This window comes from Bacillus siamensis (assembly GCF_051628075.1).
Lineage (GTDB): Bacteria > Bacillota > Bacilli > Bacillales > Bacillaceae > Bacillus > Bacillus siamensis.
Genome location: NZ_CP155579.1, coordinates 1,018,087 through 1,075,209, shown reverse-complemented (window position 1 = coordinate 1,075,209; position 57,123 = coordinate 1,018,087). Strand labels below are relative to the sequence as shown.

The 57,123-nt window shown below is 48.7% G+C and carries 58 protein-coding genes and 1 riboswitch (1 of these 59 only partly in view); of the genes, 27 read left to right on the top strand and 31 right to left on the bottom strand.

From position 1 onward, the window contains the following. Positions 1-15 precede the first annotated feature (15 nt). Positions 16-582, bottom strand: coding sequence for a hypothetical protein (locus ABDB98_RS05565; protein ID WP_438421600.1), 567 nt, complete (start codon positions 580-582; stop codon positions 16-18). Positions 583-664: 82 nt separating this feature from the next. Then, positions 665-1,399 carry a hypothetical protein gene (locus ABDB98_RS05560; protein WP_438421599.1) on the bottom strand — a complete coding sequence of 245 codons (735 nt, stop codon included), beginning with the start codon at positions 1,397-1,399 and terminating at the stop codon, positions 665-667. Positions 1,400-1,660: 261 nt separating this feature from the next. Here ABDB98_RS05560 and ABDB98_RS05555 point away from each other — a divergent pair, with 261 nt between their 5' ends. Then, on the top strand, positions 1,661-1,846 hold the full coding sequence (locus ABDB98_RS05555; protein WP_016938251.1) for a YjzD family protein: 186 nt from the start codon (positions 1,661-1,663) through the stop codon (positions 1,844-1,846). 36 nt (positions 1,847-1,882) lie between these two features. Here ABDB98_RS05555 and ABDB98_RS05550 read toward each other — a convergent pair whose 3' ends face one another. Continuing rightward, positions 1,883-2,062 (bottom strand): YjzC family protein, encoded by a 180-nt coding sequence (locus tag ABDB98_RS05550; RefSeq protein ID WP_016938252.1) that lies wholly within the window; start codon positions 2,060-2,062, stop codon positions 1,883-1,885. Between the two features lie 170 nt (positions 2,063-2,232). Between ABDB98_RS05550 and ABDB98_RS05545 the strand changes: the two genes are divergently transcribed. Beyond that, a protein-coding gene (locus ABDB98_RS05545; RefSeq protein WP_438420799.1) for an IS3 family transposase occupies positions 2,233-3,383 on the top strand; the annotation gives its coding sequence in 2 pieces (ribosomal slippage) (positions 2,233-2,506 and positions 2,506-3,383; 1,152 coding nt in all). A gap of 44 nt (positions 3,384-3,427) precedes the next feature. On the opposite strand, the gene argF is transcribed toward ABDB98_RS05545, so the two are convergent. The 9 genes from argF to ABDB98_RS05500 all read right to left on the bottom strand — a co-directional run bounded on the left by argF (position 3,428) and on the right by ABDB98_RS05500 (position 14,934). After that, entirely contained in the window at positions 3,428-4,399 is a 972-nt protein-coding gene (argF, locus tag ABDB98_RS05540) for an ornithine carbamoyltransferase (RefSeq protein ID WP_060963100.1), read from the bottom strand. After that, the gene (locus ABDB98_RS05535) at positions 4,387-7,482 is read right to left on the bottom strand and encodes a carbamoyl phosphate synthase large subunit (RefSeq protein ID WP_438421598.1); all 3,096 of its coding nucleotides are present in this window, start codon (positions 7,480-7,482) and stop codon (positions 4,387-4,389) included. Before ABDB98_RS05535 ends, argF begins: the two co-directional genes overlap by 13 nt. Continuing rightward, entirely contained in the window at positions 7,475-8,533 is a 1,059-nt protein-coding gene (locus ABDB98_RS05530; protein ID WP_438421597.1) for a carbamoyl phosphate synthase small subunit, read from the bottom strand. Before ABDB98_RS05530 ends, ABDB98_RS05535 begins: the two co-directional genes overlap by 8 nt. Positions 8,534-8,602: 69 nt before the next feature. Then, positions 8,603-9,760 carry an acetylornithine transaminase gene (locus ABDB98_RS05525; protein WP_438421596.1) on the bottom strand — a complete coding sequence of 386 codons (1,158 nt, stop codon included), beginning with the start codon at positions 9,758-9,760 and terminating at the stop codon, positions 8,603-8,605. Next, positions 9,757-10,533: an acetylglutamate kinase gene (gene argB / locus ABDB98_RS05520; RefSeq protein ID WP_016938257.1), complete on the bottom strand. Its 777-nt coding sequence runs from the start codon at positions 10,531-10,533 to the stop codon at positions 9,757-9,759. Before argB ends, ABDB98_RS05525 begins: the two co-directional genes overlap by 4 nt. Before the next feature lie 14 nt (positions 10,534-10,547). Then, the gene (argJ, locus tag ABDB98_RS05515; RefSeq protein ID WP_438421595.1) at positions 10,548-11,765 is read right to left on the bottom strand and encodes a bifunctional ornithine acetyltransferase/N-acetylglutamate synthase; all 1,218 of its coding nucleotides are present in this window, start codon (positions 11,763-11,765) and stop codon (positions 10,548-10,550) included. Between the two features lie 22 nt (positions 11,766-11,787). Beyond that, positions 11,788-12,825, bottom strand: coding sequence for an N-acetyl-gamma-glutamyl-phosphate reductase (argC, locus tag ABDB98_RS05510; protein ID WP_438421594.1), 1,038 nt, complete (start codon positions 12,823-12,825; stop codon positions 11,788-11,790). Positions 12,826-12,958: 133 nt separating this feature from the next. Further along, positions 12,959-13,501, bottom strand: coding sequence for an MFS transporter (locus ABDB98_RS05505; protein ID WP_016938260.1), 543 nt, complete (start codon positions 13,499-13,501; stop codon positions 12,959-12,961). Continuing rightward, positions 13,498-14,934, bottom strand: a complete 1,437-nt coding sequence (locus tag ABDB98_RS05500) for an FAD-binding oxidoreductase (protein ID WP_438421593.1) — start codon at positions 14,932-14,934, stop codon at positions 13,498-13,500. Before ABDB98_RS05500 ends, ABDB98_RS05505 begins: the two co-directional genes overlap by 4 nt. Before the next feature lie 218 nt (positions 14,935-15,152). On the opposite strand from ABDB98_RS05500, the gene fosM reads away from it, so the two are divergent. Further along, complete coding sequence (gene fosM, locus ABDB98_RS05495; protein WP_438421592.1) at positions 15,153-15,575, top strand: FosM family fosfomycin resistance protein; 423 nt, start codon at positions 15,153-15,155, stop codon at positions 15,573-15,575. A 73-nt stretch (positions 15,576-15,648) separates the two neighbouring features. Here fosM and ABDB98_RS05490 read toward each other — a convergent pair whose 3' ends face one another. Next, a complete protein-coding gene (locus ABDB98_RS05490; protein ID WP_003155088.1) occupies positions 15,649-15,957 on the bottom strand; it encodes a metal-sulfur cluster assembly factor in 309 nt (102 codons plus the stop codon). A 62-nt stretch (positions 15,958-16,019) separates the two neighbouring features. Beyond that, positions 16,020-16,787 (bottom strand): prolyl oligopeptidase family serine peptidase, encoded by a 768-nt coding sequence (locus ABDB98_RS05485; RefSeq protein ID WP_438421591.1) that lies wholly within the window; start codon positions 16,785-16,787, stop codon positions 16,020-16,022. A 120-nt stretch (positions 16,788-16,907) separates the two neighbouring features. On the opposite strand from ABDB98_RS05485, the gene ABDB98_RS05480 reads away from it, so the two are divergent. The 3 genes from ABDB98_RS05480 to ABDB98_RS05470 all read left to right on the top strand — a co-directional run bounded on the left by ABDB98_RS05480 (position 16,908) and on the right by ABDB98_RS05470 (position 18,152). Next, on the top strand, positions 16,908-17,720 hold the full coding sequence (locus tag ABDB98_RS05480) for a Cof-type HAD-IIB family hydrolase (protein ID WP_438421590.1): 813 nt from the start codon (positions 16,908-16,910) through the stop codon (positions 17,718-17,720). Positions 17,721-17,805: 85 nt separating this feature from the next. Continuing rightward, positions 17,806-17,955, top strand: a complete 150-nt coding sequence (locus ABDB98_RS05475; RefSeq protein ID WP_016938265.1) for a hypothetical protein — start codon at positions 17,806-17,808, stop codon at positions 17,953-17,955. Beyond that, positions 17,955-18,152 (top strand): DUF3813 domain-containing protein, encoded by a 198-nt coding sequence (locus tag ABDB98_RS05470; protein ID WP_269775535.1) that lies wholly within the window; start codon positions 17,955-17,957, stop codon positions 18,150-18,152. Before ABDB98_RS05475 ends, ABDB98_RS05470 begins: the two co-directional genes overlap by 1 nt. A gap of 36 nt (positions 18,153-18,188) precedes the next feature. Here the strand turns inward: ABDB98_RS05470 and ABDB98_RS05465 are convergent, their stop codons facing one another. Further along, a complete protein-coding gene (locus ABDB98_RS05465; protein ID WP_438421589.1) occupies positions 18,189-18,650 on the bottom strand; it encodes a BsuPI-related putative proteinase inhibitor in 462 nt (153 codons plus the stop codon). A 14-nt stretch (positions 18,651-18,664) separates the two neighbouring features. Beyond that, entirely contained in the window at positions 18,665-19,507 is an 843-nt protein-coding gene (locus ABDB98_RS05460; RefSeq protein ID WP_003155101.1) for a YitT family protein, read from the bottom strand. Between the two features lie 125 nt (positions 19,508-19,632). Here ABDB98_RS05460 and ABDB98_RS05455 point away from each other — a divergent pair, with 125 nt between their 5' ends. Then, positions 19,633-20,484 (top strand): DegV family protein, encoded by an 852-nt coding sequence (locus ABDB98_RS05455; protein ID WP_438421588.1) that lies wholly within the window; start codon positions 19,633-19,635, stop codon positions 20,482-20,484. A gap of 48 nt (positions 20,485-20,532) precedes the next feature. After that, the gene (locus ABDB98_RS05450) at positions 20,533-20,655 is read left to right on the top strand and encodes a DUF3941 domain-containing protein (RefSeq protein WP_101605560.1); all 123 of its coding nucleotides are present in this window, start codon (positions 20,533-20,535) and stop codon (positions 20,653-20,655) included. Between the two features lie 168 nt (positions 20,656-20,823). Here the strand turns inward: ABDB98_RS05450 and ABDB98_RS05445 are convergent, their stop codons facing one another. Next, positions 20,824-21,720 carry a CvfB family protein gene (locus ABDB98_RS05445; RefSeq protein WP_438421587.1) on the bottom strand — a complete coding sequence of 299 codons (897 nt, stop codon included), beginning with the start codon at positions 21,718-21,720 and terminating at the stop codon, positions 20,824-20,826. 99 nt (positions 21,721-21,819) lie between these two features. Here ABDB98_RS05445 and ABDB98_RS05440 point away from each other — a divergent pair, with 99 nt between their 5' ends. Together ABDB98_RS05440 and ABDB98_RS05435 are read left to right on the top strand one after the other, a co-directional pair. Then, complete coding sequence (locus ABDB98_RS05440; RefSeq protein ID WP_438421586.1) at positions 21,820-22,311, top strand: YajQ family cyclic di-GMP-binding protein; 492 nt, start codon at positions 21,820-21,822, stop codon at positions 22,309-22,311. 100 nt (positions 22,312-22,411) lie between these two features. Continuing rightward, positions 22,412-22,533: riboswitch (SAM riboswitch) on the top strand. Between the two features lie 89 nt (positions 22,534-22,622). Further along, the gene (locus ABDB98_RS05435) at positions 22,623-24,464 is read left to right on the top strand and encodes a bifunctional homocysteine S-methyltransferase/methylenetetrahydrofolate reductase (RefSeq protein WP_438421585.1); all 1,842 of its coding nucleotides are present in this window, start codon (positions 22,623-22,625) and stop codon (positions 24,462-24,464) included. 3 nt (positions 24,465-24,467) lie between these two features. Here the strand turns inward: ABDB98_RS05435 and ABDB98_RS05430 are convergent, their stop codons facing one another. Then, on the bottom strand, positions 24,468-24,656 hold the full coding sequence (locus ABDB98_RS05430) for a hypothetical protein (RefSeq protein ID WP_438421584.1): 189 nt from the start codon (positions 24,654-24,656) through the stop codon (positions 24,468-24,470). A gap of 202 nt (positions 24,657-24,858) precedes the next feature. Between ABDB98_RS05430 and ABDB98_RS05425 the strand changes: the two genes are divergently transcribed. Beyond that, positions 24,859-25,485: a pentapeptide repeat-containing protein gene (locus tag ABDB98_RS05425; protein WP_060963109.1), complete on the top strand. Its 627-nt coding sequence runs from the start codon at positions 24,859-24,861 to the stop codon at positions 25,483-25,485. Positions 25,486-25,492: 7 nt separating this feature from the next. Here ABDB98_RS05425 and ABDB98_RS05420 read toward each other — a convergent pair whose 3' ends face one another. Further along, positions 25,493-26,935: a PLP-dependent aminotransferase family protein gene (locus ABDB98_RS05420; RefSeq protein WP_438421583.1), complete on the bottom strand. Its 1,443-nt coding sequence runs from the start codon at positions 26,933-26,935 to the stop codon at positions 25,493-25,495. Between the two features lie 124 nt (positions 26,936-27,059). Here ABDB98_RS05420 and ABDB98_RS05415 point away from each other — a divergent pair, with 124 nt between their 5' ends. Further along, a complete protein-coding gene (locus ABDB98_RS05415; protein WP_438421582.1) occupies positions 27,060-27,668 on the top strand; it encodes a LysE/ArgO family amino acid transporter in 609 nt (202 codons plus the stop codon). Positions 27,669-27,722: 54 nt separating this feature from the next. Continuing rightward, entirely contained in the window at positions 27,723-28,217 is a 495-nt protein-coding gene (locus ABDB98_RS05410; protein ID WP_438421581.1) for a DinB family protein, read from the top strand. 141 nt (positions 28,218-28,358) lie between these two features. On the opposite strand, the gene ABDB98_RS05405 is transcribed toward ABDB98_RS05410, so the two are convergent. Next, the gene (locus ABDB98_RS05405) at positions 28,359-29,222 is read right to left on the bottom strand and encodes an AraC family transcriptional regulator (RefSeq protein ID WP_060963113.1); all 864 of its coding nucleotides are present in this window, start codon (positions 29,220-29,222) and stop codon (positions 28,359-28,361) included. 122 nt (positions 29,223-29,344) lie between these two features. Here ABDB98_RS05405 and ABDB98_RS05400 point away from each other — a divergent pair, with 122 nt between their 5' ends. Further along, on the top strand, positions 29,345-30,712 hold the full coding sequence (locus tag ABDB98_RS05400) for an MATE family efflux transporter (protein WP_438421580.1): 1,368 nt from the start codon (positions 29,345-29,347) through the stop codon (positions 30,710-30,712). 37 nt (positions 30,713-30,749) lie between these two features. On the opposite strand, the gene ABDB98_RS05395 is transcribed toward ABDB98_RS05400, so the two are convergent. Together ABDB98_RS05395 and asnB are read right to left on the bottom strand one after the other, a co-directional pair. After that, on the bottom strand, positions 30,750-31,493 hold the full coding sequence (locus ABDB98_RS05395) for a squalene/phytoene synthase family protein (RefSeq protein WP_438421579.1): 744 nt from the start codon (positions 31,491-31,493) through the stop codon (positions 30,750-30,752). 84 nt (positions 31,494-31,577) lie between these two features. Continuing rightward, the gene (gene asnB / locus ABDB98_RS05390; RefSeq protein WP_438421578.1) at positions 31,578-33,419 is read right to left on the bottom strand and encodes an asparagine synthase (glutamine-hydrolyzing); all 1,842 of its coding nucleotides are present in this window, start codon (positions 33,417-33,419) and stop codon (positions 31,578-31,580) included. A 174-nt stretch (positions 33,420-33,593) separates the two neighbouring features. Between asnB and ABDB98_RS05385 the strand changes: the two genes are divergently transcribed. Continuing rightward, positions 33,594-34,136 (top strand): DUF2777 family protein, encoded by a 543-nt coding sequence (locus tag ABDB98_RS05385; protein ID WP_438421577.1) that lies wholly within the window; start codon positions 33,594-33,596, stop codon positions 34,134-34,136. A 250-nt stretch (positions 34,137-34,386) separates the two neighbouring features. On the opposite strand, the gene ABDB98_RS05380 is transcribed toward ABDB98_RS05385, so the two are convergent. Both ABDB98_RS05380 and ABDB98_RS05375 read right to left on the bottom strand, forming a co-directional pair. Then, positions 34,387-34,743, bottom strand: a complete 357-nt coding sequence (locus ABDB98_RS05380) for a YisL family protein (protein WP_045925301.1) — start codon at positions 34,741-34,743, stop codon at positions 34,387-34,389. 93 nt (positions 34,744-34,836) lie between these two features. Then, on the bottom strand, positions 34,837-35,742 hold the full coding sequence (locus ABDB98_RS05375) for a fumarylacetoacetate hydrolase family protein (protein ID WP_438421576.1): 906 nt from the start codon (positions 35,740-35,742) through the stop codon (positions 34,837-34,839). Positions 35,743-35,957: 215 nt separating this feature from the next. Between ABDB98_RS05375 and ABDB98_RS05370 the strand changes: the two genes are divergently transcribed. The 7 genes from ABDB98_RS05370 (at position 35,958) to ABDB98_RS05340 (ending at position 38,316) form a co-directional block, all read left to right on the top strand. After that, a complete protein-coding gene (locus ABDB98_RS05370; protein ID WP_438421575.1) occupies positions 35,958-36,176 on the top strand; it encodes an aspartyl-phosphate phosphatase Spo0E family protein in 219 nt (72 codons plus the stop codon). 191 nt (positions 36,177-36,367) lie between these two features. Further along, on the top strand, positions 36,368-36,589 hold the full coding sequence (locus ABDB98_RS05365) for a spore germination protein (RefSeq protein ID WP_060963119.1): 222 nt from the start codon (positions 36,368-36,370) through the stop codon (positions 36,587-36,589). A gap of 12 nt (positions 36,590-36,601) precedes the next feature. Next, positions 36,602-36,838, top strand: coding sequence for a spore germination protein GerPB (locus ABDB98_RS05360; RefSeq protein ID WP_007409164.1), 237 nt, complete (start codon positions 36,602-36,604; stop codon positions 36,836-36,838). 34 nt (positions 36,839-36,872) lie between these two features. After that, positions 36,873-37,490: a spore germination protein GerPC gene (locus ABDB98_RS05355; RefSeq protein ID WP_045925404.1), complete on the top strand. Its 618-nt coding sequence runs from the start codon at positions 36,873-36,875 to the stop codon at positions 37,488-37,490. Continuing rightward, the gene (locus ABDB98_RS05350) at positions 37,487-37,663 is read left to right on the top strand and encodes a hypothetical protein (RefSeq protein WP_045925299.1); all 177 of its coding nucleotides are present in this window, start codon (positions 37,487-37,489) and stop codon (positions 37,661-37,663) included. Before ABDB98_RS05355 ends, ABDB98_RS05350 begins: the two co-directional genes overlap by 4 nt. Beyond that, positions 37,663-38,058: a spore germination protein GerPE gene (locus tag ABDB98_RS05345; protein WP_438421574.1), complete on the top strand. Its 396-nt coding sequence runs from the start codon at positions 37,663-37,665 to the stop codon at positions 38,056-38,058. Before ABDB98_RS05350 ends, ABDB98_RS05345 begins: the two co-directional genes overlap by 1 nt. Before the next feature lie 39 nt (positions 38,059-38,097). Next, entirely contained in the window at positions 38,098-38,316 is a 219-nt protein-coding gene (locus ABDB98_RS05340; protein ID WP_045925297.1) for a spore germination protein, read from the top strand. A 38-nt stretch (positions 38,317-38,354) separates the two neighbouring features. Here the strand turns inward: ABDB98_RS05340 and ABDB98_RS05335 are convergent, their stop codons facing one another. The 5 genes from ABDB98_RS05335 to addB all read right to left on the bottom strand — a co-directional run bounded on the left by ABDB98_RS05335 (position 38,355) and on the right by addB (position 50,487). Then, positions 38,355-38,654 (bottom strand): HNH endonuclease, encoded by a 300-nt coding sequence (locus tag ABDB98_RS05335; protein ID WP_188153886.1) that lies wholly within the window; start codon positions 38,652-38,654, stop codon positions 38,355-38,357. Between the two features lie 16 nt (positions 38,655-38,670). Next, a complete protein-coding gene (sbcC, locus tag ABDB98_RS05330; protein ID WP_438421573.1) occupies positions 38,671-42,063 on the bottom strand; it encodes an exonuclease subunit SbcC in 3,393 nt (1,130 codons plus the stop codon). Continuing rightward, a complete protein-coding gene (sbcD, locus tag ABDB98_RS05325) occupies positions 42,060-43,232 on the bottom strand; it encodes an exonuclease subunit SbcD (protein WP_438421572.1) in 1,173 nt (390 codons plus the stop codon). Before sbcD ends, sbcC begins: the two co-directional genes overlap by 4 nt. 63 nt (positions 43,233-43,295) lie before the next feature. Next, the gene (addA, locus tag ABDB98_RS05320; RefSeq protein ID WP_438422116.1) at positions 43,296-47,000 is read right to left on the bottom strand and encodes a helicase-exonuclease AddAB subunit AddA; all 3,705 of its coding nucleotides are present in this window, start codon (positions 46,998-47,000) and stop codon (positions 43,296-43,298) included. Then, the gene (gene addB, locus ABDB98_RS05315; protein ID WP_438421571.1) at positions 46,987-50,487 is read right to left on the bottom strand and encodes a helicase-exonuclease AddAB subunit AddB; all 3,501 of its coding nucleotides are present in this window, start codon (positions 50,485-50,487) and stop codon (positions 46,987-46,989) included. Before addB ends, addA begins: the two co-directional genes overlap by 14 nt. A gap of 144 nt (positions 50,488-50,631) precedes the next feature. On the opposite strand from addB, the gene ABDB98_RS05310 reads away from it, so the two are divergent. From ABDB98_RS05310 to ABDB98_RS05290, 5 genes are all read left to right on the top strand, one after another. Continuing rightward, positions 50,632-51,342, top strand: coding sequence for a DUF421 domain-containing protein (locus tag ABDB98_RS05310; protein WP_316100706.1), 711 nt, complete (start codon positions 50,632-50,634; stop codon positions 51,340-51,342). Between the two features lie 68 nt (positions 51,343-51,410). Next, complete coding sequence (locus ABDB98_RS05305; protein ID WP_438421570.1) at positions 51,411-51,920, top strand: ferritin-like domain-containing protein; 510 nt, start codon at positions 51,411-51,413, stop codon at positions 51,918-51,920. A gap of 208 nt (positions 51,921-52,128) precedes the next feature. After that, positions 52,129-52,737, top strand: a complete 609-nt coding sequence (locus ABDB98_RS05300; RefSeq protein WP_438421569.1) for a TetR/AcrR family transcriptional regulator — start codon at positions 52,129-52,131, stop codon at positions 52,735-52,737. A gap of 30 nt (positions 52,738-52,767) precedes the next feature. Then, positions 52,768-53,964, top strand: coding sequence for an MFS transporter (locus ABDB98_RS05295; RefSeq protein ID WP_438421568.1), 1,197 nt, complete (start codon positions 52,768-52,770; stop codon positions 53,962-53,964). A 164-nt stretch (positions 53,965-54,128) separates the two neighbouring features. Next, positions 54,129-55,286, top strand: a complete 1,158-nt coding sequence (locus ABDB98_RS05290) for an AbrB family transcriptional regulator (protein WP_438421567.1) — start codon at positions 54,129-54,131, stop codon at positions 55,284-55,286. Between the two features lie 36 nt (positions 55,287-55,322). Here ABDB98_RS05290 and ABDB98_RS05285 read toward each other — a convergent pair whose 3' ends face one another. Then, complete coding sequence (locus ABDB98_RS05285; protein ID WP_438421566.1) at positions 55,323-55,844, bottom strand: MarR family transcriptional regulator; 522 nt, start codon at positions 55,842-55,844, stop codon at positions 55,323-55,325. A gap of 87 nt (positions 55,845-55,931) precedes the next feature. Further along, positions 55,932-57,123: the 3' portion of a monooxygenase gene (locus ABDB98_RS05280; protein ID WP_438421565.1), read on the bottom strand. Its footprint extends 287 nt past the window's final position; only the last 1,192 of its 1,479 coding nucleotides appear in the window; its start codon lies beyond the right edge, outside the window; its stop codon occupies positions 55,932-55,934.

The following is a 57,123-nucleotide window of genomic DNA, read 5'->3' as shown; positions in this document are numbered from 1 at the left end:
CATGGAAGGTATTTCTTAAAAATTGTCGAATGTTGATGAAAATTGTCTTTTCCACTCTTGAATTTTTTCTTCCGCTTCTGTTTTTTGCGTTTTTTCTATTATTTCCAGGGTAATAACCTGATTTTCTTCCTCTGTGCCGTCCGCCTGAAGCTTATTCATCAACCCGCAGGCTGCGTCTTCTAAAAAGACCCTGCTTTCGCCATCTTCTTTCGCTTCCGTCCACGGGCCGTAAAGCGGCGGAAGAATAATCGTTTTAACCGTGTCCCGCTGGCCGTTTTTTTCCCAGTCTCCGTGATCCTCATTGTAAACAATCCAATATAAAGGCTCCGTTCTGTCTTCAGGCAGACATCCGCTCCCGTATTGAACGCAGATTCGATCGTATTCCTTAACACCGATTTCATCTATGATTTGAAAAAGCCCGTTCCTCCCGAGCCACATTAAACGTTCTTCTAAATACAGCTGCCTCGTTTTGTCCTCCGGCTCATCCAAAATGACATCAACATGCACACCTTCATCCATCATCCGTTCGCATAATGAAAGGCCGAGAAATTCATCTGCTCCAATGATCAGCGCTGTCTTCATCACATATGCCGCCTTTCCGGTTTTTCATTCACGCACAAGCCAAACAGCCCTCTGAAAAGAGATGGCTGTTGTATACTATTCACTACAGGTCTTTTTCATGACTGCGGAAAAAGCGGCAGATGGCTCTGTACATCCGCGCCGGATTCTCAAGCATGTGATACGTGATATCAGTCTTGCATCCGGTCTTTTCCCGGGCATCTTTATATGCGTTCGCATGCAGGGTATACGGATACGGCGCTCCGGTCGTTCTTTGCCATATATGTACCGGCACGCTGGTGCGGCAGCCGGTGATGGTCTGATAGGTCAGCGAGCTTGCCTCTTTTTCAGAAACACCGAAGCTTTGAGCCGTTTCTCTCAGAAACTGCTTATAAAAAAACTTATTTTCTTTCTCTGATTCAAAATGGGCTTGAAGGTCAAGACAAGGATCTAACATTGCTGCTGAACGGATATGCTCCGGCGAAGATTGCAGCAGTTGATCGGCGATGAGAGCGCCCATGCCTTCTGCAAGCAAATGTATTTTCGGATTGAGGGTTTCTTGTTTCAGTACATAATGAATCAGCTGTCTGGCGTAAGCGGCGGCTTTTTCCGATCCCCAATGCCTGCCGTATAAATTGCTGTTGAAGATTGTATAACCTCTGTCACGCAGCGTATTTAACAGCTGGTTTCTCCCTTCATGTTCGAGCCAAAAGCTTGAATCCCCGCTGACAAAGTGAGTTCTGTCCCCGAGAATAAAGATACAGAAGCCATTCGGCCGATACGGCAGATGGATGACGTTCAGCTCAGATCCGAGTTGGAAAAATCTTTCCGTTATCCCCATGCCTTTCCGCCTCCTTTTACTCCTAGTTTCTCTATTGGCTATCATATGTAAGAAGAATGAAAACGGATCAGTTAAACCCCTATTTGCTTCTATGTTTTGGCTATTATACCGGTGCGGGGACCGTATTTTCCGTCAGACGGCCGGGCATGCGGTAAAAAGTCAGTTTTAGGGCGGGGCTTTTTGATGCGAAATTGACCTTCCGCCCGCGCCTTATGTATGGTATGATACAACGTAGAATAAAATGAAGGACGAGGTGGAAACGTGCGGTTAGTTATCGGTTTTATTTGGACGTTCCTTTTAACACATATGGCCTGTTATTTGATCGCCTCCATGAACAGCGCGGCGTACAACTTCAAGCAATCATCAGTTATCGCCGTAGTTATCGCGGTGCTTGTGTTTGTTCTTGCGGAAGTCATGCCTGTCAAACAGGATGCAAGCCAGCATTAATTAAAAAAACCTGCTATTCAGCAGGTTTTTTTCTGTTCACGGTTTTCGTTGATATGTCCACAATCTGTTGTGATTTGAAGTCTCAGGAAACATTTCTCCCGCCGTAAGCTTGATTTTTTGCGGATTTTTGACCATACTTCCCGTTTCGCCGATTTCAACGTACACACCGTTATTCGGCGCTTTTTGTCCCGGTCGGAATTGATGCTGCTGTCCCACGTCATTTCCTCCTTTTTCTTTTTCATGTAGTATGCGCTTGTATGCGAGAAAATATTAAAAAACCGCTGAATGAGGCGGGACTGACCCCATAATATGAGACAAACAAAAAACACCTTCAAGTTTGAAAACGGATCGTTGTTATCCGAAATTAGACTTGGAGGTGTTTTTCTATGAGGACAAGAGTGAGTTATCCGGTTGAAGTCAAACAGAAGACTGTAGAAATGAGATTGGCGGGCGTGCCTGTGAAGGAGATCATGCAGGAATTGAATATAAAGAATAAGACGCAGATTCAGACATGGGTCAGGTGGTATAAAGCTGGGGATACACATCGATTCGAACAACCCGTCGGAAAGCAATATTCTTATGGAAAAGGTCCAGAGTATTCTTCCGAATTAGAGAAACTGCAGGCAGAAAATTGTTATCTGAGACAACAGAATGAAGTGTTAAAAAAGTACAACGAATTGGAAAGGAAGCTGATAGCGAAACGCCAGTCGAGCTTGTAGAAGCATTGCGCGGCACAATGACCATAAAGGATATCTGTATTCATTTAGGTATCTCACGAGCATCTTATTATCGTTGGAAGAAGAATCTGATGAAAGATAACCCTAAATACCATTTAGAAAAACAAATCGGCACGTTGTGCCGAGAACACAAGTATCGATATGGCTATCGGAAAATCACAGCCATATTAAAAAAGGAAATGCGTATGAATCATAAAACGGTTCAGCGCATTATGCAGAAGAATCAGTGGCAATGCCGGGTTAAGGTGAAAAAGCGCAAGAAGAATGGGCAGCCATATGCCGTGGCCGAGAATATATTGGATCGAAACTTTCAGTCTGATCGCCCTCTGGAAAAGCTAGTAACGGATATCACATATTTGCCTTATGGGCAGAAACAATTGTATCTTTCCAGTATATTGGATTTATACAATGGAGAAGTGATTGCTTTTACGATTGGCGATAGACAGGACACAGACTTTGTCTTACACACACTTGATCAGCTGCCTGCACTGCCAGAGAACTGCGTGTTACATAGTGACCAAGGTTCTGTTTATACATCTTATGAGTATCAGAAAGCTGTTAAAACAAAAGGCATTACCATGAGCATGTCCCGCAAAGGGACGCCCGCTGATAATGCCTCCATCGAATCGTTTCATTCCTCACTAAAGTCTGAAACGTTCTACCTCGACAGGTTGGAAAGCACTACGACGACCATCGTAGAACAAACTGTCGAAACCTATATACACTATTATAACAACATTCGTATTCAAACGAAACTAAACAACCAGCCGCCGGTCACATACCGACAGCTGGCTGCTTAAAGGTGTTTTGATCCCTGTCTCAAAAACGGGGGTCAGTCCCAGGCTCAGCGGTTTTTTTGTTCATCCTGATTGTAAAGAAGAGCTTTCAAGAGCGCTTTTTGTGCGTGAAGCCGGTTTTCCGCCTGCTGGAATACCGCAGAGTTCGGGCCGTCAATTATCTCGGACGTGACCTCTTCCTCCCGATGCGCGGGCAGACAGTGCAAAAAGGTATAGTCAGGTTTGGCGAGACTGACGAGTGAGGCGTTGACTTGGTACGGGGCAAACACGTTCAGCCGCTGCTGCATCTCTTCCTCCTGTCCCATGCTCGTAAAGACATCGGAGTAAATCACGTCTGCATCCCGCACCGCTTCCTGCGGATTTTCGGTAAGGATGATCTCCGCTCCGGAAACAGCCGCAGCTTCTTTTGCGGCATTTACCGCCTCTTCCTCTACTTCATAGCCTTTCGGCGAAGCAATCGCAATGTCACAGCCCATTTTTGCGCAGCCGATCATAAGTGAATGCGCGACATTATTTCCGTCACCGATATAGGCGACTTTTACTCCTTTCAGCTTTCCTTTTATCTCTTGTATCGTTAACAGATCCGCGAGTGCCTGACACGGGTGGTACCGGTCGGTCAGCCCGTTTATGACGGGAATGTGTGCATGCTCGGCAAGTTCTTCGACTTTTTCATGCTCAAAAGTGCGGATCATAATGGCATCAACGAATCCGGACAGCACCTTCGCCGTATCCGCGACCGTCTCTCCCCGTCCAAGCTGCAGGTCGCTGCTTGAAAGGAATAGTCCTGTTCCTCCGAGCTGAGCCATTCCCGCTTCAAACGATACACGCGTGCGTGTTGAAGATTTTTCAAAAATCATCGCCAATGTTTTTCCTTGAAAAATCGGCTGTATCGGATGCTGTTTTAATAATGAAGCTTCTGTCAAAAGCCCGTTAATGTCAGAAGGGCTGAAATCCTTCAAGGAAAGAAAATCTTTGCCGTACAAATGGGTTAATGTATGTTCCGCTTTTACTGTGTGCATGATGCCACATCCTTTTGATAAAGATCTTTAAGCGATACAGGCTGAGGTTTGCCGGAGCCGCTTGCTAAAAATGCCTTTGCGGTTTCCGGTTCAGTAAAGACCGTCACGCCGTGCGTCATGGCTTCAATCCGCTGTTTACGCGCTTCTTCAGAATGATTGAAATTAATATGGACCGCTTTATCCTTCTGATCCGCCCAGGCCTGAAAAGAGTCTTTGCACACGGTGAATCCCGCAGCTTTAGCCTGCCGTGCCAGTTCCTCATCTCCGCCTTCCAGATAGACGCTTCCTTTTTTCTCCCAGACATGCGCGTAGATTTTTTTCAGGGCGCTTTCTGCGTCAAAGGCGACACACATCCCTTCTCCTGTCGACTTCATTTCCGGTCCCGGCTTTACGTCAACATCCTGAATGGCGTGAGAAGAAAATACCGGGAATTTCACAGCCGTTCCATGCTGATTTTGAACCTCGGGCTTGAGGTCTTTAAGGGAAGAGCCGGCCAGCAGTCTGGCGGCAAGCGGGATCATCGGCACTCCCATCACCTTAGACACGACAGGAACCGTGCGGCTTGCCCGCGGATTCACTTCAAGAACGAGAATATCCCCTTTGTCATCAATGACAAACTGAATGTTCATAATGCCTTTGAAACCCAGTTTTACCGCAATTTTTTCGGCAGCCTTTTTTATATCCCGCTGCATATCAAGTGTGACGGACGGACCCGGCAGAATCGCAAAACTGTCGCCCGAATGAACGCCGGCCCGTTCAATGTGTTCTGTGTAAGTCGGAACGAATACTTCATGTCCGTCGGAAATCAGATCGATCTCCAATTCTTTTCCTGTAATGTACTGGTCGATCAAAATCGGATACGGCATGCCCGCTTCTTTTTCCAGCAGGTCTGACAGCTGCGCTTCTGAATCAACGATGATCATGCCCATCCCCCCGATGACATAAGATGGGCGGATCAGCACGGGATACCCGATGCGGCTTGCTTTTTCCGCGGCTTCTTCTTTCGTATAAGCCGTTTCCCCTTTGGCATGTTTCAGATCAAGCTCATCAAGCAGCCGATAAAACAGATCCCGATCCTCCAGCGCATCCAGGGTTCTAAAGGATGTTCCGAGCAGCTGAACGCCCGCTTTTTCCAGTGATTCAGCGGCATTGATAGCGGTCTGCCCCCCAAACTGGACGATGGCAAAATCAATGTTTTCATGTTCCGCCACGTTTAAAATATGCTCTGCCGTCAGCGGTTCAAAATAGAGCCTGTCGGCAATTTCGTAATCGGTGCTTACCGTTTCCGGATTGTTATTGATCATAATCGTTTCATAGCCCAGCTTTTGCAGGGTCAGGACGCCGTGGACTGCGCTGTAGTCAAATTCCACACCCTGACCGATGCGGATCGGGCCTGATCCTATAATGAGCGCCCGTTTTTTCTCTTTTCGGCTGATATCTCCGTCGCTTTCTCCGAGATAGGTGGAGTAGAAATAATTTGTCTTGGCATCAAATTCAGCGGCGCATGTATCTACGATTTTAAACGACGGGACGATATCTGCTTTCTTTCTGAGAGCGCGGATGTCTTCTTCCGTTTTCCCCGTAAGAGACGCGATCATGACGTCCGTGAAGCCTTTTATCTTCGCCTGCTTTAAAAGCGGGACGGACAAATGATCTCCTTCTTCCATCAGCTTGTTTTCCAATGTGATGATATTTCGGAATACATGAAGGAAAAACGGGTCAATTTTCGTTTTAGAATGAATGTCTTCTATCGTTACACCGCGGCTTAACAGTTCCATGACGACGAAGAATCTCCGGTCATCCGGCGTTACCGCTAAGTCCCACAGCTGATTGACCGTAAAGCCGCCGAGTTCGGGAAGGCGGGTGCCGATCGTTTTCAGCTCAAGAGAGGCCGCCGCTTTTTGAATGGCCGCTTCCATGTTTCTTTCGATCGCCATGACCTCTCCCGTCGCTTTCATCTTCGTTCCGAGCGTGCGGTCGGCATGTTTAAATTTATCAAACGGCCAGCGCGGAAATTTGACGATGACATAATCCAGCGCCGGTTCAAAGCTTGCATAAGTAGAGCCCGTCAGCGGATTTTTCAGTTCATCAAGCGTATAGCCGACGGCAAGTTTCGCCGCCATTTTGGCAATCGGATAGCCGGTCGCTTTTGACGCGAGAGCTGAAGAGCGGCTGACACGCGGGTTCACTTCAATGACATAGTACTGTTTGCTGAACGGGTCCAGCGCAAATTGAATGTTGCAGCCGCCGACCACATCAAGCGCTGAAATAATCGCCAAACTTGCTGAACGCAACATCTGATATTCTTCATCCGTTAACGTCTGGGACGGCGCGACTACGATGGAGTCTCCTGTATGCACGCCGACGGGATCGATGTTTTCCATGTTGCAGACGGTGATGCATGTATGATTTCTGTCACGCATGACCTCATACTCGATTTCTTTAAAACCGGCGATGCTTTTTTCGACGAGGCATTGGCTGATCGGGCTTGCCAACAGCGCCTGTTTAATCAGCGTCTGAAACGCTTCTTTCGTTTTCGCGATTCCGCCTCCCTTTCCGCCTAACGTATACGCCGGTCTCAGAATAACCGGAAATCCGATAGACTCAGCGAAGCGGAGGGCATCTTCTTCGTTGTCGACGATTTCGCTTTCTGGAACAGGCTGGTCGAGCTCCTTCATCAGGGCCCGGAACCGCTCCCGGTCTTCGCCTTTTTGAATGGTCTCCACTGATGTTCCTAAAAGCTTGACGTGATGCTTCTTCAGCACGCCTGCTTCTTCAAGCTTAACGGCTAAATTCAATGCCGTCTGGCCGCCCAAATTGGCAAGGAGACCGTCCGGCTTTTCTTTTTCAATGATGGCTTCGATGCTTTCGGTCGTGAGCGGTTCAAAATAAATTTCATCGGCAAACGCCTCATCCGTCATAATCGTTGCCGGGTTGTTGTTGACGAGAATAACACGGTATCCTTCTTCTTTCAGAGCCATGCATCCCTGCGTTCCTGAATAATCAAATTCAGCCGCCTGGCCGATGATGATCGGGCCTGAGCCGATGACTAATATGCTGGAAATGGTTGTATCTTTAGGCATGAGCGATTTCTCTCCTTGCTGGTATCACTTTCTCTAGAAATTCATCAAATATCCACTCGCTCTCAGCCGGTCCGGGATGAGCTTCAGGGTGGAACTGTACGCTTAATACGGGAAGGCGGTTGTGAATGAGCCCTTCCACTGAGGTGTCATTGACATGATGGAATCTGATCGACAGCTCGTTTTGGTCAATTGATGCTTCATCGACGACGTAGCTGTGGTTTTGGCTTGTCATAAACACCCGTTTCGTTTTCCGGTCAATAACGGGATGGTTGGCTCCCCTGTGCCCGAACGGCAGTTTATACGTATTCCCTCCGAAAGCGAGGGCAATCAGCTGATGTCCGAGACAAATGCCGAGTGCGGGGAAAGCATTCAGTAAAGCCTTAATCCGGGTCATGTACGGAGCAATCGCTTTCGGGTCCCCAGGTCCGTTTGAAAGCACGATTCCGTCAGGCCGAATATCATAAACGGCGTTCATCTGGTGATACGGAACGACTGTTACTTTACAGCCGCGCTTTACAAGCGACGAAGCAATTGATTTTTTATAACCGAAATCAATCAGCGCAATATGCCGGTCTCCGTCCCCCATAGAGGTGATCTCTTCAGCCTGCGCCAGCTCAGCCGGGTTTTCTGTTCCGGATGCCGCAGGAACTTCTCCTGTTGTTGACACGGCAGCGTTCATCGTGCCGCCGGAGCGGATGGTTTTGACGACGGCCCGTGTGTCCACTTCGGTTAAAAGCGGGATATTCCATTTATTTAAATACTCTCTCAAACTTGAGACTGCTTCATGGTGAGAAAAATGTTCACACGCTTCATACACGACAACGGCCTTGACTTGAGGAATCTTACTCTCAAGGTCTTTTTCATTAATTCCGTAGTTTCCGATCAGCGGATACGTAAAAACAATGATCTGCCCCTTATATGACGGGTCCGTAAGTACTTCCTGATAGCCCGTCATTCCGGTGAAAAAAACCGCTTCGCCAACACAGCATGCTTCTTTTTCAAGATCACCGCCAAATGATGTTCCGTCTTCCAATACTAAATAGCCTTTCATCTAAAGCCCACCTCTTGACGAATAATTAATTAAAAACATGAATTTTTATACTCTTATAGCGAAAAAAAATTATCGTTTCACTGCGGTATGCGCTTCTATCGCTGCTTTCAGCATGCTGACGGCCGAGAGCATTTCCTCTTCAGAAACCGTAAGCGGCGGGAGCAGCCTGATGACATTCGGTCCGGCCGGAAGCACGAGAAGTCCGCGTTCCTGCAGGTCTCCGATAATGCCGGAAACGGAACCTTCGCATTCAATGCCGATTAATAGCCCTTTTCCGCGGATATCTTTTACAAAAGGCACTGTCAGCTCACTTTTCAGCCGGTCTTTTAAAAAAGAGCCTTTGCCGGCCGCAGCCTCGAGAAAGTCTGGATGAAACACAATGTCCAAGGTCGCATTCACAGCTGCCATAGCAAGCTTATTGCCGCCGAAAGTCGTACCATGCGTACCCGGCGTGAAGGCTTCGCCAAGCTTCTTTTTGCCGATTACGGCTCCGACGGGAAAACCGTTTCCAAGCCCTTTCGCAACGGTGATGATGTCCGGAGAGATGCCGAAATGCTCATAGCCGAATGCTTTTCCCGTCCGGCCGATTCCGGTTTGAATCTCGTCTATGATAACCAGCGCCTGTCTGTCTTTGCAAAATGTCTGTAAGGCTTCGATGAATTCCGGGTCGGCGGGATGGACTCCCCCTTCTCCCTGCACCGTCTCAAGCATGACGGCGGCGATATCATCCTCTTTTGAAAGCGTGCTGAATGCTGACGGATCATTAAACGGAAGATAGTGAAATCCATGGAGCATCGGTCCGAAACCGGTTTTGATTTTGTCTTGTCCGGTAGCGGCCATTCCCGCATATGTCCGTCCGTGAAAGGATTGCCGGAATGTCACGATTTTTGTTTTTCCCGTTGCTTTACGGGCAAGCTTAATGGCGCCTTCATTCGCTTCAGCCCCGCTGTTGCAGAAGAAAACCAGGTCCCCCGCACTATGTTCGGCAAGCTTTGCCGCGGCTTTTTCCTGCAGGTCATTTTCAAACAGATTGGAAACGTGCCATACGCAAACAAGCTGTTCTTTGACCGCTTCTGTCACCGCATCATGACAATGGCCGAGATTGGAAACGGCGATGCCCTGAATAAAATCCAGATACGTTTTTCCGTTTTCATCCTCTGCGATTGTCCCTTTCGCTTTTTTGATATCGATAGGCCAGCGGCTGTAGGTTTGAAATAAACTGCTCATGACACGCTCTCCTTTTCCTTGACGATTTTTGTTCCTTGGAAGGCTTGATCGGTGAAAAACGCTCCTTTTCCGTTTACGATCATAACTTCCGCGACATCTTCACTCAGTGCCGATAATGCCGACTTCACCTTCGGAATCATCCCTCCCGAAATGACGCCGCCATCGATGAGAGTCTGAATCTCCCGCGGCGTCAACGTCTCCAGCCGGTTCTCTCCGTCCATAATTCCTTCGACATCCGTGACAAATAAAAGTTTATCGGCTTGTAAGGCTGAAGCGACGGCTGATGCCGCTGCGTCTGCGTTGACGTTCAGCGTTTCAAAATCACTTGTCATGGAAAGCGGAGCGATAACGGGAATGATGCCTTCTTTCATTAGTGCTTGAATAATGGACGGATCGGTTTTTTGGATTTCACCGACTTCTCCGTATTTGTCTTGATCAAGATAGGATGCTTGAAGGAGACCGCCGTCCTTTCCTGAGATTCCCGCAGCTTTCAGCCCGTTTTTCGCGAGTTCGGTTACGAAAAATTTATTGACCGTTCCTGACAAGACCATTTCGGCTGTTTCCAGCACCGGTTTGGTCGTTTTCCGCTGCCCATCGACAAATTCCGTTTCAATCTGCAATGTTTTCAGCATTTGTGAAATTTCCGGACCGCCGCCATGCACGACGGCAATGTTCCAGCCCGATTGCATAAGCTCTTTTACATTTTGAAAAAAAGCGGCGGATAACTCGCGGATCACGCTGCCGCCGCACTTAAAAACAATGGTTTTCTTCATGCCGCTCCCCTTTGTTATGTGCGATAGCTCGCATTGATTTTGATATAGTCATAGGTTAAGTCACAGCCCCATGCCCGGCCGCTGCCGGCGCCTTCTTGCAGGCGGACTGCAATCGTAATTTCATCACCTGATAAGTACTCCTTGGCGTCAGTCTCTGAAAACGGCTGAGGTTCGTTGTGTTTAAACAGACACTGACCGCCGAGGAAAACTTCCACTTGTTCGGCCGTTACGCTTGCCGCACTGTGCCCGATTGCGCCGACGATGCGCCCCCAGTTGGCGTCAGTGCCGTAAACGGCGGTTTTCACAAGGCTTGAGCCGACGATTTTTTTGGCGATGATATTCGCTTCAAGATTATTTTTCGCGCCTTCGACTTTGGCTTCAATTAATTTCGTCGCTCCTTCACCGTCTCTGGCAATATCTTTGGCAAGGTCTTCGCATACAAGCTTCAGCCCCTTTTTAAAAGCCGGCCAGTCGGAATGCTGCTCCGTCAGACAATCATTCCCCGCGCAGCCGTTCGCCATCACGAGCACCATGTCATTCGTCGATGTTTCTCCGTCAACGGTGATTTGGTTAAATGAAACATCCGTGATCTCTCTGAGCGCGTTTTTAAGCGCCTGTTCTTCCACGGCCGCATCCGTTGTGACAAAGCCGAGCATTGTCGCCATGTTGGGATGGATCATGCCGGAGCCTTTCGCCGCTCCGCCGATCGTGATGATGTCCCCGCCGATCACCAGTTCATAACACGTCTGTTTCGTCACTGTATCCGTCGTCAAAATGGCTTCTTCAAAAGCTCCGGACACTGCAGGCGCTTGACCGAGCTGCTCAATGCCCGCCTGAATTTTTTCCATGTCTAACAGCTCGCCGATCACCCCGGTTGACGAAACCGCAACAAGCTCCGGCTCAATCCCGAGCTGGCTTGCGAATCCGTCCCGCATTTCATAAGCGTCCTTTAAACCTTGGTCTCCCGTACAGGCATTGGCAATCGCGCTATTGACAATAACCGCCTGAAGCACAGCCTCTTTTTTCAAGCTCTCTTGCGTCACTTTCAAGGGTGCTGCCTGAAAATGGCTCTGCGTATATACTGCTGCACTGACTGCTGGCGTCTCGCTGATAATCGCCCCGAGGTCTTTTTTTGAATAGCGCAGCCCGCAGTGAATACCCTTTGCCTCAAACCCTTTCGGCGAAGATACGCCGCCTTTGATTTTCGTGATTTTCTCACTCAGCTGAATCATATTTTTGAATCCCTCTTTCGTTCTATGGATAGACTGGCGTCATCATAAGTCCCGTTTCTTCCTGCCAGCCATTCATGATATTTAAATTTTGAACCGCCTGCCCGGCGGCGCCTTTCATCAGATTATCTATGACAGAAACGATGGTCACACGGTTTGTTCGTTCATCCACAGTGACACTGATGTCACAAAAGTTGCTGCCGTACACTTCTTTCGTCGCCGGGAATTCACCTTCCGGCCTGATCCTGACAAAATATGAATCTTTGTAAAATTCGGAATAAAACTCTCTTAATTGTGCAGAAGACATTCCCGGAGGGACGTCGGTATACATCGTCGCCATAATGCCCCTTGTCATCGGCGCCAAATGAGCGGAAAACGTGATCGGACCTGTGCCGGGCTGCCATGCCGCCAATTGCTGTTCAATTTCCGGAGTGTGCTGATGCTCATTGACCTTATAAATTTTGAAATTATCATTCAGCTCAGAATAATGAGTGCCCATGGAAGCTTTTCGGCCGGCGCCGGATACGCCTGTCTTCGCATCAACAATCAGAAATGAATCTTGTAAAAGCTTATTTTTCGCCAGCGGGGCGAGCCCGAGAAGCACAGCCGTCGGAAAACACCCCGGATTGGCAATCAGCTTTGCATTCTGAATTTCTTCTTTTTGCAGTTCGGCTAAACCGTAAACCGCGTTTTGAATCGTTTCTTCCGGGGCGGCCTGCCGCTTATACCACTTTTCATACACGGCCGGATTTTGAATCCGCAGATCGCCGGAAAGATCAATGACCGGAATGCCCGCCTCCGCCAGCTTCGGCGACCACTCCCCGGAAACGCCGGGCGGCGCGGCTATGAACATCACATCAATTTCGTTGCGGATCGTTTCTATATGAAGCGGCTGAAGTGATTGCGGCGCTATATTTCTCAAATGCGGATATGAAGCATCATATGCCTTTCCTTCATCGCTCGATGAATATAATATACAATTATCTGTATAAGGGTGATGGTTAAGAATTCTGACAAGTTCGGCGCCTCCATAGCCAGTTGCGCCTATAATACCAATTTTCAACGGGTTCACCTTCTTGGTTTTTGTGAAATTATTTAACATTATAACATGAATAAAAATTAATTCAATTGTATATTTAATATTTTTCATTCATTTTCCATCTGTTTTTGCCGACAAAAAAAACAGGCTGATTCTATCAGCCTGTTTTCTTCAGCATCATCAGCCCGCTTATAAAAAACAGCACAGAGCTTGCGTAAAAAATAATGTGAACCGTAAAGAAGTCAGCGAGAAAGCCGCCCAGAATGATGGCGGCAGCGGAAAATACGGCCGTCCAAAAATGATAGCTGCCGACTTTTTTCCCCCGCTCCCCGCCATCGGTGTAATCGGCGATCACTATTTTTTCGCCGTGTTTTTGCATGGCGCCGAACAGGCCCAAAAGCACTTGCACAACATAAACCTGGTGCACACCGGTGATGTGCGGGAGCGTCAGGAGAAGGACTGCCATGCCCCATGAATTCGCCATAAGGAACCAGCGGGGATCAAGTCTTGCCGACAGCCGGCCCAGCAGCGGATGGATCAAAGCGCCGCTCAGGCCGAACAAGCCGTATGACAAACCGAATTGCGTGTAGCTGGAACCGATGTTTTTAATAAACAAAATATAAAAAGGAAAGATCAGGCTGCCGGCAAAAAAGACACTGCTCTGAGACAGGATCAGCCATTTTAAATGATTGTGTTTCATGATTTGTACCTCTGATAAAAATAATTCATAAACAAGTCATCCGGATCATACTTGCGCTTTTTCTGAAAGAACATGTCACTCTTCGGATACGCCTTGCGCATCTGCTCTTTCGTTTGGTACAGCATATACGGCAGATAATAGCTGCCGCCGTGGCGCAATGCCGTGTCCGTCATTTTTCTGACGATCCGCGCCGCACCCGCCTGACTGTCTTTTGAAAACCCTTCATTGATTAATAGAACGAGCGAAAACATATCATCCTTTGCATATGACAGGTCGGCTTTTTCATTTTTTTGCACGTAGCGGATCGTAATATTTACAAGATTGAGATCTTCGTGTGACAGCGCCGTGCGCAAATCATGAATGTACGGCGCAAATTCGCCGACAGGCACGAAGTATTCCTGAAGCACGTCGGTATTGTCCGTGTTTTCATATTCCAAAAATTTCGATTCTGACCTCATGACATTATTTCTGGAGATTTTCACGCCGTTTTGGCCGAGAAAATAAGACTGCTGGGCCGACCAGAGCCAATTTCTTCCCCAGTCATACCGGCGGGAGAGACCGAGCGCGAATTTCGTAAGCGCCGGATGCTCATCTTCTTTCAGTTCATTGTGCTGCTTTAATTCAGTCTGATTGTCTGAGAGCGTGTAATCAGTCACATACATATCGTGCAAAAAGCCTTTATCCCCTGTTGCGATCCGTGCAAGATGCATGCGCACGGCAGGATTGTGCTGTACATGCCGGGTAAAATATTGACTGTATGTATCAGCGTTCATGCGTTTCGTTTTCATTTCGCATAGCTCATCATCTGTCAGCTCAATATCTGCGTCAAGTATCACACCGAACAGGCCGTACCCGCCGATGACGGCTGAAAACAGGTCATCTTTCGGGGTGACCGTAACGATTTTGCCGTCCGCCTTTAAAAGATGAAACGATTTAACCGTATCAATCAGCGAGCCGTACCGGATATCCCGGCCGTGAGCGTTGGCGCTCAGTGAGCCGCCGATCGTAAAGATGTTTTGCGACTGCATGACCTTTACCGCGAGCCCGTACGGATTGACATACCGCTGAATATCATTCCAAGTCGCCCCAGCCTGCACTCTGATGATTTTTTTCTTTCGGTCGAGACCGAGTATTTTGTTGTACCCCGTCATGTCGAGAACGATACCGTCTTCATAATACGTCTGGCCGCCCATTGAGTGCTGGGCGCCTGCGATCGAGATCTTCAGATGCTTTCTTTTTGCTTCCTTAATCGTTTCGACCAATGTTTCTTTCTCTTTTCCTTTGACCGTCTGCTTAATTTTCACCGGCATGAGACGGCTGACATCCGTCATTGTTTCCGCCTGCTGATGCCGCTCTTTGTGGAAGACAGAAACAGCGAACAGCGCCGAATAAACAAGGATGCTAAGGATAATGAGAAGTATTTTTTTCTTCATATGTTCCCCCCTCGCGTGCAGCCGGTCTATTATATCACGACTTCCGCCCTCTTTTTTCCTTTTTATCCTGATACTGGAAAAACCCGAATGTTGGAACACTCGGAGTTTTTTGGTGATTTGCCCTTTTTTCCGCACCTCGGCCTGCTATGGCCGGCCGAATTTTTTTTAGTCGGTATATCATCTTTATATATAATAAACATATTAAATGAGGTGGGAACATGAACATAAAAGGTATCAATCATCTTCTTTTTTCTGTTTCAAATTTGGAAAAATCCATAGAATTTTATGAAAAAGTATTTCATGCACAGCTCCTGGTTAAAGGGCAAAAAACAGCATATTTTGATCTGAATGGGCTTTGGCTTGCGCTGAACTTAGAGGAAGATATTCCAAGGAATGAAATACATAAATCCTACACATATACGGCTTTTTCAATTGATCCAAGCGATTTTGATGAAATACATCAAAGGCTGGAAAATCTAAATGTAAATATATTAAACGGACGGCCCAGAGATCAGCAGGATCAAAAATCAATTTATTTTACTGATCCCGATGGACATAAATTTGAATTCCACACAGGCACACTCCAAGACAGACTGTCCTATTACAAAAAAGATAAACCCCATATGACGTTTTATATATAAAGGTTTTATGCAGATAAAAGAAAAGCACCTCCAAACTTTAGGGTGTACCTAAAATCCGGGGTGCATTTTCTTATTACTGAATCCCTAATGCGATTTTCGCGTAGCGTGACATTTTGTCTCTCGTCCACGGCGGATTCCAGACGATGTGAACCTCCGTCTCTTTTACATCCGGAATGTCAGCGAGCGCTTTTTTCACCTCGTCGACGATGATCGGAGCGAGCGGGCACCCCATTGATGTCAGTGTCATTGTAACGTGCGTCAGGCCGTCGTCATCCATATCGACATCGTATACGAGGCCGAGGTTGACGATATCGACGCCGAGCTCAGGGTCAACGACCTGCTCCAAGGCGCCCATGATGTTTTCTTTTAATGCTTCTTCCACGTTCCATCACTCCTTTTTCCTCAGTATAACGTAAAAGCGGCTTTTGTTAACACCTTTGTGCTTTATAAATGCTTATCGAACCAGGCGACTGTTTCTAAAACGGCGTATCTCGGGACTTTATGATCAGCCCGTTCGTCTTTCAGAAACTGAAGATGCTCTGGCCGGCTGCTATAATGCGGTTTAATCGACTCATAAAAGCCGCGGGTTGGTGCATAAGGAACGACTTTGTCCTGAACGCCGTGCCAAAACAACAGCGGGCGGCTGCGGAGTTTTTCCGGTTCCAGACTGAGATCAAACGGTTTGAGCCGCGCAAACAGTTCATCGACCTGTTCTTTTGTGACATCAATGTCGATGTCCTGCTTTTGAATGTGGTCAATCTGCTGCTGAAAAAACGCCGTGTAGTTCGGGCTCCCCATCAGACTGACCCCGGCTTTGACCCAATCATACGCAGCCATCGCGCCGAATGTCGTAATCCCGCCCATTGACGTGCCCGCAAGACCGATCCGCCCGTCTTCAATCAGACCGCGCGTTTCAAAATCCTTTTTCAGCACGTCAAGCTCCTCAATTTCATTTAATACAATGTCCCAAAAATGGACGGCGAGCTCTTCCGCTGACAGCTGTTCAGCACGTTCACCGTGGTAAAGAGCTTCCGGCAGCACGGCTCTGAAGCCCTTTTCAGCAAGCAGGTAAGCGAAATGAAGATTATGTTCCTTCGCGCTTGTAAAACCGTGAATAAAGAAAACAAGGGGAGCGGGACGGTCCCGATTTTCTTCTTTTACAATATGTAAAAACGGAATGCCTGATACGGTTTGATGATCAATAAGAATCACGTTGACTCCCTCCTTAGGATAACCATAATCATAAGTGTAACATGTAGACAATAAAGATGGTAAAAAGCTACACTGTACATAAGATAAAAACAGCAAATCATATGACAAAAGGAGTTATTTATGGAGACAAAACCTTATCTCATCGCCTTAGATCTGGATGGAACATTATTAAAAGATGATAAAACCATTTCCCCTGAAACGGCACGGACGATTCAGACGCTGAAAGAAGCGGGCCATCATGTCTGCATCTCAACCGGCCGCCCTTTCCGTTCCAGTTCGCTATATTATGACGAGCTTGGGCTGACAACGCCGATTGTCAATTTTAACGGGGCGTTTGTCCACCATCCGAAAGACGCTTCATGGGGGCGCTACCACACGTCTTTATCTGTCGATGTGGTCAGACAGCTTACCGAACTTACAGAGACCTATCAAATACATAATGTGCTCGCTGAGGTCATCGATGATGTGTATTTTCATTATCATGATGAGCATTTAATCGAGGCGTTTCATATGAATACGGCGAATGTCACATTCGGTGATCTGCGTGAAACGGTCAAAGAGGATGTGACGTCCGTATTGATTCACGCAAAGGAAGAGGACGTCGCGGACATACGCGCGCATTTATCCGATGTGCACGCCGAGGTCATTGACCACAGAAGATGGGCAGCTCCGTGGCATGTGATTGAAATTATTAAACACGGGATGAATAAAGCGGTCGGATTGAAGAAAATCAGCGACTATTACCAAGTGCCGAGAGAACGGATCATCGCGTTCGGCGACGAAGACAACGATCTTGAAATGCTCCGGTTCGCCGGGTGCGGTGTCGCGATGGGAAACGGCACGGATGAAGTCAAACAGGCTGCTGACCGCGTCACGGGCTCAAATGAAGCGGACGGAATCGCCGGGTTTTTAAAATCCTATTTCTCCCTATGAGATTTTCCCGCTCATAACCCGAAGCCTTCCGCCCATACTAAAACAGACGACTCATCTCGTCTAAATATGGAAGGGGGACATTGCAATGGGTAAACGAAACAAATCAAAACGGTTTATTCAGCAAGGCAAGGACTCTGTCAGTCTTCATGACGCAAGATTTCCATATCGGTCTACATTAGAGGAAGCACAGCATGATGCAGCAAAAGACGCAGCCGAAAGACAGGTTGACTTTTAATGAGAAACGAACTGTTCTCTCAAGCCAAGTCATTTGTCCAGCAGGCTGTCATGATTGCTAACGGTTTCGAGGACGGCGACCGGGAAAAAGCTGTCTCACGCGCCAAAAATGCCGTGTCTTCCGCGTACGCCAATTCGACGGATGCAGAACGTCAGCAGCTGCACCAATTTCAGGATCAGCTGGATAAATTGCAATAAAAAAAGGCGCCCCGTCTGGACGAGGGCGCCGCTTTTTTATTTTACTTCAAATGTTTTTACCGTTTTCAGTCTTTTTCCGATCTGATCGGACTTTCCTAAGAACGTCACGGTGACCGTGTATGTCCCCGGTCCGGGCGCGTTTTTCCACACATCTGAAAAGTCATACGTTTCATTCGGCATTAAGGTCATGGTCTGAAACGCCTGGGTAAACATTCTGTCTTTTGAATAGCGGTACAGTTCTTTGTTCTGTTGATCATGTACGGTCAATTCGAATTTCTGCCCTGAGCTGAATGTGAAATCGATCGGACTTTCGCTTTTGTTTTTTAAAGACATTTGAAATTCGATCTGCTGATCCGTCTGCACAGGATTTACGGCTAATTCCGCTTGCTGTTCATTCATCTCTCCGGATACCTCCTCAGCGGGCTCCTTCTGCCCGGATTGACTGCTGCACCCGATCAATAAAATGACCGGTAATAACAGGCCAAACAGCCACTTCATTCTATCCGCTCCTATCAGTCTTTTCTGAAGAAACCAAAGATTCCCGTCGTTTGCACGATGTTTGTGAAGGCTTTCGGGTCGACCTCTTTCACGATTTTCTCAAGATCATACAATTCGTACCGCGTGATGACGATGATCATCATTTCTTTCTGTTCGTTTGTGTAAGCGCCTTTTGCCGGCACCGTCGTAATGCCGCGGACCATTTTTCCGTAAATCGCTTCTTTGATTTCATCGGCTTTTTTCGTAACGATCATAGCGGTCAGTTTCATGTGGCGGGTATGAATGGCGTCAATCACCCTTGTTGTGACATAAAGAGCGACAAGGGTATATAATGCTTTCTCCCATCCTTGCAATAATCCTGCCGTCAAAATGATAATCCCGTTCAAAATGAAGAAATACGTGCCGACCGGTTTATCCTTCCATTTGGCCAGCACCATCGACACGATATCAAGCCCCCCTGTAGACGCGCCGAATTTCAGCGTTAAACCGATGCCGATGGCTGAGATGACTCCTCCGAATACGGTATTCAGGAGAATATCGTGCGACAGTCTCATTTCCGGGAGAATTCCCATAAAGACGGACGTCAGCGCTACACTTAATATGCTGTATACGGTGAATGATCTGCCGACTTTCAGCCACCCTAACACACCGATGGGAATGTTTAAGAGGAACATGAGAACTCCTGTCGAAATATAAAAAGGGGCGTATTGATCAACGACGCTTGACAGCAGCTGGGCGACACCGGTAAAACCGCTGGCATATACATTCGCCGGTATCAGAAATAAATTCAGCCCCGCCGCATATAGAAACGCGCCGATGACGACGATTGCTAATTTTTTTACTTGTTCAAGTACCATGGCTTGCTCCTCCGCTCATTTTCATTATTAGCTTTTCCCTTAAAACAAAGTTTTGAACACTATTTTGCCACATTTATATGATATAGTTGGCATCACTCTCACCAAATGGAAAGAAGGGAATTATGATGACAGTTCACCTTATTGCTGACAGCGCCTCTGATCTGCCGCAATCTTACATTGAAGAAAACCGGATCGGGTTCATTCCGCTGCACGTAACACTCGACGGAAACGAATATGAGGACGCGGTCACCATTCAGGCGGATCATATATTTCAAGCGATGCGGGATGGGAAAGTCCCGAAAACATCCCAGGCATCACCGGATACGATAAAAAAAGTATTTTTACAATACGCGGAACTGGGAGAGCCGGCGATTTACATTGCCTTTTCTTCAGGTCTTTCCGGCACTTATCAGACGGCCGTGATGGTCGCCAATGAAATCAAAGAGGAATTTCCCGAATTTGATTTACGGATTGTAGATTCCAAATGCGCTTCATTGGGCTGCGGCCTCGCGGTGATGCATGCGCAAACACTCTGTGTTAACGGGAATACAATACAAGAAATCGAAACGTCTGTAAAGAGCTTTTGCGCACGGATGAAACATATATTTACGGTCGATGATGTCGCTTATCTCGCGCGGGGCGGCAGGATTTCAAAAACGTCCGCTTTTGTCGGCGGGCTTTTGAACATCAAACCGATCCTGCATGTGGCTGACGGCAGACTCGTGCCGCTCGAAAAATTGCGCGGACAGAAGAAACTGTTTAAACGGATTTTAGAAATGATGAAGGAAGAAGGCGGCGATTGGCCGGATCAAACGGTCGGAATCAGCTATGCCGACAATGAAGAGACGGCGCTTCGCATGAAAGAGATGATTGAAGATGCGTTCGGTCCGAAAGAAATCATTCTTCATTCAATTGGTTCCGCCATCGGCGCCCATTCCGGGCCGGGAACGCTCGCGATTTTTTTCCTGAAGCCATAATTTCCAATGCCGCGGGCATCCTATCGTAAAGAAGGGAGGCTTTGCCATATGAAAGATGATGACAAAAAACCGCTGGATCATAACGCCTTAAATCAAAAAAAGAACCGGCTTGCCGAAAAAAACCGGCAGGCGGGAAAAAACCAGAATTCAAAAAAACCGGACCATCTGTAAATTCAAAACAGCCCTCTTACCTTAGAGAGAGGGCTGTTTTTTCTGTACGGCCATAAGTTCGCCAGTTACATAGTAAACCGGCGGATCTGATAAATAAATACAGGATATAGGAGATTTTGAGGAAATAAAAAACATCGGTTTTTGTTCACCGATGTTTTTGCAGAATATTTATTGTTTTTCATATGTCCAGCCGTTTTCCTGATACACTTTGCCGTTTTTCATCAGGTGCCCGAGCGCCCGCTTAAAGGCGGCTTTGCTTAAATGAAATCTCTCGCGGATATCGTCAGGATCGCTTTTGTCTCCGTAAGGCATCGCACCGTTTCTTGATCTCAGATAGGTCAGAATCTCTTCTGCGTCAACCGAAAGCGCGTCCTGCTTTCTCGGCAGCAGCGACATGTTGACGGACCCGTCTTCTTTCACCTCGATGACACGCCCTGTCACGCGGCTGCCGAGTCTCGGCTCTTCCTTTCTTTCTGAAGGGTGAATAAACGCGCGGATGCCTTCATCTGTAATCAGAAAAGAGCCAGATGCGATCAGTCTGTACACCGTGCCTGTCAAGTCTTTATTCATGACGTCTTCCTCTGCATCCGTAAATAATTCGCTGATGATATCCTCAGGCGCCGGCTTGGCAAACATGCGCCCGCGGCTTGTCACCTTCAGCATGCAATACAGTCTATCGCCTTTTTGCGGCCAGACGGATTTGTACGGAGGCAGGTGCTCCGTTGCGACAAGCGCGTCTTTTGACAGACCGACGTCGACGAATACGCCCATATCTTCCACAGCGTCCGTCACTTCCACCCATCCGTAATCATAAAAGCTGATGAGCGGCTTTTTCATCGTCGCCGCGAGTCTTTCCTGATGGTCGACGTAAATAAATACGTCCACTTCATCTCTGTCTTCGATATCTTCCGTGATTTCACTGTTATGTAAAAGAACCATATCCTCGCCGTCCGTTAAAAAATAACCGAAATCGGTCTGGTGATCTATACTAAGCATGAGCTGCTGCCCTGGTTTCATGTTATCGTCCTTCCTGCTTCGCCCGTCAGAGGCTGATGTTTTTCTCATTTTTTCCAATTCGCACAAATTCATGCTTTGTGCTGTTGGACATTTCTCTTTATTCTACTATAATCAACACATAAGTGAAATGTTATAGGAGGTTTTCTCATGGCAAAAGAAAGTTCTTTTGATATTGTATCCAAAGTTGAATTTCCTGAAGTGCAGAATGCGATTCAGATGACGCTGAAAGAAATCGGCACGCGCTATGACTTTAAAGGATCTAAAAGCGATGTGACTTTAGAAAAGGAAGAACTTGTTCTGATTTCTGATGATGAGTTTAAATTGAATCAGCTCAAGGATGTGCTGAGCGGCAAGCTGATTAAACGGGACGTGCCGACGAAAAACATTGAATACGGCAAAATCGAAAATGCATCGGGAGGCACGGTGCGCCAGCGCGCGAAGCTTGTACAAGGCATTGATAAAGACAACGCCAAAAAAATCAACGCGGTGATTAAAAACTCCGGCTTGAAGGTTAAGTCACAGATTCAGGACGACCAAGTGCGCGTCACCGGAAAAAATAAAGATGATCTGCAGCAGATTATTGCAGCTGTCCGCGGAACAGACCTGCCGATTGACGTTCAATTTATTAATTTTAGATAAATTATGTGATTCCTATTGATTATTGTCTCTATTTTCGGTAAATTTGGAGAAAGGGATTTTCACAGTTAAGTTTTGGAAACCCATGACAATTACATGAACGTTCTTATCAAGAGAAGCCGAGGGACTGGCCCGACGACGCTTCAGCAACCGGTGTAGTGGTTTACCCAAACCATGACCAAGGTGCTAAATCCAGCAAGCTAAAAACAGCTTGGAAGATAAGAAGAGAGACAAATGATTACAAAGTCTTCTTCTTAAGAAGACTTTTTTTATTTCTCTTTTTTCCTTGCTGAATGTGATGAAGGAGGCAAACAATGGGACTATTACAAGACTTAGAAGAACGGATTTTAATCGGAGACGGCGCGATGGGCACTCTCCTCTACTCCTACGGCATTGACAGATGTTTTGAGGAACTGAATGTATCTAAGCCCGATGAGATCAAGCGGATACATAAGGCATACGTGGAAGCAGGTGCAGACATCATCCAGACGAACACGTACGGCGCGAATTTTATTAAGCTCTCCAGATACGGCCTTGAGGATGAAACGAAAAAAATCAATCAGGAAGCGGTCAAAATCGCGCGCGCTTCCTCAGACGGCGCTTATGTATTGGGAACGATGGGCGGCATCCGCACCTTTAACAAAAACGCCTACAGCCTTGAAGAGATTAAACGCAGCTTTCGGGAGCAGCTTTATTTATTGCTGCACGAAGAGCCGGACGGCCTGCTTTTGGAAACATACTATGATTTAGAAGAGGCGCGCGAAGTGCTGAAGATCGCCAGAAAAGAAACGGAACTTCCGATCATGCTGAACGTATCCATGCACGAACAGGGCGTGCTTCAGGACGGAACGCCGCTTCGGGAAGCTCTCAGATCAATTGCCGATCTCGGCGCTGATATAACGGGAATCAATTGCCGGCTCGGCCCGTACCACATGATTGAAGCGCTGACAGAAGTGCCGATTTTCCGTGACGCTTATTTATCGGTCTATCCGAACAGCAGCCTTCCGTCGTTAGAAGAAGGCCGGCTTGTTTATGATACGGACGATGCCTATTTCCGGGAAAGCGCCGTACAATTCCGCACTCAGGGCGCTCGCATTATCGGCGGCTGCTGCGGCACGACGCCCAACCATATCAGAGCCATGGCTGAAGCGGTCCGCGGACTTTCACCGGTCACTGATAAAGAAGTGAAAATCAGGCGGGAAGAAGAAGTCATCTCAGTCCGGGATGAACGGACCGAGCCGGGTTTAAACGAAATCGCCGCGCAAAAACGGTCAATTATCGTAGAGCTTGACCCGCCGAAAAAATTGAATTTTGACAAATTTCTGCAAGCGGCGGCAGAATTAAAGGAAACCGGCATAGAAGCACTGACGCTCGCCGACAATTCATTGGCGACACCGAGAATCAGCAATGCCGCCTGCGGTTCATTGCTGAAAGAACGCCTTGATATCCGTTCTCTCGTCCATATTACATGCAGAGACCGCAACATCATCGGCCTTCAGTCACATTTAATGGGGCTGGATACGCTCGGGCTTACCGACATTTTAGCCATCACCGGCGATCCTTCAAAAATCGGCGACTTTCCGGGGGCTACCTCCGTCTATGATTTAACGTCCTTTGACTTGATCAGACTGATTAAACAATTCAACGAGGGCATTTCTTTATCGGGGAAACCGCTCGGCAAGAAAACAAACTTTTCCGTAGCCGGGGCGTTTAACCCGAATGTCCGTCATTTGGATAAGGCCGTAAAACGGCTGGAGAAAAAAATCGAGTGCGGCGCTGACTACTTCGTGTCTCAGCCTGTTTACTCAGAGCAGCAGCTCATTGACATTCATCATGAAACAAAACATCTCAATACACCGGTGTATATCGGAATCATGCCGTTAACGAGCAGCCGCAATGCAGAGTTCATTCATCATGAAATCCCGGGCATTAAGCTGTCTGACAGCATCCGCGAAAAAATGGCGCTCGCCGGCGAAGACAAGCGGAAGCAGAAAGCCGAGGGCCTTGCCATCGCCAAGTCGCTTCTTGACACGGCGTGCGAACTGTTTAACGGAATTTATTTAATCACCCCGTTTCTCCGTTCTGATTTGACGTCAGAGCTTGCTGCTTATATTAAGCAAAAGGATGAAAAGCGGGCCGATGTATATTTGCATTGATAATCAAGAAGCCGCCTGATGTGACAGGCGGCTTTTTATCACAGCAGAAGACACGTACGCGATCTGACACGACGTGCTGCGCGGCATGGCGGCGCTTGAGGAATACCGGACGCAAAAAGCGGGAAGCACGTTAATCTGGCCGGAATGGGGGCGGCCCCTTTGAATACCCGGCATCGGCCCCCATGTGATCATGTATAAAGAACTCTCCTGAAACAGAAAAAGCGCTCATAGAAGCATCCTCTGAGCGCTTTTGCATCAACTGCCGTATTGACGCCTCCCCGCTTTTTTATTACCCTTTGTTCATAAAGCAACATGCAATTCGGCAAGGACGCCAGGTATGAAACGATATCTGTCAACTGCTGATCAGCTATTTTTTATGAAAAGGGAGTATGAGATGAATACGATCCAAAAACCGAAAATCCCGAAAGAGCTGCCGGTGCTTTCTTTCGCTGAAGCGCTTCAAGACGATCAGATCAAAGAAGCCGTCATTGAAAACGGCATCATAAGCGGCAAACTGCACGGCCTGCGCGCCGAAAAAGTCATTTTCAGAAATACCGTTTTTACAGATGTCTCTTTCAGACATATGGAATGTACGGATGTTTTGTTTGAAAAATGTGATGTTTCAAACGCAGATTTCAGCGGAAGCATCATCCATAGAACAGTCTTTCAGCATTCAAAACTTCTCGGCTTGAATCTGGCCGATGCTGCCATGCGCAACGTGCGGTTTGAAGACTGCCTCGCAAATTACAGCTCCTTCAGCTATTCCAATATGAAGCATGTCCGGTTCGACACGTGCGCTCTTACAGAAAGCGAGTGGAATGATGCCGCGCTTGAACACACAGATCTTGAGGCATGTGATCTGAACGGTGCAAACTTCATCGGCACGTCCCTTTTTAACATGGATATCAGCACGTGCACATTTGATCACCTGCACATCTCACTTGATAAGCTGAAAGGATGCCGAATCTCTCCGGCGCATGCCGTTACATTCGCAGAAGCGCTCGGAGCCATTGTGACGTGACCTTTTATCAAACGAAACGGCGGGCGATGTCCGCTATCGTTTGAATGCCTTTTTCCAAGTCCGGTAAGGATGCGTACGAATAGGAAAGACGCAGGCTTTTCCGGTCTTCGGGAAGATAAAGAGCGCCAGGGTTGATCAGCACGCCGGCCTCCAAGGCACGGGTGAAAAACGTTTGAACGGCGAACGCTTGATGAAAGGTGACCCAAATATAAAACCCTCCCTCCGGCACACGCCACTCCGCAATATCTCCCGCGTATCTTTCAAGAAAACGCAGTGCCGCATCTCTTCTTATTTTGAGTTCCTTTCTGAGACGCAAGAGACGCTTTTCATAGCGGCCGCTTGACAGCCATTGATATGCAGCCCATTGAGATAAAGCGCTGGAACCGTAATCCGTCTGCATTTTAATATCAGCGAGCCTGTCTGCAACCCGCTCAGGGGCGACGACCCATCCGATGCGCAGACCCGGGCTTACGGTTTTTGACAGTGTGCCGATATACAGCACATTCCCCTCACCATCCATCGATTTTAACGGAGGCGGCGGTTCTTTATCGATCCATAAATCACCGTATGCGTCATCTTCAATGACAGGCAGGCGGTGATTTCTTGCAAGTGCGATGAGTTCCTTTCTCCGCTTAAGTGACATCACCGTTCCCGCCGGATTATGGAATGACGGAATGGTATACAGCAGTCCCGCTTCGTATTGCCGACGGTAAGCGGGAAGAAGGTCCGTTTTGATTCCGTTCTCATCCATCGGCACTCCCTTAAGCGTGACACCCGCTGATTGAAACACGCGCAGGGAGTGGAGATACGACGGATTTTCAGTCAGCATGACAGAGTTTGGTTTTAGCAGCCCGATTGAAATGAGCTGAAGCGCCTGCAGCGCGCCCGAGACGATGACGATGGAGGCCAGGGACGCGTGAATCCCCTTTGTTTTTAAATGTTCCGCAACGCTTTGCCGAAGCTGAAGGCTGCCCTTCGGTTCTTCATAGCCGAGCGCAAAAATGTTAGTTCCCGCTTCACGGAACAGTTCCGCCGTCTCCTGCTCAGGCAGCAGCTCTTGACTCAGCTCACCCGTCCCCAGCCTGATCAGATCCGGACGCGGCTCGTTTTGATTAATGGCCTGAATCAAGGCTGAATTCGGCTGATGACTTCCCGATGTCACATATACGGTCCAATCAAGCGGCTTAGCCGCCGCCATCATGCTCCACGTATTGTTGACGACTTTTGTGCCTCCCCCTCTTTTTCCTTCCAGAAGACCTTGGGCGATTAACTCATCAATTGCCGCCGTCACTGTGCTTCGATTGACTTGAAGCTCCTCAGCGAGCTTTCTTTGCGAGGGAATTTTCGTGCCGATCGTCCATTCCCCATGAAGTATTTTTTCTTTGATATGCTGTTCAATCTGAAGATAAAGCGGTATGTATGACTCACGATCCGGACGCCAGCTTTTCATACGAATCCCTCCTTGTTTACTCATTATACATTTGGCTGGTTTAAGCGTCAGCCAAATGGCCGGAGACATCCGCACACGGGGCGTTTACAATAGTTTTCAGTTGATGATTGGAGGAGTTTACGACATGAATGCTATTCTTCACGGAGTGATGCTCGCTTTCGGTCTTATTTTGCCATTGGGCGCGCAAAACGTGTTTATTTTTCAGCAGGGAGCCTGGCAGAAACATGTGTGGCAGGCGTTTCCCGCAGTCACAGTTGCCGCGGTATGCGATACGATTCTCATCAGCGCCGCCGTCGCAGGCGTGTCAGTCATTATTGCAGAGATTCCCCTCTTTCAGACCGTCATGCTTATATGCGGCTTTTTGTTTCTCAGTTTTTTAGGCTGGCAGACATGGCGAAGCAAGCCGCAGGCCGAACAGGCGAAAAAAACGGTTTTCACGGCGAAAAAACAGGCGGCCACAGCCGCCATGGTGTCCCTTTTGAACCCTCATGCGATTTTGGATACCGTCAGTGTCATCGGCACAAGCTCCGCCGCCTATCCGGGAATTGATAAATGGCTGTTCGCCGGTGCTTGTATCGCGGTGTCCTGGGTATGGTTTGCCGGACTGGCATTTGCGGGACGGCTCATTCAAACAGCGGATACAGGCGGCAAGCTGCTCGGCATCCTGAATAAATGCTCGGCATTGGTGATGTGGGGTGCGGCTTTTTATTTTGCGGCGCTTTTGCTCAGATAAAAGGAATTCTCCCAAGCCATGTTGAATGTATCGAAAGGAAAAGGGGGAATTGGAGTGTCAGACATTGTAAAGCTTTATCACTATCACAGATGGGCGAATAAGGAGGTCCTCCAGCATCTGAAGACCTTGCCCGCTGCAAGCTTACAGCAGAAACTGCAAAGTGTTTTTCCGACTGTGAACGCCGTGCTTGTGCATATATACCGGGCTGATTACATTTGGCTTCATGTGCTTTACGGAGAAACTTACGAACAAATCGTCTCGCAATTTGACCGATTTGAAAAGCTCGGCGGAGATTTTGCGGCGATTGAACATAGAATGACTGAGCTGGACAAAGAATACAACAAATTTTTAAGAGAATTGGAGAACCCGGAAAGTCCGATCTCCATTTCCCATCCGCGTCTGGGATCGCTCCAGACGACATATGCCGATGTGATCCGCCATGTTGTGAATCATGGCACATACCATCGCGGCAATATAACCGCGATGCTTCATCAAATGGGATATAAAGGCGTGCCGACTGACTACATTTTTTTCTCATACGAATCATAAAAAAGCAAAGGCTGGCTGAGCCTTTGCTTTTTTACTTCAAATCTATCATCATCCGGCATAGCTGGAAGCGCCCGCTTTTTCGGCCACGTCGTAAATTGTTATTTTCATGCTTGCTGATCCCTTCTGTTCTCTGGTATTAGGTCAGTCCGTTTTCCGGCTTACGAATTTGCGGTATTCAAGCGGCGAAATGCCTTCAATCTGTTTAAACAGTTTAGAAAAGTAGGTCGGGTCCTCCATGCCGATGGCGTCCGCGATCGCCCCCATTTTGTCATTGGTTGCGGACAAAAGACGCTTCGCCTCCGTCATTCTGACTTTGTTCGTATACTGGCCGGGCGTGACGCCGAGCACCTGCTGCATACAGCGGGTCACATAGTCTTGATTGTAATGAAGAGCCGAAGAGAGCGCTTTGATGGTTGTTTTCTCCTGATAGTGCTCCTGCAGGTACCGGGCGGCCTCCCATGCGACTCTTTCCTTTGCGGACGGTATTTGGAACGCTTCCTTTTGAAGGTGAAGCAGCAGCTCCTCAAACAAAATTTGCTTTCTCAGCGGCAGGTCGGAGTTCTCAGCGCTGTCATCTGTCAGGACACTGAATTGCCCAGCCATAAACTGCGGGCGTCTCACTTTTCCTTTTTGCGGCAAGGATAGGCGATAGCGGGCCGGCTCTTCAAAACTGCCTTTTTTCCGCCTCAGCTCCGCCCAGTTGTTACCGGCTGTTTCCGCCACCTCATAATCCGCTCCCTCAAAATGAAGCCACAAATAGGAGGTCGTTTCTTCACTGCCTTTTGTTCCGTAATGTTCAAGGCCGGGAGAGAGCAGAATATATTCTCCGGCTTCAACGGAAAAGGCGTTTTCGCTTTCTGTAATGTGAAGGACGCCTTCTTTCACATACAGCAGATCAAACACCGGGAAGACCCGTCTCACATGGGTTTCGCCTTTTTTGAACACCCCTTCTCCCGCAGCGATAAAGACCGGGAACGGAGGGACTGTGAACTCGAGAAAGGTCATATTTTCGGCCCTCCTTTTTAAGTCGGATTTTTGCAAGAAGTTTCGTTTCTCTCCCTTTTTATTATAAGAAAATGGAGGTACACTGTTAAACGTTGATTTTGTCAGGAAAGGGGTTAAAAGAAATGAAACAAGCGATTTTAAAACGGGCTGCATTCAAACAATCTTCTGATCACAAACTCTCATTATACGCGCTGACTTGGCCGATTTTTATTGAGGTTTCATTATATATGTTTATGGGAAACGCCGACACTCTTATGCTTAGCCAATACTCTGACAACAGTGTGGCGGCCGTGGGCGTCAGCAATCAGATCTTAAATTTAATTATCGTGATGTTCAGCTTTATCGCAACGGGTACGACAATTGTGATTTCGCAGTTTTTAGGCTCTAAACAGAAAAAAGAAGCGCAGGAAGTGGCTTATGTATCGATAGGAGCGAACTTCGTCATCAGTCTCGCCATCAGCGCCGCCGTGTTTTTCGCGGCTGTTCCGCTGCTTCATGTCATGGGTCTTTCCGATGAATTGATGCCGGATGCCAAAGCCTTTTTGCAGGTGGTCGGCGGGCTGTCATTTATTCAGGCACTGATTATGACGTTCAGCGCCATTTTAAAAAGCTACGGTCATACGAAAGATACGATGTTCGTTACGATCGGGATGAATATATTAAATATTGCCGGAAACTTTCTTGTCATTTTCGGGCCGCTCGGCCTGCCGGTGCTGGGCGTCGCCGGAGTTGCGATGTCAACGTCCATCGCGCGGATCATCGGACTGATCGCTATGGTTGTGATCGTCAAAAAACGTATCGGACTCGGTCTTACATGGAAAAAGATCTTTCACGTTCATAAAGAACACTTGCGGAAACTCCTGAAAATCGGAATTCCGTCTGCAGGTGAACAGCTGTCTTATAACATTTCACAAATGGTTGTCACTTATTTTATCGCCATTATGGGCGCCCAGGCGCTTACAACAAAGGTATATACACAAAACATCACCATGTTTATCCTGCTGTTCGGAACGGCGATCAGCCAAGGCACCCAGATTTTGATCAGCAGGTACATCGGCGCCAAACAGTTTGACGACGCTTATGACCGCTGTATGAAAAGCCTGTACTGGGCGCTTGGCATTGCCGCAATGACATCGGTTATCATGACCTTGTTTTCAAAGCAGCTGATCGGAATTTTCACAAGCAGCCCTGATATTATTGCGACGGCGAGCATGCTGATTGCCATGACGATCATTCTTGAGCCCGGCCGTTCATTTAATGTCATTATCATCAACTCGCTCCGGGCTGCCGGAGATGCAAAATTCCCCGTCTATATGGCGATGATTTCCATGTGGGGCATCGGTCTGCCTCTCGCTTACCTGTTCGGCATCCATTTCGGATTGGGGCTTATTGGGATTTGGATTTCATTTATCGCGGATGAATGGGTCAGAGGCATTCTCATGTACAGAAGATGGCGGTCACGGATTTGGATTCAAAAAGGGATTGCATAAACGCCCGAAGCTTCATTATGAAGCCGGGGCGTTTTTTTTATGCTTGAGAAAGCCGTTTTCTCATGCTTTCGAGCTCTGACCGGTAATGAGCCAGCAAACCGGTAACGGCGGGCCTTGAGTATAACGGAAACAGCTCCAGCTCTTCAGACGCCTCCTCAAAATACGCCTCGGCTTCGAATGCGATATACTCCCATACATTCACAAAAGCTTTGTTGATCGTGCGGTTCTCCAGCTCTTGTTCCGTATAGCCGAATTGCGCCATCACCTGACGCGGAAGGCGCTTTTTCATCCGCTCATCCGCACAGACCCCGGTGAGAACCCGGCTCAGCTGAATGGCAGCTCCTAATGAAACGGCTGCATGGCGGAGTTTCTCTTGATTTCGGCGGGCGCAAACCGGCAGCAGAAGCAGGCCGAGGGCTCCGCCTGTTTGGCCCGCGTACATCAGCAGGTCATCAAACTCTTGGCAGGTCTCTTTTTCTCTGTCAGACCTTTGGCCGGCGATAAACTCACGTAACGGTTCTTCTTCGAGCGCAAATTGCTGCCTCACATCGGCGAGCGCTTTCCACAAAAAGCCGTCGGCGCCTGTCCCGTTCATAAAGTCTTGTGCTGCCTGTTCAAATCCCTCAAACTCCCGGACATCCGCAAGCTGTTCAGCTTCATGAAACAAAGCCAGCACCGCCCACGCGGCCTGTCTGTTTTTTGGCGGCAGGGATGAAAAAATCCGTTTATATAAAGGAAAGTGCGCCTCGGCAAGCTGCGCGCATGTTTCGTATTCAGTCATGGTATCACTCCTCTGTTTTTTAGTGTACCATATGTTTCACCATAAAAAGACCGATATCCTCAGCGGAAACCGGTCGCGGCACTGTTATTCTTCTATATCGATACGGTACGCCTCAAACCATGTATGGATCTGGGCGAGATGGGCGATCAGCTGCGGGCCCTTCATCAGCTGGCCGAACCACGGAACCTGAAAAGACGAACCCTCTGTCTCCAGCAGCATTTCCAGCTTCTTTCTGTCCAGCAGGGTGTGAAGCACGGAATCTTTATGCTGCAAAATCGTTTTCAGCCACTCTGTGACCCCTTGTGTGTATTTCGGATGATGGGTTTTCGGATAAGGGCTTTTTTTGCGGTACAGAACCTCTTCCGGAAGCAGCCCTTCAAGCGCCTTCCGCAAAATGCCTTTTTCCCGGCTGCCGTGCATTTTCATTTCCCAAGGGATGTTCCAGACGTATTCTACAAGTCTGTGATCGGCGAACGGCACGCGCACTTCCAGACTTGCTCCCATGCTCATGCGGTCTTTGCGGTCGAGCAGATTTGTCATAAACCAAAGCATATTTAAGTAGAAAAGCTGCCGTCTCGCTTTGTCTGTTCCCGTCTCACCGTCTAACAGCGGCGTTTCCGCAATGGTTTCTTCATATCTCGCATTCACGTATTCTCTTAGGTTCAGCCGTTTTTGCCATTTTTCGTCCAAGAGGGTGATTCTCTCCTCAGTGGATCTCATCCAAGGAAATCCGTCTTCTTCCGCCGCGGTGTGAAACCATGGATATCCGCCGAAAATTTCGTCCGCGCATTCTCCGGAAAGGCTCACGACAAAATCTTTTTTAATTTCACGGCAGAACCACAGCAGCGAGGAATCAACATCCGCCATGCCCGGCAGGTCTCTGACGAGAACGGATTCCTCCAGATGTTCAACCAGCTCATCCTGCGTAATCACACACTTATGGTGCTGTGTGCCGAATGCAGCTGTCATTTTATCGATCCACGGGCCGTCATCATTCGGCTGAAATGAACTCGCTTTAAAGAATTTGCCGTTCTCCTCATAATCAATGGAATAAGTATGGAGGGGATCTTTGCCTTCTTTCTCAAAATGAGCGGCGGCTATCGCGGTAATCGCGCTCGAATCAAGCCCCCCAGACAAAAACGTACAAACCGGCACGTCAGATACGAGCTGGCGCGTTACTGCATCCTGAAATAAGTGCCGAATGTGAGCTGCGGTGTCATCGAAGCTGTCTGTATGCTTTTCGCTTTTTACATTCCAATAACGCCATATGGACAAACCGTCCTTTGAAAAAGTGAACGCATGAGCGGGACGCACTTCGTGAATTCCTTTAAATACCCCGCAGCCTGGTGTTCTGGACGGCCCGAGCCCGAAAACTTCCGCAAGTCCGCTGCTGTCTGTGCGGGCTTTCACATCCGGATGGGCAAGGATGGCCTTCAATTCCGATCCAAACAGAAAGGAAGAGCCGTGTTCTTTATAAAAAAACGGTTTGACGCCGAGCCGGTCTCTTGCTCCAAACAGCCGCTCCCGTTTTTCATCCCAGATGGCAAAAGCGTAAATACCGTTTAAGCGGTCAACGCACTCCTCCCGCCACTCAATATAGCTGTGCAGCAGCACTTCTGTATCAGAGGTCCGTTCAAAACGGTGGCCCCTCGCCTGCAGCTCCCTCCGCAATTCTTCCGTATTATACAGCTCGCCATTATAAATGATGGTGTACGTTTCCCCTTGATGCGTGCAGCCCATCGGCTGGCGGCCGCCTTCAATATCAACGACCGAAAGTCGTTTATGTCCGAATAAAACATGGGGCTCTCCCCAGACGTTTGAATCATCAGGCCCTCGTTTTGAAAGAGTGTCTATCATATTGTTCATAATATGTTTCTCTTGGACGAGCTGCTTTTGAAAATCGACCCAACCCGCAATTCCACACATGTGATATCAGCTCCAATCCCGTTTCTGTCGGTATCAAATTCGTTTCTATCAGCACTTTACCCAGTTTATGCAAAGAAACGCAGATAGTTGATTTGTCCCACTAAGAGTTGTATGAGACAAGCCTGATTTGGAAAGAACGGAAGAGAAGAAACAAACAAAGGAGACCGCACGGATATGAAACGAAAACAGCTTTTCTCAGAAAAAAACAAATGGGGGCGCGGCACTCTGATCATAGAAGACGGCATCTGTCTCGTCGAAAACGATGAGGGCGATATCCTGCTGGCAGACAGTCTAGGAAACGCCGCCGTCTTGATGAAATGTGACGGCAGATGGCAGCAAGCCCAGATTCACGGCGCTTCAGCCGAAATCGGCGCAGACACGGTTGCCCTGTTCGGCGGAGAAGAGATCCGGTATGAGAAAGCGGTCAAACGGCCGCTGTTAACCTTGCTCGATTCGCTGGACGATGAAACGTTTCTGCTGTTTCTCAGCCATCTGCACGGGTTCGGCCTGTCTGTATATGATTGCGTATTTTCCTACAATCAGACGCTGTTTTCCGGTGAAGGGGTCTCGTTTTATCACTTTTCGGCAGATGACGCCCAATGCGCCCTGCAGCATCACCGCGGCAGCCCGGGTAAGCATGACAGATTTGAATGGACGGCATCTGACGGGCGGCGCTCCATTATGTATTCAGCGGCCAAACACGGCGGAACAGCGTAAAAAACAGGCGGTGCCTTTTAAATAGGTGCCGCCTGTTTTTTACGCTGATTGACGCCCGGCGTTTGCTTTTACCCTTCACAGCCGTAGCTTTTGCGGTCACAAGAGTGATTGACGCTTTTGGCATCCTGCACATCTCCTTCGCCTCATCAACATCCCCCTGTCACGGCATTTCTCATTCAGCGGCACAGTTGCGCAGAATGTATGCATAAATAAAAAAACCCGGATTACATCCGGGTTTTCAAGCGATTGATTAAAATATGTGAAAGCCGATCGGCAAGTGAAGGCCGAGAAGCACCGTCAGGATGAGCACGATAATAAAACCGATCCACAGTCCTCCGGTCGATTTGCCTTTTTTCTTGCGGATGACCAGCATTTCCATCAGTCCGATGGTAATGATGCCGAGCAGCATTTTTCCGGCGTATTCTCCGTTCCAATTCGCAAAACGGACAAACAGTTCAGCGCCGGTCAAAATAATAATAATGTAGAATAAGCGCAGAATCATATGCGTTATTTTTGCGCCCTTCGCTTTTCCGGAGCCGTACAGCCCGTAGCTGACAAACACCAGGATAAGCGCAACGACCCATGAAGTAATATGCCAATGTGTCATTATGTTCAATTCCCCCTATCAGATCAATCTGCCTCACTTATGGTACCACAACAAGCCGCTGTGAGCATAATCATTCTCAAGAAAAACACTCAATTATCCGATTTGGTTCGACAGCGTGCCGATCGGTTCAATTGTAATATCAATGCGGTCTCCCGGCTGTAAAAATATCGGCGGCTTAAATCCTTTCCCGACACCGGACGGCGTCCCCGTCGCTATAATGTCCCCGGCTTCAAGCGTCATTCCTTTTGACAGCGTCTCGATTAATTCAGCAATCGGAAAAATCATGTCGCCCGTTGATCCTGATTGGCGCAGTTCCCCGTTCACCCGCGTTTCAACTTGCAGGCTTTGCGGATCACTGACAGCTGATTTATGTACAATGACCGGTCCCATCGGGCATGTCGTATCTAGGCTTTTGCCGATAAAAAACTGTTGATGCTTTTTCTGCAGATCGCGCGCTGTTATATCATTTACTATGGTATAGCCGAATACATGATCGAGCGCATGTTCTTTGGAGATGTGTGATCCGCTTTTTGATATGATAACCGCAAGCTCCCCTTCATAATCAAGCTGCTCCGTTACGTCCAAGTGGCTTTTCACCGTTTCTCCGTGACCCGTAACGGCGGTCGGGGCTTTTGTAAAAACCATGGGATGCTCCGGGATATCCGCCTCGCTTCCCATTTCAACGGCATGATCACGGTAATTTTTCCCGATGCAGATCACGTTCTTTGAAGGTCTCGGAATAGGCGCGCAAAGCTTCACGTCAGACAGCGCATACATAAATGAACCCGACTCATCATTCGGTTTTTTCGCCCATTCCGCAAGCTGCCCGGCATGCGCGACGAACTTTTCCCCCTTTTGAATGCACTCGATCAGCGAACCCGGAATCGTCTCAAGTTCAAACAGTTTCTTTTCAGCCTTTTGCAGATCTAAGATTTTGTCATCATCAATGATCAGACCGACAAATTTCCGGCTGTTCAGTTCCCCTGTCGCAAATTTCATGTTAATCCCCCATCATTTTTAAATCTGGCATCTTTATGTATTCTTTCTGCAGGCGGGAAATTCCTCTTTTGAACAGGCTGAAAATCATCGTAAAAGAGTATCAAAAATTGTCACTTTTTTAGTCATATTGACGAAATAAAACCTTCTCAGCCAAAATAGGTTATACTATTCTCATCCTATGTTTTCCAAAATAATCGAGAATTGGAGATCGCACGATGAACAGAAAAATTGAAGAAAAAAGATTGACTTTATTCGAGACAGCGCAAAAATTCGGAATCAACGCGACGGAGACCATCAGGTGCAGCCAGGAGCTGGACAGCCTCTTAAACGGGTGCCGGGGCGGGCTCATCCAACAAACGAAAGACGGCGGGATGAACCCGGCCGCACAGATACAGCCGGAGTACACAGCAGGAAAAAAACAGGCTTTCTCATAAACATGATATGTATATAGATCTGAATCATTTGTTTTAAGACCCGGCATGCTTAAAGCGCCGGTGTTTTTTTATGCCTAAAGTTTTTTCCGCTCACAAAAATGTGCGTTTGTCATAAGCTATTTTAGGCAGGCAGCCCAAATAAGCTCCTGGAGTGTATTCCATTAAAATTTTCACGAAAAGGATGTGCTCGTATGCCCGCAATTGTCGGAGCGTTTAAAATTAATGCCGTCGGTACGAGCGGAGTCGTTCATATAGGCGACTGCATCACCATTTCTCCAAAAGCAGAGGTTAAGACATTTGCCGGAGCGGGCAGCTTTAATACCGGAGACAATCTCACACTGACGAATTACAGGAATGCAACGAATGTGTACGATAATGATGTAATCGATCAGCCGATGGCAGGTAACGCATAAAGGAGGCGCCGTATGAATTTTTACGTCAATCAGTCGATCCATATCAATTACATGCGTGTAGAATCTGTCAGCAATTCCTCCATACTGCAAATCGGGAGCGCCGGTTCAATTAAATCTCTTTCCAATCTGTATAACACAGGGAGCTATGTAGAGCCAGCGCCGCCTGTCACCGCGGGGCAGCAGACTGTAACCACAGGGGGAGGCCCCGGCACCTCATCATTTGTACCGCTCCAGCCGCCAAGCCGGTAGTTCAATGAAGGAAACGAGACGCGAGGTGAATGTCATGTATGATCAATCGGTTTCATCCTACCTGCAGAATTTAAATTCCTTCGTCCAGCAGCAGGCGCTTCAGATTCAGGAGCTCGAACGGCAGCTGAAAGAATTTCAGAGTGAAATATCAACACTGAAACAGCAGCCTTCCACAAGGATTGATCGGCTCGAATATAAATTTGATCAGCTGAAAATTGAACGGCTGGAAGGAACGCTGAATATCGGATTGAATCCGACTGATCCGAATGCCGTGCAAAATTTTGAAGTCGGCCAGACAACTCCGCAGGTCGGAATGATGCAGCAGGAACAGGCGGGCCAGCAAATGCAGCAAATCCGCCAAAACGTCGATATGTACCTGAATGAAGAAATCCCCGTGCTGTTAGAGCAGCTCGAAACACAGTATGAGAGCAGGCTGGACGAAACGAACAAATATCATATTATAGAAGATATCAGAAAGCAGATGGACAGCCGTATTAAGTATTACCTGTCCCAAGTCCAGAAAGAAGAAAACACGACGCCCGCGCAATACGCAGAGCAGATTGCCGAACACGTGAAGCGTGATATTGTCAGGGCCGTCGAGCATTTTATTAAACACATACCAGGTGAAATGAAAGGTGATGATCCGTCATGATTTTTACAGTGATTAACCGGAATATTGAAGTCGGCGACATCCGGTCTACCGGTGTGTCCAGTTCTTCCCTATTATTAATCGGCGACACCGAGTCCGTCTATCTGTCTTCCATCTTTGATACACCTCCGGAATCTCTCATTATCGGGCCTCTTGTGCCGCTGGCTCAGGAATAATGTTAAAGCGGATTTCACGCCTCAGGAACGCCAAAATCAATTCAGTCGGGATCGGGAGTGTTTTTCAAGCAGGCGATTCGAATGAAATCAATATGAAAGTCAAAGTATTGGCCGATCAGCGCAGTGTTGCTGTATACAGAGACGATGAGGGCTCGTTTAACACAAAAGAATACCAGATCTTTCGGCAGCCGGCCGTCATGCCGTTACCGGAAACGGGAGTTCAAAGTGCATTCAGCCATGAAAACCCTTCGATTCGGGTAAGAAATCTGAAAGTCCAAGGGGTATCGTCAGCGTCCGTGGTTCAAATCGGATCAACGTCGGTCGTGCTGGGCGATTCGAGGCTGAAACATATTAGGCAGATCGAGTCACCGAGCTCACAAACGCCGCAGCCCTGACATATAATGACGGTGAGACTTCTATAAAGGGTGTCGTTTATGCCAGCAATTACCGGACCTATAGCTATCAATTCCATATCGGGCGGAGTCGTAAACTTTGGTGATTCCTTTTACCTTTCTCCAAAAAGCTCTTCTAAATCTGCGCTCGGTTCGGGAGCAGGCAATACCGGAGATTTCCTGTTATTAAACAACGTTGTCAATGCGACAAACTATATAGACCCCGATGTCAGCGATCAGAATGTGACCGGAAACGCATAAAAAGCAGCCGCTCTTTAAAGAGAGGGCTGCTTTTTTGTTCAGCGTTTTTTTCGTTCTTTTGCTTTTTTTGTTTTCACAAGCTTTTCCGGCGGCTGTTTTCTGATCCATTTCACAAACCGCGCAAGTTTCGGATCATGCCGCAGTTCTTCTATTCCCGCAAGCCTTGCCGCAAGCTCCCGGTTCGTATAAAGGGCGTGAATCTGTTTATGGCAAGGGATGCAGAGCATTGCGGTCGGAAGGAATGTCCCGCCTTCTTCCTTTGGCGTCAAGTGGTGCTCTGTCAGCCGCACATGGCGGCGGCCGCATAATTCACATGTGCCCTCGGCAGAATCGGCCATAATCCCTTCTCCTTTCTTACATGATCTCCAATGTGACCCGGGTGCCTTTTCCGCCCGGTTCGGACGGATGAACGATTAATTTTTTCGGCAGGCGCGCTCTCAGCTCCTGCACATGGCTGATCACCCCGACGGACAAATTATCCGATTGCAGCTTTTCCAGCGCTGTGACAACGGTGTCTAAAAGCCCTTGGTCAAGCGTCCCGAATCCTTCATCTAAGAAGAAGAATTGCAGCGGGTATTGACCCCGCAGCTGAATTTGGGCGGACAAAGCAAGCGCAAGCGACAGCGATGTCAGAAACGTCTCCCCGCCGGAAAGGCTTGATACGGGCCGTTTGACGCCGCCGTTCGCGTTATCGCGCATGATGAAGCCGCCTTCTGAATCGACTAAAATGGCATACCGCTGTCTTGTCAGTGCTCCGAGCCGGGCAGAGGCGTCCCGGGCCACGCTTTCCAGCTGTTCTTCCGCTAAAAATTCGACGAATGTATTGCCTTTGCATACAGACTGCAGCTTATCAAGTCTGTCAATCTGCGTCTGCCAGCTTTTCAGTTCGGCTTCAATTTCTTTAAAGCGCTTATGCTGTTTTTGCATAACCGCAAAGGCTTTTGCCTGGGCGCCCTTTTCCTCCATGGCTGCGCCTGACTCAGCCTCCGCCTGCTTCAGCAGAGAAACCGATGCTGTCCATTCTTCTTCCGTTACCCGGCGGTCAGCTAATTTTTCAGTGACACGGCGGATATTTGCCGAAAGCTGCTTTGAGGTGTCGAGAAACTCATCAATTTCTGTTTTCATTTCCTCTGCACGGGTTTGCGGAAGCAGGCTTTTTTTGACTTGGTCCGGCTCGGCAAACCCGGTATCTTTTGATCTCACGCGCCAGTCATTTTGCGCTTTCTCAAGGGCGGATTCAGCGTCCCGCAGTGACATGAGACTTCCGGATTCCCGGCCTTTTGCGTCATTCAGTGATTGCTGAGCCTGCTTCAGCGCATCGAATAAGGACTGTTCTTTCGTTTTTAACAGCTGTAATTCCTGCCGTACCGCTTCAAGCTTTGCGGAAATTGATGTTTCTTCTGCTGCTGTGCCGAGCTCTTGTTCATACCCGTCAATCACCTGCTGCAGGCGCTCTGCTGCATAGTGAAGCTCGAGCCGTTCCCGTTCAAGCTGATGCTTCTTCTCCTGCAGCCGCTCTTTCTCTTCTTCATGTTCCTTGAGAAATGCGATGCTCGTTTCAATGCGCTTCTCAAACTCTTCTGCCTGCCGGTCTTTATCGTCTATCGAAGCCTGCCAGGCGTCAACCTGATTTACCGGAATATCCCCGCAGACTTCGTTGTACTGATTTAATCGGCTTTCTGAGAGTGATTCAAGCTCTTGTAATGAATGTCTGATGCGATCGGCTTCTTTTTCCTCATAGCGGATTCGTTCAGCCAGCTGCTCAGCTTGTTTCACCGTCTGCTGATACGCGCTGATCAGTCTCGTGACCTTCTCTTTTACCGACAGCATATCCTGCTTCATTTGTTTCCATTCCAAGCGGACGGCGCTGAACGCTTCATCAAGCGGACGGCCGCTGATGGAAGAAGCGGCTTCCAGCTCCGGGGTCCGGGCGCTTTGCAGGAACGGACATTCTTCGGTAAAACGCCCCGACTGCTCTTCTAATGCAACCTTGGCTGTCAGCACTTCCTGAGAAAGAGCCGCCGCCTCGGACAGCAGCGCTTCAACCTGCTGCAAACGTTCCTGCACATCCGTATCTGGCGAATGTGTTTCATGAGCGGAGCGCGGACGGTCATGCTGCGTCGAGCCGCATACAGGACAAGGCTTTCCTTCAATCAGTTTTTCCGATAATTCTTTCGTTAATGCAGCCGTTCTCGCTTCCTCTGAGCGCCTGCGCAGGTCGGCTTGCGTTTTGCCGGCCCGTTCGGCTGCGGCTTTTAGTGACCGTTCCGTTTCACAGACCATATGGTACACGGTTTGAAGCGTTTGATAAGCGCGCGTAATGTCTTCTTCTTCCGTTTTCGCTTTTGCGCTGAGCGCCTCGCTTTCTCCGTTCAGCTTCTCCATGTTCTTCATCTGCGTTGACAAATTGGCCCGTTCTTTCGTGATCTGTTCCTGTGTCTGCTGAAAGCCGGCTGCCAGCTGTGCGGCGGTCTGGCATTTTTTCCGTTCATCAGCGGTCACCTGAACTGCCCTCAGCTCTTCTTTCAGCTCATTCTGCCTGTTTTGGCCGCGGATCAGGCGGTCTTTCACTGCGTTCAGCTGTTTCGAGGCGGCTTCGTATTCTTCCTCTTTTTTGCGGTGCTCCGCCTTTGTTTGTTCCGCTTCTTTTTTTGCTTCAAGCAGCTTTTGTTCAACGGCTGACAATCTTTGATACAATTCTTCTTCCTTGACAAGCTTCGGCTCTTGTTCAGCCTTATGAACCCGCCACGCTTCATAGGCTTCATTTTGCCGGGTAAATGAAGCGGTTTCCGCCTCTGATTTCCGTTTGGCCAGTTCGTGCTCCTGTTCGGCGCGCTGCTGCCGGCGTACGGCTTCCGAATAGCGTTCTGCGTACGGCTCAAGGGCGAGAGCGGTTTCCGCCTCTTTAAGACGCTCAGTCAAATCCGTGATATACGGGCGCCTGTCCTCAAGCTTTTTCAGGCGGCGCTCATATTCATCTCTTTCTGTCTGCAGGTTCCAAATCTCCTGGTGACTTTCAAAACGCTCTTTTGCCCGGACCCGTTTCTCCTCAGCTGCTTCAAGCCGTTCGTTCGCTTCGTGAAACTGCTGTTCCGCCTGCTTCAGCGCATCTTCTCCCGCGTCTCCGAGGCCGGATTGTTCGGCAAGCATTTCATTTTTTTTCGCCGCCGCTTCCTGCGCGCGCTTCCGCAGTTTTTTGACAAGCCTGTCCCCGTACTGTTCCAGATTAAAAAGACGCTGCAGCATATGTCTTCTTTCCGCGCCTTTAAGCGACAGAAACTCGGCAAACTTCCCTTGCGGCAGCACGACGGCTCTTGTAAAGTCGTCAATGGTCAGGCCAAGAAGCTCTTCCACCTTTTTGTTCACTTCATTCGCTTTATCAGCAAGCACGGTTTGTTCGTCTTTGATTTCAATCAAGCGGCAGAGGGCGGTTTTCACTTTCGTTTCATCCGTTCTCTTAAAAACGCGCTCGACCTTATAAGACACCCGGTGGCCTGATTGAAGCGCGAATGTAAAGGAGACGGCGAGCTGATCTTCGGCATGGTTCAAGATGCCGTGCGTATTATTTGCGGCGCGCTCCACCTTTCCGTATAAAGCGAGTGTCATAGCATCAAGGATCGACGACTTTCCGCTTCCCGTCGGGCCGAAAATTCCGAACACGCCTGCTCCGGACAGTCCGGCAAAATCAATCGTCTGTTCCTCTCTGAAGCTGTGAAGCCCTTTTATCGTTAACAGAATCGGCTTCATGTCGCATCCTCCTCATCATCTGCTGACGCAAGCTCTAAAAACAGCTTGACCATCTCCTCATCCGGCACGGCGCCGCCTGTTTGCTTTTCATAAAACTTCTTAAATCGGTCCTCAATTGATATGTGCTTCACTTCAATCCGGTCATTGCCGGTCTCTTTTTCTTCAAAAACCGGCCTGATATGGATAAAGCCGGGATGCGCCTTTCGCAGCCGGTGAATTTCCTCCAGAGAAAGCTGATCCGTCAAATGGATATCAAGGTCGATCCAGGCATTCTGGTCACGCCCTTCATCAATCCAGCCGTGAACCTCGCTCAGCCCCTGCGCTTTCCATTTAACGAGCGGTTTACCCGAGGACAGAAAAATCTCTTCCCACTTCGCTTCTCCTCCGGGCTTCGCTTCTACCACCGTCACCGATTTGGCATAACCGGCTTCTGAAAAGCTGTATGCCAGCGGAGAGCCGGAATAGCGGGCAGCCGTTTTGGCGCGCTTGATCGTTTGCGGACGGTGGAGATGGCCGAGGGCCACATAAGCCGCATCAGCCGGCAGGCTTTCTGCGGCGACTGTGTAAGCGCCCCCGACTTCAATCGGACGCTCTGAATCGGTCTGATTTCCTCCCGCGACATAAATATGGCTCGCCGCGACTTTCACGGCATCATCCCGGCACAGTCCGCACATGCGGGCAAACGCCTCTCTGATTTTCACATCGTAATGATCGCGAAGAAGCTTTTCCTCAAACGTATCAGACAGCACTTCGTTTAATCTCGCTTCTGACGGATAGGCCAGCGCGGCAACGGCTAACAGCTCGCCCGCCGACGGCACCTCGATATGGACGGGTTCTGTCCGCGGATAGCCGATTAAATGAATGCCCCGCTCATCTGTTAACGGAGAAGCCGCCGCCAGCCTGTCAGGATTGTCATGGTTTCCGGCAATGACGACAACCGGGCGTTTTCCGCCGTCAGAAAGCGCGGAAAGACTTTCATAATACAATTGTTCAGCGAGCGCAGGCGGATTGACCGTATCAAATACATCTCCTGCCATAATGACCGCATCAATGTTTTCTTCTTTGACAATGGTATTCAGCTCTTCCAATACCTCGGCCTGCTCACTCAGCCGGCTTCTGCCTTCAAGCGTTTTGCCGAGATGCCAGTCAGCTGTATGTAAAATGCGCATAGCATTCACCTCACTTTTCTGATAGAAAAAAAGATCCGCTCCAAAAAGGAGCTTCGGATCTTATTACAGTGTAAGAACGTGACCTCCATCGAAGAAATAGAGCGTACGCCCTTTCACTTTCGTTTTTGTAATTTGTTCAATCGCTTTTGTATACAATTCGATTTGTGTTTCATACCTTTTTTGCAGGATCGGGGCCGCGCCTTCAAATCCGTTCCGGAATTTCCCCTCTATCCGATCTGTTTTATAATCCAGCAAATAGAGTCCGTCCGCCGTTTCGTAGAGGCAGTCAATAATCCCCTGCACGAGCAGCGGTTCACCGGCCGTTTTTGCATCCTTGTACACCTCGCCGGCCGGAAGCGCCATACTGAACGGCACCTCCCGATCAATCCGCCGCGCCCCGAGAAGGTCTCTCCCGATTTCAGTTTCGAAAAACTGTATAATGTCTTCGATATCAATAGCGTCCCGCTGTTCTTCTGTCAGCAGCTCTTTTTCGTGAAGCGTCTGAACCGTCCGCTCCGCTTCTTCGGCAGTCGGAACGTGCGTCAGCGGTATGTGCTGCATCACCGTATGCATCGCCGTCCCTTTTTCGGCGGCTGTCAGCCCTTTTTTCATCATAAAACCGGGACGCCTGTATAAAAGCGTGTCCCCTGACGGTTTGATGAGGGAGCGGCCGCTGTATTCATCCTCGTATTCTTGCTTTCTCTTCAGCTCAGAAACTGACTGCTTCGTTCTGATAGCCGTCAGCTCTCGGTACGGGTATTCCCATTCAAGGAGACGGCGCGCCTGATCATCAAATGAAAACGAATCAGGAATCGGCTCGCCCTGCTGAATCGCCTTGAGACGTTTGCTCTTTTCTTCAGCACGTTCTTTTGGGTTATCTTCCAGCAGTTCACTTTGCTGCAGCATCCGGATGTGAAAACGGGACGGGTCGTGCGCGATATCCTCCGGAGCCGAAAGACCCGGCGGCCTGTGCGCCTCCATGTCACGGTGGCGGATAAGCGCCGGCCCGATAAAGTCCAAATAAGATGACGCCTGATAGCGGTCGAATTCAGAGAGAAGCCAATCGGCCCTGTCCGCTTGCGCCTGCCATTTGGCCAGCTGTTTTTCCCGGTTTTTACAGGAACCGATGAGAAACAGCTTTTCCTTCGCTCTTGTCAGCGCCACATATAACACGCGCAATTCTTCTGATAAAAGCTCTCTGCGCATTTTTTTCTTCATCGCCACAAGCGGGAGAGTCGGATAGCTGATTCTGAGTTCCGGATGAATATACTTCGTTCCGAAACCGAGCTCTTTATCAAGCAGGTATGATTTGTTGAGATCCATCATATTAAAACTTCTGCCGAGTCCGGCGGTGAAAACGACAGGGAATTCAAGTCCTTTGCTGCTGTGGATCGTCATCAGCCGCACGACATCCTCCTGCTCGCTGAGCGCCCGCGCCGTCCCCAGATCATCGCCGCGCTCCTGCATCCGTTCAATGAACCGCAAAAAGCGGAATAACCCGCGGAACGCCGTCGCTTCGTACGAGCGCGCCCGGTCATACAAGACGCGCAGATTGGCCTGGCGCTGCTTTCCGCCAGGCATGCCGCCTGCATAATCAAAATACCCGGTATCGCGGTATACTTCCCAAATCAGCTCAGCTACCGAATGATTCGTCGAGAATGACCGCCACTTTTGCAGATGATCATAAAATGTTCTCAGCTTTTGATACAGCTCATCATGTCTGTCACCGTTCGCTATATATGCTTTCAGCGCTTCATAAAACGGCGCTTTTTTCTTTTCCAGTCGTATCAGCGCAAGTTCATTTTCGTCACAGCCGACAATGGGCGAGCGCAATACGGAAGCAAGCGGAATATCCTGATACGGGTTGTCAATCACCTTTAAGACCGAAAGCGCCGCAGCCACCTCCACGGCTTCAAAATAACCCGACGTCAAATTGGCGTACACCGGAATGCCCTGGTTTTTCAGTTCTTCCATCAATTGCGGCGCCCACGGCATGGAGCGCAGCAAAATTACGATATCCCGGTACTGGATATTCCGGTGTGTTTTTGTTTTGCCGTCATATACCTTAAACGGAGATGAGACAAGCTTTCGGATCTCCCCGGCTATCGCTTTCGCTTCCCAGTGCACAGTTTCAAAGTCTTCGGCATCCTCGGAGCTGTCTGCATCATCAGCACTGTCAATCAGCAGCAGTTCCGTTTCCGCCGCGTCATTCGGCGGATACGACGCACCGAGCTTCAATGCCGCCTGTTCATCGTAGTCCACTTCGCCGATTTTGCCGCCCATCAGCTGCTTAAACAAGAAATTCGTACTGTCCAAAATATCGGAGCGGCTGCGGAAGTTTCGGTTCAGGTCAATTTTCTGTCCCGCGCCTTCCCCGCTTTCTGTAAACCTTTTATATTTCCCGAGAAACAGCAGCGGCTCGGCAAGTCTGAATCGGTAGATCGATTGTTTGACATCGCCTACCATAAACAGATTTCCCGCCTCTTCATTCCCGCTTTTCACAAGCTGCAGAATAGATTCCTGTACAAGATTGGTATCTTGATATTCATCAACCAGAACCTCATGGAACTGCTCTTGATAATAAACGGCCGCTTCACTCGGCACCCGCCGGCCGTCTTCATCAGCCGCAGTTAAAATCGCCAGACAGTAATGTTCCAAATCTGAGAAATCAATGATTGATTTTTCTTGTTTCGCCGCTTCAAATCGTTTTCCGTACGATATCACGAGCTGAACGAGCGTTTCAATGACAGGCTTCATGTCTGTTAAACTCTTTACATGATCTTGCGGACTTCTTGTAAAGTAATCGGTCTTTAACTTTTCGATCAGTTTTTTCGCGCCGTTTCGCAAATCGGTCGCTTCATCCAAAAGCGCCTTGTCAAATTCATCACCTTTTACCGCCTTAGCCCGCTTAAATGTGACCGCGGGAACCCGTTCATACAGCGCCTCAAAGTCATGCCGGCAGCTGATCAGCTCTTCTATCTGCTGAAGATCATCCAGAAAATGATCAGCGCGCGGCGCCGGCCCGCCGGGCGCTTTTGTCAGTTCAAGCGCCTTTTCAAGCTTTTGCTTTGCCCCGAAGAGCGCCATTTCAGCATCTTCTCTCACATACTCGTAAAACGGCAGCTCTTCCATTTTGCTTTCTTCCGTCACATCATATAGGCGGACAAAGCTTTTCAGCCACGCTTCCGGATCAGGATGAGACCGTGAATACTCGTACACCCGCTTGACGAGATCTTGAAGATCCAAATCATGCCTGTCCGTCGTATATCTGTCCACAAGCTCAAAAAACGCCTGATTCCCTTTTGCATATTCATCCTCAAACAGCTCATCAAGGACTTCGTCTCCGAGCAATTCGCCTTCCGTCTGGTCAGCCATCCGAAAGCCCGGGTCAAGATCAATCATATAATAATATTTTTTAAGCACCTGCAGACAGAAAGAGTGCAGCGTCGAAATGCTCGCCCGATTTAATAGAGAGAGCTGCCGTCTGATATGGAGAGATCCCGGATTTTTGGCGAGCTCTTTTTCTAATGCTTCAGCGATCCGATGCTTCATTTCCGCTGCTGAGGCGTTTGTAAAGGTCACCACAAGGAGCCTGTCAACATCAACCGGATCTTCCTCCGCTGTTATCTTTCTGATCATCCGTTCCACGAGCACGGCCGTTTTACCTGATCCGGCTGCGGCAGCGACCAGAATATCGCGGCCGGAAGAAACGATGGCGCTCCATTGGTCATCCGTCCATATGCTGTCTTTCGGTTTAGGAATTTGCATCATCATCCGCCTCCTTTTTCAGCCAATCCAGTATGGTGCCGTCTTTTTCCGCTTTCAGGCTGCGGTATTCATTTTCCTTAAGAGACTCATCAAACTGGCACACCGATTTAAACGCACAGTACGTACAAGGCGTCTTATCTTTCAGCTTATACGGGGTAATGGACACAAGCCCGTCCGTTATCGCTTCGCCCGCCTGTTCAAATGTCCGCCGCACATGGTCTGTCAGGAGATGAAAATCCCGTTCACTGACTGCGGCTGAATCGGATCTTAAAGAACCGTCCTTTTTCAAACCGGCATTAATGATATTTGAACGTCCTTCCTCCAAAGTCGTATCCATCAGGCTGATTGCCTCCCGGTCACCGAGGAGAAGGCCTTTCATTTTAAATTTCTTGAAAATTTCCTGCTCGATTTCATCAAGCCCCATCGGCAGACTGGCCTGAATCATCGGATCATGGATATGGAAATACAAAACGCCTGCGGGTGTCGCTTTCATGCCGAGCCAATCCGCTGAATGTGTAATCGATAAGTCAAGGTACGTGAGCATTTGCAAAGCGAGCCCGTAATATACCTCAGCCAGATCAAGCCCCTTGTCGCTTGATTTGTAATCCACGATTCTAAGCAGCAGGCCTTTTGAACTTTCCGCTTTATCCACGCGGTCGATCCGGCCGACGAGTTCCATCGTACAGCCGTTTTTCAGCGTGAAAGTGAGCGGAGGCAGCGGACCGTTTCCGCCGAAACCGAGTTCAAGGCCGATCGGGACAAAACCGCTCGCCTTCGCATGCTCGCTTAATATGCCTGAGACACGCGTGACGATCTTCTGCAGTTTTTCCTTCACATAAAAGTGTCTGTTTGAACTGAGCAGAATTTCTTTTTGCAGCCTTGGCGCAAGCCGTTCCACCGCTTCATAGGAGAAATTCCGGCACTGATCTTTCGTCAGATCGCGCCATTCCAGCTTCTGCTCACGAAGCCGGTCTGAAATCAGCTTGAGGCTGGAGTGAAACAGCTGTCCGATATCCGGCGCTTCCAGCTTGAAAAACTGCCGCTCTTTTAATTGCAGCCCGTGAGATGCAAAATGAGAAAACTGGCAGGCATTAAACGCCTCCATCCGGGAGACGCTTCCCTTAATGTGCTCGCCGTAAAGCTGGCGCGAAACAGGACGTTCAAGACGCTTCGCCTCATTGCGGAAAAACAGGCTTGAAAACAGCTTTTTCGCGCGCCGGTGATCAGGCTCTTTCATCAGCACATTGTATGCGCTCCACCATACATCACTGATTTCATACTCTCTTGTCCACAGCCTGAGCTGGCTTGCCGTATACGTCTGTGCCACCTGTTTATTGACGAGATATTGAAGCTGCTCTTCTTCGCTTACCTGCTCGGGATCAGCAGCCGACAGTTTTTCCTGATGGTCGGGAAACAGCTCGCCAAGCCTGTTTACAACAATTGACGGCAGGAGCGTTTTTCCTTCCGCATCGGCAATCGGATATGACACATACAGACGGTCAGACGGACTTGACAGCGCCATATAGATGAGAAAATGCTCATCAAGCAGCCGCTCACGCCCCGCGGAAGACAGCTCCACTCCGACCGCTCTCAGCCACTCCCGGTCATCATCGGACAGCACGCCGTTTTCATCCGGGCGCGCAGGAAGAACGCCGTCATTGGCCCCGATGACAAACGTGCAGGACGTGCCGTACATTCTTGACAGGTCCATATTCCCTACAAACACTTGGTCAAGCGCAGGGGGAATTAAAGAAAAATGAAGTGATTCGGTTCCCGTTTCAAGCATTTGCTGGAACAGCGCCAAAGACATTTCATCTTCACCCATCATGCCGGCAAACTCCTCGAGAAGCTGGATAACGGCGTCCCATGCCTGGCCGTGCTGCTGCGCTTCGATCATGTTTCCGGCATCTTCGGCCTGCTGCCTTTTCCGGTCCAGCTTCAGGGGAACATCGGTATCTTCCAAAAAGAGATAAAGAGCTTCCGCCATGCTTTGAACCGTTTTCGCTTTTTTCATCCGGTTCTGAAGCCGGACGAGGGGCGCGGCCATCCATTCTCTCGTCTCATTCAGCATTTGCTCCATCTCTATTTCCTGATCCGTCTGCGCGAAATCCTCATCGAGCGATACGAAGCGCCTGTATACAAACCGCTCGCCGTTCGTCCAGCGCTCCCCTTTAATTCCGTAGGCGATACAATAGTTTTCAAGCTGATCGACCCGCTCTCTTATTTTCTGCACCGGCTGATCAAGCGGGAATAACAGTTCGGTTTTCGCACAGCGGAACACCGCTTCATATCTCCAGTTCCCCTTCACGACATCCAAACTTGAACGGATGAATTCTATAAGCGGGTGATGCTGCATAGAAGCTTTTCCGTCAATAAAATAAGGAAGCCCGTAATCTGCAAACACTTCCTTCAGCAAATCTTTATAATCTTCCGGCTGGCGGATGAGAATCGCCATATCTCTGTACCGGTATCCTCCGTCCCGGACAAGTGATTGAATTTCCCGGGCAATACCCTCAAGCTCGGCTCTTCTATTTTGCGCCTGTATGACGGTAAACGCTTCCTGCCTGCCGGTATACGCCGCGGCGGGACGCACATCGTACTGCGATTCTAAACAGGCAAGTTCCGGCACATGCTGATGCCGTTTCGTGCCATGCAGTTCCTTGCAGGAAATATCGGCATTCAATTCCTTTGCCGTCTGATAAAGCTTATAGTATGTGCTTCCCGTCATTCTGAACAGATCGAGCTCATCCGGTGCCTGTTCTCCCGTAGGGCTGTCCGCCGTCAGCGAGAATGTGACATGTTCAGCATGCATGATCAGCTGCTCCAGCACCCTTAATTCCTGCGGTGTAAATTGATAGAATCCGTCGACGTACACTCTGGCGCCTTTTACAACATCCGCTAACGGAAGCTGCTGGGCGAGCAGCGTCAAATAATCCTCTGAATGCAGATAGTGGCCGGCAAGGCTTCTTTCCATCTGCTGATATAAAATGCCTAAGTCATGAAGTTTTTCAGACAGCATCCGCTCTCCGCGATATTCTGACGCCGTTCCGCTTTCCGCCATGCGGCGGACGTCTTCAGGCTCAATACAGTAACGCTTAAACTCTGTCAGCATCCGTTCCACCTGCTCAGTGAACCCGGCTTTGTCACTCGCTTTTTGATACACTTTAAAATCGTGCTTATGCTCTTCAATCAGCTTCCTCAACAGCATCTGCACACCCGTCGTCGTCACAAACGGACGGTTCATGCCTCCGGTATGCTGAAGCACGCGCCACGCCAAACGCGAAAAACTGAACACTTGAGCGCGTATCATGCCGCCGATATCCGGCGTTTTAGCAAGCTCATATTCCATTAAAAACGTCATTTGATCCGGGACTAGAAAAATGATCGGTTTCCCGAACGGCTCCCGGCGCAGTTCATCTTGAATGCTGTCGATAATCAGCCTCGTTTTCCCACTCCCCGATCTGCCTACTAAAAACTCAACACCCAAATTAGAAGACCCCTCTCTTTTTATCTTTCTACATTTTATCGAAAGTTGACGAAAATGACCAATCTCATCTGCTGGTAAAAACGGGATGACTGTTTTAAAAAATATCATTCTTGACCAGATTAAAGAAAAAAAGGATTAAATATAATGTCAGAATATCTCGAAGTGATTGTGCGAACGATTCTGTCGTTCAGCATTTTGTTTATCGGCGCCCGGATACTCGGAAAACAAACCATTTCACAGATGACGCTTTTTGATTTCATTGCGGCCATCTCGCTCGGCGCCATCACAGCCAATCTGTCGTTTAATACAAAACTGCCGATTCATTTTACTGTCAGTGCTTACACGATTTTTGTGGTCATCATTTACCTGGTCGCATATCTTTCTATGAAAAACAGAACCGCCAGGGGTTTCTTTGCGGGCAAACCGACCATTATCATTCAAAACGGAAAAATACTTGAGCATAATATGAAAACGATGCGCTATACCCTCGACTATCTGAACCAGCAGCTTCGTGTAAATGATGTATTTGACATTTCTCAGGTTCAGACGGCCATCATTGAAACAAACGGCAGCATGTCCGTGGAGGTCAAGCCGGAATTCGCGCCCGTTACAAGACAGGATCTCGGCATTTTTGCAGGACACGAAAAGAATTTTGCCGTTGAGCTCGTTATGGACGGCCAGCTGGTGACGAAGAATTTCGAAGAAAACCACGTATCGGAAAAATGGCTCAGAGAAGAATTGGACAAGAGAAACCTTACACCCGAAGAGGTCGTATACGCGGTGCGCGGAAGCAACGGCCGGCTGTTTGTCGATACGTATAATGACCATATCACATCGCCGCTTGATCAAGAATAAGCATGACATCCGCACATGTCACGGGCTATCGCCGTATAATACCCTATAAACATCCGGGGGTGAGTCCAATGCACGAGAGTTTTTTTCATTATACAGCCGTCTGCGGCGACGACTCTGTTCTTATAAAAGATCTGATAAAATCCATTAACGGCGAATACAGCGCTGTGATCTGCTACTCGATATTAGCCGAAAAAGCGCCGACCGCAGAAATCAGAAGACGAATCGAACATATCAGAGAGGAAGAAATGCGCCACCTGCACGCCTTCTCCTCACTGTATACTTCAATTACCGGAAACCAGTTGACGCCGAAACAGACGGAACATTGTCCGCACACATACAGAGAAGGACTGAGGGCGGCGTTTTATGATGAGCAGAAAACGAATGATTTTTATTTGCAGGCATCCGATAGAGCGGTGCACCCGGAAGCGAAGCGGTTATTTGCCCGCACGGCATTTGACGAGCAGCGTCATGCCGTCTGGTTTTTATACGATATGACCCACTCTCCTTCCCACCACACAGGAGGGACGGTATCAAACGCGCCGAACACGAGCTATACCCAGGTAAACACCGGAAAATAACGCTCCCCCGCCGGGAGCATTCAGGCCGCAGACAAACCCCATTCTTTCAATAGGAGAGAATGGGGTTTATTTTTCAAGCTGCGTGACCTCTCTAAAAAACGGCCGACTTCTTCATTGTATAATCAGCAAAAACACTTTATAATAAAATAAACCAACCGGTCGGTTTTTAAGGAACCGAGCCTCACTTGGCGGAAAGGATTTGTGTGATGTGACAAATACAAAAGGCGGCGCCGGAAAGAGCGAAAAGACGAAGAAAAAGCTCGTATCCGCTTCGCGTGACTTATTTGCAAAAAAAGGTTATTCAGAAACCTCAATCCGGGATATCTTAGAGGCGGCCGAGATCAGCAAAGGCAATCTTTATCATCATTTTAAAGGAAAAGAGTTTCTGTTTCTTCATATCATGGAAGAGGATCACCGCGTGATGATTGAGACGTGGAGGGAAATGGAAGCTGAACTGAAAGACGCTGCCGAAAAGCTGACGGGCTTTGCAGAGCTGCTCAGCCGGATGAGCATCAATTACCCGCTGATGAGAGCAAGTGAAGAGTTTTATGCGAGCGCGTTTACGTCGGAGGAGGTCGTAAAACGTCTCAACAAAATTGATATTGAATATGACGATGTGATGAGAGAGATCTTAACAGAGGGAAATCAAGACGGCAGCTGGTCCATTCATCATGTCGAATCAAAAGTGAAAATCCTGCTGTCCGTCTTTTACGGGTTGGATGTGTTATATAAAAACGATTCCATTCAGCAAAGAAGAGAATTGCAAAAAGAAGCCATCTCCGTGTTTATTCACGGAGTCATCAATGCTGATCAATAGAATCAGGACAGCTGACAAAGGAGAAACAACATGCAAAAACCGATTAGAGAACAAAAAGCTGTACTCATCATCTTATTAAGCAACATATTTATTGCGTTTTTAGGGATTGGATTAATTATTCCTGTTATGCCGCTGTTTATGAATATGATGCACTTGACGGGCAGCACAATGGGATACCTTGTTGCTGCCTTTGCCGTCGCGCAATTAATCGCATCCCCCATTGCAGGAAGATGGGTTGACCGCTTCGGCAGAAAAATCATGATTCTCGCCGGGCTGTTTCTGTTCGCATTATCCGAGCTGACCTTCGGGTTGGGCACACATGTCTACGTTTTGTATTTCGCAAGGGTACTGGGGGGCGTCAGCGCCGCTTTTATCATGCCCGCTGTTACAGCGTATGTCGCAGATATTACGACAGTGCAGGAAAGATCGAAGGCGATGGGCTATGTATCTGCCGCCATCAGCACAGGGTTTATCATCGGGCCCGGCATAGGAGGATTTATTGCCGATCACGGTGTCCGTATGCCGTTTTTCTTTGCAGCCGGAATTGCATTTATCGCAGTGATTTTCTCTGTCTTTATGCTGAAAGAGCCATTAACTAAAGAGGAACGCGCCCAGCAGATGGAAAGCGTCAAAGAGTCAACCTTCTTAAAAGATTTGAAAAAGTCGATTCACCCAAGCTACCTGATCGCCTTTATCATCGTCTTTGTGTTGGCATTCGGGCTGTCGGCGTACGAAACGGTGTTCAGTTTATTTACAAACCATAAATTCGGCTTTACGCCAAAGGATATCGCCGTTATTATTACGTTCAGCTCCATTGTTGCGGTCATCATCCAAGTGCTCGCATTCGGCAAGCTTGTCAACTTCCTCGGGGAGAAAAAAGTCATTCAGCTTTGTCTGGTCATCGGGGCTGTGCTGGCTTTCGTTTCTACGGTGATGTCAGGATTTTTGCCCGTGCTTGCTGTCACCTGCATTATATTCCTTGCGTTTGATTTACTGCGCCCGGCACTGACCACTTTCCTATCGAAAATCGCAGGAAATCAGCAGGGGTTTGTCGCCGGAATGAATTCAACATACACGAGTTTAGGCACCATTTTCGGCCCGGCTCTGGGCGGTATTTTATTTGATATGAATATTCACTTCCCGTTTCTGTTCGCAGGCGTGGTCTTATGTCTCGGTCTGGGCCTGACCCTTGTGTGGAAAGGAAAGGCCGGCGAGGTTTCGGAGTAGGGTGCACTCCCCCTTCTCCGGAGCTTTTTTGTTTATGATAAGAAAAATGAATGGATTATGAGAAATAATTCATCATTTATTTATCTCAAAATCTATACTATAGTAATAGTAAGGTTAACGAGCTTAACAATTTAATATGAATGTTTCAGGAAGAAGGGTTTTCATTGAAGAAAGACAAACATCTCCTTACGGATATCTGGTTTATTCTCATCAGTGCGGCAGGGGGGTTTCTTCTTTCGCTTACAGGAATGTCGATCGCCTGGATGCTCGGAACGCTGGCCGCCGGCTGCATCCTCTCCATGACGAGGCCCCGCTGGCTGTTCATGGCGGCTGACAGAAGAGGGATTAACCGCAGATGGCTTGCGGCGGGACAAATGATTCTCGGCATCGAACTCGGCCAAAAACTGAACCTGTCCGTTCTTTCAGTTTTACGGGATCATTGGCTGCCGGTTGGCTTCATGCTGATTTTCTCTATCGCGATGGCGCTTGTTTCCGGTTATGTGCTCTTTCGGTTCAGCCGGACGGACATGATGACAAGCTTTGTAGGCACGGCGCCGGGCGGTTTATCCGCTATGCCCGGTATCGCCCAGGAAGTCGGCGCAAATACCGCGATTGTAAGTCTCATTCAGCTGACACGTGTCCTTTTGGTTGTCATGACAATACCGTTTCTCGTCATTTTCTTATTTACCAAACAAAACGGTACGGCTCAGACATCAGCCGGAGCCGTTTCAGCAGGAGCTTCACATCCGAGCCTTATTCCCGTCTTGTTAACGGCCGGATTTATTTTGGCTGCCTGGCTTGCAAGTAAGGCCGCAAAACGGCTGAAATTTCCCGCTCCTTGGCTGCTCGGCAGCATGATCGGCGTTGCTGCCGCGGAAATCGGCGTGTCGGCTTTAGCGGGAAAAGACATGCTTGCCTGGTGGCCGCCGGAAGCGAACCAGCTGTCACAAATTTTTCTCGGCGCCACAATCGGTTCGAAAATGTACAAAAGCATGTTCACCGGCGTGTCCAGAGTACTTACGATCGGATTTATTTCCTCCGTCGGATTAATCGCCGCAATGATCCTTAGTGCGGTTGCCGTTTCTAAATTAACGGGCATCTCCATGATTACATCCGTTCTCGCCTTCTCTCCCGGCGGAATCGCCGAGATGGCGGCGACTTCGATCACCCTGCATGAGGACTCGACTTTCGTCGTCGCGGTTCAGGTCATCAGGATCGTTCTCGTCATCGCCATGCTTCCGCCCTTCTATCGCCTGCTGCACCACCTTTCTCAGCTGAAAAAGACGCACGGCGATAGAGGCCGGGCAGAAAGAGGAACATGAGCCGAATAAAAAACACGCATCCATATGCGTGTTTTTTTATTTCAACAGCTGCCCGACGCCATTTACAGAGCGCCAGTTTGCTGAAAGATCACGGAACAGCCGTTCAGCAAATAACAGTTCTTCATCTGTATAGCGATCCAAAAATGCCAAGAACCGCTTTTTTATCATTTCGTGGTATTCGTGATGAAGGGAATGCAGCTCTTTTCCGGCAGGAGTCAGCCGGAAATAGACTTCTTTTTTATTGTCGCTCAGCCGGGTTCTGCGCAGAAAGCCGGCTTCCAAAAACTTCGCGCAGCTTCTCGACACGGTCGGTTTTGTCGTCTTCATTTTTTCTGCTATTGATGTGACATTGATCGGTTCGTTATCTCCGATACAAGATAAAATGTGTATTTCCGTCAAGGTCAGCTGAAGTTTTTTGCCGTTTTCTTCTCGGAGTTCGTCCATCCGTCCGGCCAACGACGCCCTGATGTCCTCCTGACACCTCTCCTGCTCATGGAAAATGTCTGTCAGCCCTTCGAGAATCATGTGTTTTGCATGGTCTGGCTGTCTTCTGTCCAACTGCGGGTCACCCTTCCGTATGAATTGTTTCTTTTACTATAACGTTTTGTTACGGAAGAAACAATCACGCAGGTGCATAAAAGGGTATCAGATAAGTCCCCATCTCTCCAAACCGGCCAGTACGGCTTCTTCCGCTTCACGTCCCGAGCCGCCGGCCGCCCAAGCCGCGTGGCCGTCCGGCCGGATCAAAACAGAATGGACGTCATCCCAGCCGGCACGGTTTTCAGAAAGCGCCGCCCTAACAGTCACCACGCTGTCCGTATCAATACCGGCAGGAATGCTTCCTCTTAATGACAGCAGCACAAAGCCGCCCTTGTGAAGAAAATCATACAGCCGGGCCGGCCGGCCGTCATAAAGAATCAGCTCTATATCGGGCAGCCGTTTTCCGTTCAGGATATGCGGCGCAAGCTCCGGGTCCGGTTCATAATGCAGATCAAGCGCGGATACTTTTCCCGCCAATAAACGGTTGGCCTCCTGAAAATCGAGCAAAGCGGTCATCGTATCTCTTAATGCCATCCCTGACTCGGTAAAATCCATGAGCTTGATCTGGGTTTTTATATTGTGCATAACTTCTTTTCCCGCGCTGTGCCTTTCCTGATGATAGCTGTCCAGAAGATGAGGCGCCGCTTTCCCCTTCATTTCCGCCCCCAGCTTCCAGCCGAGGTTGAAGGCATCCTGAAGCCCGGTGTTCAGCCCTTGGCCGCCTGCGGGAAAATGAATATGCGCCGCATCACCGGCCACAAAAACCCGGCCTGAGCGGTATTGTTCGGCCTGACGCTCGGCATTGCCGAACCTTGACGTCCACACCGGATCACTCAATCCGAAATCAGTGCCGCATATCTGCCGCAGGTCTTCTTTCAGCTCTTTTTCTGTGACCGGCTCTTCTTTCTGCTTTTGCGGAGCGTGCGGAGAAACGATCAGGACGCGGAAAAGCCCGTCCGTAAGAGGGACAATGACAACCGATCCCGCCAGACGGCACGTTGAAAAAAAGGCAGATTCAGGCGGAGTTTTCAAAACGGCATCACAGAGGGTTCCTATTAAGTCGGCATCAGTGCCCGAAAAAGCGATACCCGCCTGTTTCCGGACAATGCTCCCCGCTCCGTCTGTACCCGCGGCATATAAGCTGCGCAGGGTGCGGATACCGCTTTCATCCCGGAACACCGTCTCCACTCCGTCATCCGTCTGGGTAACGGACACCGCTTCCGCTCCGCGGATGATATCTGCGCCTAAACTTAATGCATATTCTTCCAAAAGCCGCTCCGTATCTGCCTGAGGCAGC

Bases quoted from the DNA above. Each gene is read 5' to 3' on its own strand.
- ABDB98_RS05565 (WP_438421600.1), bottom strand. From the start codon at position 582: ATGAAGACAGCGCTGATCATTGGAGCAGATGAATTTCTCGGCCTTTCA.
- ABDB98_RS05560 (WP_438421599.1), bottom strand. From the start codon at position 1,399: ATGGGGATAACGGAAAGATTTTTCCAACTCGGATCTGAGCTGAACGTC.
- argF (WP_060963100.1), bottom strand. From the start codon at position 4,399: ATGCACACAGTAAAAGCGGAACATACATTAACCCATTTGTACGGCAAA.
- ABDB98_RS05535 (WP_438421598.1), bottom strand. From the start codon at position 7,482: ATGCCTAAAGATACAACCATTTCCAGCATATTAGTCATCGGCTCAGGC.
- ABDB98_RS05530 (WP_438421597.1), bottom strand. From the start codon at position 8,533: ATGAAAGGCTATTTAGTATTGGAAGACGGAACATCATTTGGCGGTGAT.
- ABDB98_RS05525 (WP_438421596.1), bottom strand. From the start codon at position 9,760: ATGAGCAGTTTATTTCAAACCTACAGCCGCTGGCCTATCGATATCAAA.
- argB (WP_016938257.1), bottom strand. From the start codon at position 10,533: ATGAAGAAAACCATTGTTTTTAAGTGCGGCGGCAGCGTGATCCGCGAG.
- argJ (WP_438421595.1), bottom strand. From the start codon at position 11,765: ATGATTCAGCTGAGTGAGAAAATCACGAAAATCAAAGGCGGCGTATCT.
- ABDB98_RS05505 (WP_016938260.1), bottom strand. From the start codon at position 13,501: ATGAAACACAATCATTTAAAATGGCTGATCCTGTCTCAGAGCAGTGTC.
- ABDB98_RS05500 (WP_438421593.1), bottom strand. From the start codon at position 14,934: ATGAAGAAAAAAATACTTCTCATTATCCTTAGCATCCTTGTTTATTCG.
- fosM (WP_438421592.1), top strand. From the start codon at position 15,153: ATGAACATAAAAGGTATCAATCATCTTCTTTTTTCTGTTTCAAATTTG.
- ABDB98_RS05480 (WP_438421590.1), top strand. From the start codon at position 16,908: ATGGAGACAAAACCTTATCTCATCGCCTTAGATCTGGATGGAACATTA.
- ABDB98_RS05475 (WP_016938265.1), top strand. From the start codon at position 17,806: ATGGGTAAACGAAACAAATCAAAACGGTTTATTCAGCAAGGCAAGGAC.
- ABDB98_RS05470 (WP_269775535.1), top strand. From the start codon at position 17,955: ATGAGAAACGAACTGTTCTCTCAAGCCAAGTCATTTGTCCAGCAGGCT.
- ABDB98_RS05465 (WP_438421589.1), bottom strand. From the start codon at position 18,650: ATGAAGTGGCTGTTTGGCCTGTTATTACCGGTCATTTTATTGATCGGG.
- ABDB98_RS05460 (WP_003155101.1), bottom strand. From the start codon at position 19,507: ATGGTACTTGAACAAGTAAAAAAATTAGCAATCGTCGTCATCGGCGCG.
- ABDB98_RS05455 (WP_438421588.1), top strand. From the start codon at position 19,633: ATGACAGTTCACCTTATTGCTGACAGCGCCTCTGATCTGCCGCAATCT.
- ABDB98_RS05450 (WP_101605560.1), top strand. From the start codon at position 20,533: ATGAAAGATGATGACAAAAAACCGCTGGATCATAACGCCTTAAATCAA.
- ABDB98_RS05445 (WP_438421587.1), bottom strand. From the start codon at position 21,720: ATGAGAAAAACATCAGCCTCTGACGGGCGAAGCAGGAAGGACGATAAC.
- ABDB98_RS05440 (WP_438421586.1), top strand. From the start codon at position 21,820: ATGGCAAAAGAAAGTTCTTTTGATATTGTATCCAAAGTTGAATTTCCT.
- ABDB98_RS05435 (WP_438421585.1), top strand. From the start codon at position 22,623: ATGGGACTATTACAAGACTTAGAAGAACGGATTTTAATCGGAGACGGC.
- ABDB98_RS05430 (WP_438421584.1), bottom strand. From the start codon at position 24,656: ATGATCACATGGGGGCCGATGCCGGGTATTCAAAGGGGCCGCCCCCAT.
- ABDB98_RS05425 (WP_060963109.1), top strand. From the start codon at position 24,859: ATGAATACGATCCAAAAACCGAAAATCCCGAAAGAGCTGCCGGTGCTT.
- ABDB98_RS05420 (WP_438421583.1), bottom strand. From the start codon at position 26,935: ATGAAAAGCTGGCGTCCGGATCGTGAGTCATACATACCGCTTTATCTT.
- ABDB98_RS05415 (WP_438421582.1), top strand. From the start codon at position 27,060: ATGAATGCTATTCTTCACGGAGTGATGCTCGCTTTCGGTCTTATTTTG.
- ABDB98_RS05405 (WP_060963113.1), bottom strand. From the start codon at position 29,222: ATGACCTTTCTCGAGTTCACAGTCCCTCCGTTCCCGGTCTTTATCGCT.
- ABDB98_RS05400 (WP_438421580.1), top strand. From the start codon at position 29,345: ATGAAACAAGCGATTTTAAAACGGGCTGCATTCAAACAATCTTCTGAT.
- ABDB98_RS05395 (WP_438421579.1), bottom strand. From the start codon at position 31,493: ATGACTGAATACGAAACATGCGCGCAGCTTGCCGAGGCGCACTTTCCT.
- asnB (WP_438421578.1), bottom strand. From the start codon at position 33,419: ATGTGTGGAATTGCGGGTTGGGTCGATTTTCAAAAGCAGCTCGTCCAA.
- ABDB98_RS05385 (WP_438421577.1), top strand. From the start codon at position 33,594: ATGAAACGAAAACAGCTTTTCTCAGAAAAAAACAAATGGGGGCGCGGC.
- ABDB98_RS05380 (WP_045925301.1), bottom strand. From the start codon at position 34,743: ATGACACATTGGCATATTACTTCATGGGTCGTTGCGCTTATCCTGGTG.
- ABDB98_RS05375 (WP_438421576.1), bottom strand. From the start codon at position 35,742: ATGAAATTTGCGACAGGGGAACTGAACAGCCGGAAATTTGTCGGTCTG.
- ABDB98_RS05370 (WP_438421575.1), top strand. From the start codon at position 35,958: ATGAACAGAAAAATTGAAGAAAAAAGATTGACTTTATTCGAGACAGCG.
- ABDB98_RS05365 (WP_060963119.1), top strand. From the start codon at position 36,368: ATGCCCGCAATTGTCGGAGCGTTTAAAATTAATGCCGTCGGTACGAGC.
- ABDB98_RS05360 (WP_007409164.1), top strand. From the start codon at position 36,602: ATGAATTTTTACGTCAATCAGTCGATCCATATCAATTACATGCGTGTA.
- ABDB98_RS05355 (WP_045925404.1), top strand. From the start codon at position 36,873: ATGTATGATCAATCGGTTTCATCCTACCTGCAGAATTTAAATTCCTTC.
- ABDB98_RS05350 (WP_045925299.1), top strand. From the start codon at position 37,487: ATGATTTTTACAGTGATTAACCGGAATATTGAAGTCGGCGACATCCGG.
- ABDB98_RS05345 (WP_438421574.1), top strand. From the start codon at position 37,663: ATGTTAAAGCGGATTTCACGCCTCAGGAACGCCAAAATCAATTCAGTC.
- ABDB98_RS05340 (WP_045925297.1), top strand. From the start codon at position 38,098: ATGCCAGCAATTACCGGACCTATAGCTATCAATTCCATATCGGGCGGA.
- ABDB98_RS05335 (WP_188153886.1), bottom strand. From the start codon at position 38,654: ATGGCCGATTCTGCCGAGGGCACATGTGAATTATGCGGCCGCCGCCAT.
- sbcC (WP_438421573.1), bottom strand. From the start codon at position 42,063: ATGAAGCCGATTCTGTTAACGATAAAAGGGCTTCACAGCTTCAGAGAG.
- sbcD (WP_438421572.1), bottom strand. From the start codon at position 43,232: ATGCGCATTTTACATACAGCTGACTGGCATCTCGGCAAAACGCTTGAA.
- addA (WP_438422116.1), bottom strand. From the start codon at position 47,000: ATGCAAATTCCTAAACCGAAAGACAGCATATGGACGGATGACCAATGG.
- ABDB98_RS05310 (WP_316100706.1), top strand. From the start codon at position 50,632: ATGTCAGAATATCTCGAAGTGATTGTGCGAACGATTCTGTCGTTCAGC.
- ABDB98_RS05305 (WP_438421570.1), top strand. From the start codon at position 51,411: ATGCACGAGAGTTTTTTTCATTATACAGCCGTCTGCGGCGACGACTCT.
- ABDB98_RS05295 (WP_438421568.1), top strand. From the start codon at position 52,768: ATGCAAAAACCGATTAGAGAACAAAAAGCTGTACTCATCATCTTATTA.